This is a genomic window from Mesorhizobium sp. CCNWLY176, from assembly GCF_037153935.1.
GTDB lineage: Bacteria > Pseudomonadota > Alphaproteobacteria > Rhizobiales > Rhizobiaceae > Mesorhizobium_M > Mesorhizobium_M zhangyense.
In genome coordinates this window covers 1-57,496 of the sequence record NZ_JBBBDZ010000001.1, presented here as the reverse complement: position 1 = coordinate 57,496, position 57,496 = coordinate 1, and the positions used below count along the sequence as shown (strand labels likewise).

Below are 57,496 nucleotides of genomic sequence, written 5' to 3'. Positions count from 1 at the left end.
CACCCAACCTCATCCTGGCATTGTTCGTGGCGGCGGCTGTGGCAGCGCCCGTGCTGGCACCGCAGAACCCCTACGACCCGCTTCAGATATTCGGCTGGGAAGCATCCTCTCCTCCCGGCACGATAGGCAGCGGCGGATACCATTACCTGCTTGGAACGGACGGCCTTGGGAGAGATATCGCAAGCTGTATTCTTTATGGCCTTCGCATAAGCCTCATGGTTTCGATCGTCAGCGCCCTGGCTGCCGCGGCCATCGGCCTCACCGTTGGTGTCACCGCCGCCTATTTCGGCAAATGGGTCGACGCCATCATCATGCGGGTGGTCGACCTGCAGCTCAGCCTGCCGACCATGCTGGTCGCACTCATTGCAATCGTTACGCTCGGCCCCGGGGTCGACCGGATTATTCTGGCGCTCATCATCGTGCAGTGGGCGACATATGCGAGGGTCGTGCGAAGCGTCGCCTTGAGTGAGGCTGGCAAGCCATACATCGACGCGGCACGCACGATGCCACTCTCGAACGCCCGTATAGTCCTTCGGCATCTTCTGCCGAACAGCATCGCACCGGCCATCACCCTGCTTCCCATCGAAATCGGCCATGCCGTTGCCCTTGAGGCCACGCTGTCGTTCCTGGGGCTGGGCGTTCCGATGGATCAGCCATCTCTCGGTTCGACTGTCGCAAACGGATTTCAGTACCTGCTGACCGGCCAGTATTGGATCAGCCTGTTTCCCGGGTTTGCGCTGTTCGGACTCATCGCCGCCATCAATTTTGCCGGCGAAGACATCCGCCGGATATGGGATCCCAGGAACAGATCGATATGACGATAGAAAACAGCGAAATCCCGCCGCTCGACGTCAGAAATCTCACGCTCCAGCACCATGGTGCTTCCGGAACCACGACGATCGTTCGCGACGTCAGCTTCGTGCTCGGTCGCGGCGAGGTCCTCGGTATCATCGGGGAATCCGGTGCCGGCAAGTCGACGATCGGCAATGCCGTCATCGGTTTGCTAGGCGCGGGTTTTGAACAATCCTCCGGAACAGTCCGGGTGAATGGAACTGCAATCGAGACTCTGACTGCCAGCAAACGCCATGCCCTCAGAGGCAGGACCATTGCCAGCATCTTTCAGGATCACACCTCATCGCTCGATCCACTCATGACGGTCGGCGCCCAGTTGAGCGAGACGATCTCGACGATCTTTCCCAATCTACCAAGAACGGGCGTGCGGCAAAGGGCTCTGGAGCTTCTTCAGCGGGTTGGCATTCCCGATCCGAACGGGCGTTATCACAGCTATCCGCACCAGCTCTCCGGCGGACAGAGGCAGCGCGTCGTCATCGCGATCGCCCTGGCGGGCTCTCCCTCGATCATTGTAGCCGATGAGCCGACCTCCGCGCTCGATGCCACCGTGCAGAAGCAGATCCTCCGGGTACTAAGAGGTCTGGTCGAGGAAGCGGGGCTCTCCCTCCTCCTCATCACCCACGACATGAGTGTTATCGCAGAAATTGCCGACAGCGTCCTTGTCATGAAGGACGGCGAAGTGATTGAGCACAATGCAACGGCGGCGCTTCTCGACAACCCTAAGAGCGCCTACACGCAAAGCCTCCTGTCAGCGGTCCCGAGATTGCGCCTTTCACCCGCGGCTCCCGCAATCGGTCAAGGAGCGTCCGATGATAAAGCCGTTCAGCGCGACGAAGCATCGGAAGCCGGCGGCCCGATCCTTGTTGTCGAGAACCTGTCCAAGACATTCGGCAATCATGGCCTCCAGGCATTGTTCGGCAAAGGGTCCGCGACGTTCGCCTTGCAGAACGTCAGCCTCCAGCTGCGGCGCGGCGGCGTCCTTGGGATTGTCGGGGAGAGCGGCAGCGGCAAGTCGACGATTGGCCGCATCCTCGCCGGCCTGGAGACCGGCAGCGCCGACAAGGTCGTAATGAACGGGAGGGTCTGCGACGTCGGTAGCCGAGGCCGTAGCGGCGGCCTGCTCGGACGCATCCAGATGGTCTTTCAAGATCCCTCCTCCTCGCTCAATCCGAGGCTGACGGTGGTCGAGACGCTGATGGAGTGCGTCCGCTTCACGGCCAGAACCGAGCATGATCGTCAACCGTCGCGTGTGACAGAGACGGTGGAAAGGCTTGGACTGTCGAAGGTTTTATTGCCTCGCTATCCCCACCAGCTTTCCGGCGGCCAGAAGCAGCGTGTCTGCATCGCGCGCGCGCTCCTCGCCGGGCCGGAAATCTTGATTGCCGACGAGCCGACGTCAGCTCTCGATGTGTCCGTCCAGGCAGAGATACTGGCGCTGCTCAAGCAGGCCGTGTCCGAGCGCAATCTGTCCATGATCTTCATCTCGCACGATCTCGCGGTGGTTCAGGACATATGTGACGCCGTCTGCGTGATGAAGGATGGCCGGATCGAAGATTACGGAGCGTCGGACTTCATATTCGGCAGATCGGACAACCCCTACACCCGGCATCTGATCAACGCTCGGCCGAAAATATTCACTCTCTGACGGAATGGCGGATGAACGCTCGGCTCTCGCGAGCGCCTCGCGTTTTCCGCAAGCGTGCTTCGAACTGCAACAAAGCCTCTCGAGACAAGGTATTGGAAATGGAAGAAAACTTCACTTTGGCGGTAACCGGCCAATCGCTCATCAAACATGACACGAGAAAACTCGGCAGCCCAGAGTTCGACCACGTAAGCACGATCCTGCGGGGCGCAGACCTTGCATTCACGAACTTTGAGGGCACGATATATGGCGCCCATGGTGGGTGGCCTCTGAAGGGATTTTATTTCGGCAGCAGCAAGCCGTTTGTCCTGGACGCTCTTGGAGAGATCGGCTTCCGAGCCCTTTCTCTCTCTAACAACCATTCATTCGATCTTGGACCCTCCGGGATTCTTTCAACGCTGGAGGAAGTCGAGAAGCGAGGCTTTCTGCACGCGGGTATCGGCCGCAACAAAAGGGAAGCCTCCGGTCCGTCTACCGCAGCATTCGGACAGCGAGCTGTGTCCATGGTGGCGATGGATGGAGGCCCCGGTCCAGATTTCATGTATGCGGCCGATGGCACCGACAACCGTGCCGAACGGCCTGGTGTCAACCGACTTCGGTTGTCGCGCATCCTCGAAGTCGATGAGGCTGCGTTCGAAAAATTGCAGGAAATCCGCGACAAGGCCGAATATTCAGCTCTGGATTTCCTGATGGACAATCAGCCCGACGATGAACCCGCGCTCGGGGACACGGAGATCGGCATCGGTCGCGCCATATTCCAGCGATCAAACCGGTTCAAGCGCACCATAAGAATTGACGAAGACGATCTGGCGAGAAATCTTCAGGCAATAGAGACCGCCGCGAGATCGGGTAGCTTGGTCATCGCCTATCTGCACCACCATCACTGGGCAGCGGATTGGTTGAAATCTCCCGACTGGATCAGCACCTTCGCTCGACAGTGCATCGACGCTGGCGCTACCGTCTTCGTCAGTCATGGGGTGCCGGTGCTTCTGCCGATCGAGATCTATAAGGGCCGGCCGATCTTCCACAGCCTCGGCAACTTCATCTTCCACACCAGGTCTGAAATCTCACTGTGGTCGCGAAACGAAGTGTGGGAGAGTGTTGTCGGTCTATGTTCATTTGACCGGGACAACCGGCTGACTTCGTTGAAACTACATCCGGTGGTCATCGGCGGCGAAGAGGGCCTGAAGGACGACGCTCTGGAACGTCGGCTCGTGCCGCATCTCGCGACCGGTGCTGCCGCAGATCGAATTCTCCGCCGGGTTGCCACAGAGTCCAGGGAATACGGCTCCCGGATCGAGATCGTCGATGGCACCGGCGTATTCGAGCTGACCTGAGAGTTCCGGCTCAGCGCGGTTAGATCACCCGCAGGCATCATCGCTTCCTGCGAGAACCAGAGGAATGGTAAGCTCCCAGCGCCTTGCAATTCAGGATTGAGCATGGATATTCGCAACGAATTGATCGCGCGGGTTTTCCGCTATCTCGCAATAGACAGCCAGAGTGACGCGAATTCTCAGGTCTTGCCGTCAACGCCCGGCCAGCAGAGCTTGGCCGCGCTGTTGGCAGACGAGTTACGAGAACTCGGACTGGACGACGTGCTTCTCGACGAGCACGCGACCGTAACGGCGGTGAAACGTGGCAACAGGCCTGATGCCCCGAAGATCGGGTTCATCGCGCATCTCGATACGGTTGACGTTGGCCTTTCTCCCATAATCCGGCCGCAGATCATGCGCTTTGAGGGAGCGGATCTCTGCCTCAATGCGGAAAAAGATATCTGGCTGCGGATTGAAGAGCACCCCGAAATATGCATCTGGAACGGGCAGGATATTATCGTTGGCGATGGCACGAGCGTCCTTGGCGCCGACAACAAGGCGGCGATCGCGGTGATCATGACACTTCTTGCGCGGCTCGACTCCGACGTTGAGCATGGCGATATCTTCGTTGCCTTTGTTCCTGATGAGGAGATCGGGCTCCGAGGTGCAAAGGCGCTCGACCTCGCTCGTTTCCCCTGTGATTTCGCTTACACGATCGACTGCTGCGAGCTCGGCGAAGTCGTCATCGAAAATTTCAACGCTGCCGCAGCCGATATCGAATTCATCGGTGTTAGCGCCCATCCTATGTCTGCAAAGGACGTCCTGGTAAATCCGCTGCTTATGGCGTTCGATTTCGTCGCCACTTTTGACCGGGCAGAGACGCCTGAGCGCACTGAGGGACGTGAGGGATATTTCTGGTTCAAGGATCTCGTCGCCAACGACAGCAACGCACGGCTTAAAGTCTTGATTCGGGATTTCGACAAAACAGGATTCGAGCGTCGCAAAGAGCAGTTGGGCAAGGCCGTGGAAGTGATCAGGTCACGCTACCCAACGGCGCGCGTCAGCTACAACATTGCCGACACCTACGAAAACATTGGAGACCGCTTGGGCAGCAACAGCCGCCCCGTAGAATTGCTCTTTGCCGCCCTCAAGGCGCTGCGCATAGAACCCAAACTCATTCCGATGCGTGGCGGAACGGATGGCGCTGCCTTGTCTGCCAAAGGCATAGCCACGCCGAATTTTTTTACCGGCGCTTATAATTTTCATTCGCGCTTTGAATTTCTTCCCGTTCTCGCATTCGAGAAATCGTATGATGTGGCTCGAAAGATCTGCACTTTGTGAAATGCTTCGTCCGGATGGGCAGTGCGGCGATGTAGTCCGTTTCGATCTCACCGATCTCAGTGTCACCGGGAATACCCAAGCGCCACGTGGCGGCGAGACGGCCAGCAACGTGCGGCGCTATAACTAATCTTGCCGCTGAAGGGCTCACGAAAAGCCCGGACGGTACGCTTGTTGCGACCGGCAATATGCGCGGCACGGCCTTTCCACTGGAGTCGCCCCGCTTCCAGTCGAACGCTGCTCACCTTCAACTCCGAAACCGGCTCCATAACCAAGTTGGCTGACTATCTGTTCAGCGGCGTGCTCCCGGAGGGAGGAACACTCAATCTCAAGGGGATCATTTCCTGATGAAGGTATTCCATGGCCATGAGGGTGCGCATTGATTGGTGATTCATATTAGTTCGTCCAATTAAGAACTTTGACAGCAAAGTTTCTTCCGTGCAGCTTGACGACGCAAACCCGATCATTCGACCAGTCCCTGTCCGGATCGCCGCGCTATGGAACTACGCCACATCAACTACTTTGTCGCAGTTGCCGAAGAACTCCACTTCGGTCGTGCGGCCAACAGGTTGAGCATCGCTCAGCCGGCTCTGAGTTTACAAATTCAGTCGCTGGAAAAGGAGCTCGGCGTCAAATTGCTTGTCCGCAGTACACGCCGTGTACAGTTGACGCCTGCGGGGTCCGTTTTCTACGCCCGATGTATCGACATACTCAAAGGTATCGAAACCACAAAGGCGTTGACGCAAGCAGCAGCCGGTAAAGACATCAACAAGATTACGATAGGTACAATCTATCCGGCGACATTTGGCATTCTGCCTGGGTTTCTTTCCAGGATCAGCGGGCGCTATCGGGACATCCAGATTCATATCAAGAATGGGACAACCGACAGTATCATCCGAGATCTTGAACGGGGACATATCAATGTCGGGTTCATTCGCCCCTTCGAAAACATTGGCTCACTGAGATACCAGAGTATCGCCGTCGAGCGGTATCTCCTGGCGATATCCAACAAGAATTCTCTTGCCGCCGCCGAGAAGATCAGCCTTGACGATCTTCATGACCAGAAAATCATCTCTTTCTCACGGTCCAATTTGTCTTACACAGAGAAGTATTTCTTTGAGAAATTTCAGAAATATGGGCTTTCGGAGAATATCGCCTACACTTGCGACGACACGATGTCTCTGGTTTCCCTCGTCTCGGCAGGGATCGGCATCGGTTTCGTTCCGGAATGGACGCAGGACCTGCCGAACCGCAATTTCTTCCTGAGGAAAGTGGAAGGCATCGACTTCAACATCGGCTTGGGCATCGCGTGGAACAAGGAAGATCCGACAGCCAACCGCGATGACATCATCCAGATTGCCCGCTCGCTGGCATCGGCAGCGCGGGTCAAGTAACCCGGTGCGTCCGAGCCACCATTGATATGCATGTGTTATCAATAGAGGCCAGATTATATTAGACGACGCGGGCTGAACGCGCGATTTTGTCCCCCGGGAACAATAATGAAAACAGGGACAGACCATGACCACCCTCAAGACTCTCACCGTTGCTGCGGCTGCGCTTTTCACAACGATTGGAGCAGGTCGTGCCGAACAACTGATCGTCAATAGCTACGGCGGACCGTACGAAGCGATCATCATGGAACGGATCATCAAGCCGTTCGAGGACCGAACCGGTATCACCGTTGTATATGATCCAGTAGGCTCCGCGTCGCAGGACTATGCCAAAATCAAGGCGACGAAGGGCAGGCCGGGTTTTGACGTGGCAGTCATGACAGCATCCCAGTCCCTCGACGGCTGCAGGGACGGCCTACTCGAAAAATTCACGGCAGATACGGTGCCGAATCTTGCAAAGCTCAGCCCGGCAGTCAGCAGGATGGCCGGTGAGTGTGGTGCCGTGCACGAGGTTCAATATCTGTCCCTATTGTGGCGAACCGACAAGCTGAAGGCTGCGCCGACATCCTGGAATGCGCTCTTCGAGCAGGAGCTTAAAGGCAAGATCATTCTTCCGACCTTTCAGAACATCATGGCTGCCAATCTTATGCAGGTGTTGTCGGTCAAGAACGGCGGCGATCTTCTAGAAAATGTCGATCCCGGCTTCAAGGCCATGGCCGTTCTCGCAAAGCAGACGATCGGTTTTGAACAGTCCTCGGCGGTAATGGAGACATATGTGAAGGGTGGCCAGGTGTGGGCAATGCCCTACTGGAATGGGCGGGCGCAGCTCCTCATGGATAGCGGTGTACCTGTCGATTTCGTCAAGCCGACAGAAGGTACCATCCCCCTGATTGCAACCCTGAACGTACCCGTCGGAGCCGAGAACAAAGCGGCCGCGATGAAGTTCGTCGATTTCTTTCTCGAGAAGGCCAGCCAGGAAGCGTGGGTGACGGGTTACAAAGTCGGAAGCGCTCGCAGTGACATTGAAGTTCCAGAAGCTGTGCGGTCAAGGCAGATCACAACAGAAGGCGATCTGGAAAAACTCCTCCTGCCCGATCTCTCGATAACCGCCGCAAAGCTGCCGGAATGGGGCGATCGATGGGAACGCGAAGTCGTTTCCGCAGCGAATTGAGATCATCGCCATGACGATAGCCGAAACGGGTTCGGCCGCGACCCGGTTGCGCCGAAGATTCGCGTTACGCGGATATATTCCGCTAGTTCCTCCCATTACCTTTCTCATGATCTTCTTCGCCGTGCCGATCGGAATGATGATCGGCATCAGCTTTCAGGATTCAAAAACCCTCGCGTTCAGCCTAGGGAGCTACGAGCGGGTTTTTACCGATGATCTGATCCTGGCCGGCATATTTCGAACGATGGTGATGTCTGGCTTGGTCGCAATCTGCGTGACCGTGATGGCTTATCCGGTTGCCTACTTTCTGGCCCGTTCCACGTCCCGTTGGCGCACAGTCGTCTTTGCTCTGGCAATCGCGCCCGAACTGGCTGGCGTGGTTTTGCGGACATATGGCTGGCTGATCATTCTGGAAGACAGGGGATTCATCAACGACGCCTTGATCTGGCTCGGAGTGATCTCATCGCCGCTGCCGTTGGCAAAGAACCTCTTCGGCGTCGTCGTGGGCCTCACCCATGTCGTGCTGCCGTTTGGGATTCTGGCGCTTCTCACGAGCATTCAGGGGATCGACCCGAATATTGAAAAGGCCGCACAAATTCTTGGTGCTTCGCGGGCCTCGGTAATCCGCCATATCCTATTGCCACTTTCGATCCCCGGGATTGTCAGCTCCCTGCTGATTTCCTTCACGATGGCGGCCAGCGCCTATGCTACCCCCGCCCTGCTCGGCGGCGCCCGCTTCAAGGTGCTGGCGACAATGATCTACGAGCAGATCATGTTCTACATCAACTGGCCCTTGGCGGCCGTCATGGCGATCGTGATGCTGGTCATGATGCTTGCCATCTCCTTTGCCGGGGCACGGATTGAAACTCGCCTTCACAAGAAACTAAACGTCTAGGAGGCAAGGGACATGAACCGTTTTCTCGCCGGCTTGTTCTGGCTTTCGCTTTGCCTGATCCTGGCCTTCATCACGCTCCCCTTGCTCGTCGTTGTGGCAGCATCCGTGAGCCCGTCATCGACCGTAACCTTTGCTCCAGGGGATTGGACATTAACCTGGTATAGTACAGTTTGGACGGCAAAATGGCTCGACCCGTTTGTGCTGAGCCTGAAGATCGCGGTGATTGTTTCCTTGGCCAGCGGCGTATTGGGAGCTTTGGGCGCCTATGCCGTTGCATACGAGAAATGTCCAGGCAGTGACGCCATCATGTCGTTTCTGCTGTCACCACTGGCGGTGCCCCAGATCGTCAAGGGCGTCGCAATCGTGCTCTTTCTGTCTTCGGCCGGCTTTTACGTCTTTCTCGGAACTCCGGGCCTCATCGCCGCGCACATCGTCCTGACCCTTCCGTTTGCGGCCAGAATGATCGCGACATCAATCCATAACTTCGACAAGAATCTCGATCGCGCAGCGCAGATCTTGGGCGCCAGCAAATGGCAGAGGATGTGGCATATCCTGTTTCCTTTGATCAAGCCGGGGGTCTTTTCAGGCATGACCTTTGCCTTCATCATATCTTTCAACAACATCCCGCTTTCGGTTTTTCTCGTTCGGCCCGGCCAGACGACACTCCCGATCACGGTCATCAACTACATGGAATACAGCCTCGATCCCGTTCTGGCCGCAGTCAACGTCGCGTCACTGATCTTCATCCTGGCAACCATATTCCTCTTCGAAAAATTTGGCGGCTTTTCCGCCCAAATTCATGGTGGAAGCAAATGAGTGATATCGACATCGAGCTTGTTTCGGTTCGCAAGACCTTTGGCCACAACCTTGTCGTAAATGACGTGAGCCTGTCGATTCCGAAGGGCGAGTTTGTAAGCATTCTCGGGCCTTCCGGCTGCGGCAAGACCACAACGCTGAACATGATCGCCGGTTTTCAAGAGCCAACCGCAGGCCAGATCCGCATCCGCGGAAAAAATCAGAATGGCGTTGCGCCGGAAAGGCGCAACATCGGCCTGGTCTTTCAAAACTATGCTCTCTTTCCCCATATGACGGTCGCCGAAAACGTGGGATTCGGCCTGAAGATGAAGGGCATGCCGCGTTTCGAGATCGAAGAGACTGTAAAAAGCGCACTCAAAAGCGTGCACCTCGAAGGGTTCGATGCGCGCTATCCCAAGGAGCTTTCTGGCGGACAGCAGCAGCGCACAGCGCTTGCACGCGCAATCGCCCCGAGGCCATCTGTGCTCCTGCTCGACGAACCGCTTTCAAATCTCGACCTGAAACTACGAGAGGCCATGCGTATTGAGCTCAAGGAGATTCAGGAACAGCTCGGGATGACTTTTGTCTATGTCACCCACGATCAGGAGGAGGCTATGGCGATGTCTGACCGTATCGTGGTCATGTCCGGCGGGAGTGTCGCGCAGCAGGGCAAGCCAGCCTCGATCTACAACCGTCCGAGCACAAGCTTCGTTGCGGACTTTATCGGCAAGTCCAATATCCTGCCGATAGGTAGCGCAAAATCGGACAACGCCCGAATCGAGATCAGCGTGCGCGGCAGCAATCTTTCTCTCGCGGCCCAAACCGATCCACTTCTTGCGCCGGAAAAAGTAAAATTCTGCTGCATCCGACCGGAAGACGTTCGAATCGTCGAGCGCGAGAAGCCACCGCGCGACGATCTCAACATTCTTGACGGTACGATCTCCAAAATCGTCAATCTGGGTGCGCATCTGGACCTTTGGGTTACCGTGGCCAGCAATGTGGTCATCAAGGCTCTCGTTCGTTCTGCGCGCTCGGGCGCGCTGAAAACCGGTAATCCCGTGACCATCTCGATCGCTCCGGACGCCATTCAGTTGCTCGCCGATTGAGACGTTGGGACTAATAAGCTGCCAATATCAATGCACAGCAACTGATATTTGAGGGCGGCATCCAGACCGACCTAAAGTGCTCCTGACCTCTTGAGGGTCTAAAGCAAAGGAGATCGAGCGATGCTCACCAAGGAAAGAATTACAGCGGTCCAGCATTCAAGCAATGTGTGCGCCGACATCGAAGGTTTCGATTTCGACGACTACGACGCCAACGACATCGCGGAAATACGCAGGCTCTGGCTCCAGTATGGCGTTCTCCGCTTCAAGAAGACGAACATCAGCGACGCGCAGCAGGTCAAGTTCTCCCGCAATTTCGGCGAATTCGTCATCCACCCGAAGCAGTTGCAGGAGGGTGGTCACCCGACACAGCCGGAAATCCTCGTCATCAGCAATGCGATGAAGGATGGTAAACCGAGTGGTGCTATGGGCAACAGCGAAGCTACCTGGCACACCGACACGTGGTTCTATGAAAAGCCGCCGGCAGGCGCCATCCTGCGTGCTGTCCAAGTGCCGCCGTCCGGTGGAGACACCTATTTCCTATCCACCTACATTGCATATGAGACACTGCCCGAAGCCATGCGCAAACAGGTCGACGGCCGGCAGATCTTCTTCCAGAACGTATACGACAAGACCGGCAAGCTTCGTCTTGGCAAGACAGAACCGAAGAGCAAGGACTTCCGCGAGTGGAACGGTATTGCTCACCCGCTCGTGCGTGTGCACGGCGAGACCGGACGCAAGGCGCTTTATCTCGGCGGTACGTCCGAAGGCGCTTGGATCGTTGGCATGACACTTGAGGAGAGCAACGATCTTATCGCAAAGCTTTGGGACCACACCACCGGATCGGACCATGTCTTCGTTCAGAAATGGGATCAGGGCGATATCATGATGTGGGACAATCGCTGCACCATGCATCGGCGCGACTCCTTCGACCCGAATACCATCCGCATCATGCATCGCACGACCACGTCCGGCGAGCGCCCGATCTGATTGCGCAAACCCGCTCGAATCCACCATCGCAGGCAAAAGTCCAATGATCGAGAAATACCGGGTGATGAAGAATTACCCTCCCCTTCCCGCTGACCTTCGCGACCTTCTGGTTGACGTGGAAACCGCAACGATCGGTCACTTCGAGCATTTGGGTTTCGTAAGCGACAACATTCGCCCGGTGGTCCCCTCCAAAGCCGTCGGAAGCGCTGTGACGGTCGCAGCACCTGGCCGAGACGGCGCGATCATCTACAAAGCGATCGACCTTCTTTCGCCGGGCGATTTCCTCATCATATCGCGGGTTGACCGTGACGATGTCGCCTGTGTCGGCGGCGGCGTCGCGGCAGCCGCGAAAGCGCGTGGCGCCATCGGCATCGTGATCGACGGGCCGTGCACCGACGTCGCGGAAATTGCTGCTGGGGATTTTCCAGTCTGGTGCCGTGGTGTCTCCTCGAAAACGACCAGTCGCGAATTCCAGATCGGCGGCTCGGTTAACGTACCGGTGGCATGCGGCGGTGCAGCCGTCCTTCCGGGATACGCCGTCCTAGCCGACAATGAGGGGGTCTTCGTGGCGGATATCGCACATATGCGCGAGCTGGCCGTGCACGCACTCGAGCGCCAAAAGCGGTCATTGACACTGCGGCCTCATCTCGAGGCTGGCAAATCCATTTTCGATTTCAGGTGACGAAACCAATGAAAATCTCACTGATACAGATGAATTCGCAACCTGATCGTGCCCACAATCTTGCCGAGGCAAAGCGCCTCATGCAGGAAGCTGTCAGTCTCGACCGTCCCGATCTTATCGTTCTTCCCGAACATTTCGACTGGTCCGGCGGGACCCTGGACCAAAAATGCAACGCCGCCGACGCGATCCCCGGCGGCGCGGCCTATCGGATGCTCCAGACTTTTTCTGAGCAAAACCGGGTCGCAATCCATGCAGGCAGCATTCTCGAACGGACTGCAGCGAGCGATCGGATTTACAATAGCACCGTCGTGTTCAATGCCCTCGGCGAGGAAGTCGGCATCTATCGCAAGATTCACCTCTTCGACATCACCGCGCCGGATGGAAAAAAGTATCTTGAATCCGCAACCGTTGCGCCCGGCAAAGACATCCTGATCTATGAGCTCAATGGCCTTCGGATCGGCTGTGCCATTTGTTACGATCTGCGTTTTTCACGCCTCTTCGATCAGCTTGCCACCCATGGCGTGGACATCTTCGTCCTGCCGGCAGCTTTCACCATGCAGACAGGAAAGGACCATTGGGAGGTGCTGTGCCGCGCACGCGCCATCGAGTTTCAGGCCTATTTCGTAGCTTGTGGGCAATGGGGCTCCTACCCGGCGCCTGACGGGGAAACCCGTCAAACCTACGGCAACTCGCTGATTTGCGATCCGTGGGGACAGGTCACAGCACGCGCCTCCGACAAGGTCTGCGTGACGTCGGCGCGTATCGATCCTGAACGGCTTCACGCCGTGCGGGCGCTGATCCCGATGTCAAGTCATCGCGTCGATCTACACGACGTTTCGCTCACCGTCGCGCGGGATAAAACGGAACGGCTTGCGAATGTCCTCTAGCTCGGCGTTGCGGCTGGCGAGCTATCTCGCCGCCGAAAACTATGATTCCTTGCCGGCAGAGGTCATCGAGAAATCGAAGCTTTGCCTTTTGGACGCGCTGGGTTGTCTGATCGGTGCCTATCGATCCTCAGCGTCCACAGTTGTGGAATCCTTCGTGTCCGAACTGGGTAAAAGCGGCGATGTCGCCGGAAGCCATTTGAAGACCGATTGTGCGGCTGCATTTGCCAACGTAACTCTCATCGATAAGCCAACCATCCACTGCGAGTTTGCAAATGAGTCTGCCTGGAAGTTACCTGATTGCCAGTCCTGCCGCATCGAACAAGTGAATCGTCTCAAGATCGAGTCGGACTCGTATGATCGAACCGGCTTTTGCTGAAACGCGTTCGTGGAACACGCAAGTAACGTTTTGAGTACCGAGTCTGCCAAGGACCATAGTTTCGGAACCTGTAGGCTCAACAACGGCCACTTCTAGGGGAATTCCGTTATCGTCAAGGTGAAGGTGCTCTGGGCGCACGCCATAAACGGTTGCCGACGCGGGCGCCGGAGACGGTGCAGGAAGGGAGATGCCCTCCTCGGTCGTAAATCCTGACGACGACATAGAGCCCTTGATGAAGTTCATCGAGGGGGAGCCGATAAAGCCGGCAACGAACATGTTCTTCGGTCGATCGTAAAGCTCCAAGGGCGAGCCGATCTGTTCGATCGATCCGTCACGCATGACGACGATTTTGTCCGCCATGGTCATGGCCTCGACCTGGTCGTGGGTGACATAGATCGTCGTCGTTTTCAGGCGCTGGTGGAGTTCCTTGATTTCGGCTCGCATCTGAACCCTGAGCTTCGCATCGAGATTCGACAAAGGCTCGTCGAAAAGAAACACCTGGGGATCGCGAACGATGGCCCGGATCGTCGAATTGAAGTATAGCAGATATCGCCAAGTAGCGCTTGCGCATGTTTCACGCGGGCTATAGCTCCGGTTTTGATAGCTTTCTGACCCATTCTGCACCCCTTCAAGATCAAAAGAGATGGTTCTTTTTCATGAGTGCAGCCGTAGCGTTTTGTACGCATAAGCCTGTGAACGCTATACTCTAAGACGTCATGCCATGTTGCATGATTGGTGCAAGCAACGCGTCGCTTCATCAAGAGGGTGGTGCGGCTTGCTTCGATGGGACGGTGGGTCGAACCCAATGGTCCTCTTCGTGCTCGATCATCGCAGGATGCAAGCTCCGGAAAACTGAGCGGCGTCATCTCCCAAACCGATTACCGAAAAGTTTGCAACAGAGCCGACGAACGTCGTCCCTGGAGTATTGACGCTCCTGGTCGGCGCGTCTTTCCATTTTTCTATCGATCCGGCTTGCAGACTATTGGGTATGTTCATGACCATTTCCTCGAATATGCGCGACAGACGCGCGCACTCGGCCCCGCCCCGTAATTCCAGGCAAAGGCAGCGCCACCTTCATTTCAACTTGACGACGACCTTGCCTTTCGAGCGTCCCGTTTCGATGTAAGCCAAACCTTCGTTGGTCGCTTCGAACGGGAAGACCCGGTCCATCACAGGGCGAATGATTCCGGCTTCGATCAGCGATGTGATCTGGCTCAACTGCGCGCCGCTCGCGCGCATGAACAGGAACGAATAGCTGACCTGCCGTCCCTTGGCCTTTCTCCGGATGCCGAAGCTCAGAAAACGCAGGACTTGCCGCAGAAACCAGTTCAGTCCTTGTTCTTTGGCAAAATCAGGGTCCGGCGGACCGGAGATCGAGATCAGCTTGCCGCCGGGCTTCAGCACATTCAGGGATTTTTGAAGCGTATCTCCGGCCAGACTGTTGAGAACCACATCATAGTCTGACAGGATTTTTTCGAAGTCCTGGTTTTTGTAATCGATGACGACATCGGCTCCGAGGTTTTTGACCAGCTCGGCATTCGCCACACTCGTGGTCGTCGCGACGGTCGCGCCGAGATGCTTCGCCAACTGTATGGCGAATGTCCCCACGCCGCCGGAACCGGCATGGATGAGAATCTTCTGCCCTTTCGCCAGCTTGGCTCGATCGACCAGCACCTGCCATGCCGTCAGGCCGACCAGCGGGACGGAAGCCGCGTCCTCCATGGTGAGGTTCTTGGGCTTCAGCGCCACGTCCGCTTCGTTGATGGCAATGAATTCCGCGAACGTCCCGACCCGGCCGTCGCGCGGCCGGGCATAGATTTCGTCGCCCGGCTTGAAGCGTCTGACATTCGCGCCGACACGAACCACAACCCCGGCTACGTCGTGTCCGAGAACGAGAGGCAGTCGATACGGGAGGATGAGCTTGAATTCGCCATCGCGGATCTTGGAGTCCAGAAGATTGAGCCCGGCCGAATGGACCTCGACCAGAACATCGTCTTGTCCCAGCGCCGGCTTCGGCATGTCGCCGAAACGCAGTGCGCTCTTCTTCTTGTATCGATCCAGGATGAAGGCCTTCATGATGATCCGTTCTCCAATCTCCACCAACGCCTACGACTGGGAAACCATTGCGATGGCGGGATAGTCAGTATAGCCCGCAGAGCCGCCGCCATAGAGCGTCGCCTGATCGAAAGCGGCCAGCGGTGCGCTGGTCTTCAGCCGTTCCACAAGGTCGGGATTGGCGATGAACGGGCGTCCGAAGGCGAACAGGTCGGCCTTGTCCTCGGTGAGTCGCGCCGCGGCAAGTTCGAGGTTGTAGCCATTATTGGCGATATAGGTGTTGTTGAAGCGCCGGCGGAGCAATCCGAAGTCGAATGGCGCAACATCGCGCGGTCCGCCCGTGGCGCCCTCGACGACATGGATATAGACGATGCCCAGAGCGTCGAGCTGATCGACGATATAGTCGAACTGTGCCTGGGGGTCGCTGCTCGAGATGCCGTTGGCGGGCGAAACGGGCGAAATCCGGATGCCGGTGCGCTCGGCGCCGATCTCGTCGATGACGGCAGCCGTGACCTCAAGCATCAGCCGGGCGCGGTTCTCGACAGAACCGCCATAGGCATCGTCACGGACATTCGCGCCGTCCCTGGCGAACTGGTCGAGCAGATAGCCGTTGGCTCCATGAATTTCCACGCCATCGAAGCCGGCGGCAATGGCGTTGGCGGCCGCTTTGCGGAAATCGTTGACGATCCCGGGCAGCTCGTCGAGTTCCAGAGCGCGGGGCTCCGACACGTCAATGAAGGCGTTGTTGACGAATGTTTTGGTTTTGGCCCGGATCGCCGAAGGCGCCACAGGCGCGCCGCCGCCCACCTGCAGGTCGACGTGCGAGACGCGACCGACATGCCAGAGCTGCAGGAAGATATGACCGCCCTTGGCGTGCACGGCCTTGGTGACCCTGCGCCAGCCGTCGATCTGCTCCTGAGAGTAGATGCCGGGTGTGTCCTGATAGCCTTGGCCCTGCTGCGAGATCTGCGTGGCTTCGGCAATCAGCAGGCCGGCTGTTGCGCGCTGGCTGTAATACTCAACGGCGAGATCGCCGGGAACGAAGCCTGGGCCGGCGCGATTGCGCGTCAGCGGTGCCATGACGATGCGATTGGAGAGGGTCAGCGAGCCGAGGGTGTAGGGCTCAAACAGCGTCTTGCTGGTCATGGTTCACCTATGTTGTCGCCGCCGCAGCGGGATCAGTTATCGAAATTTGCCGATGTTCAGACGACCGTGCGGTACCGCTCGGCTGGATGCTGGTTGCCATAGTTCGGAAGCATGGCTTGGCGCGCGGCCTGAAGCGCGTCCCACTGCCCGGCATCGGGAAGCGGCGGGATGGTCACCGGTTCGCGGCGGTCGAAGCCAACCAGCGCAGCATCCACCAGATCGTCCACCTCCATCACGTTGGAGAGCGTGTTGACGTCGGCGCCGGCGCGTTCCCAGATCTCCGTTCGCGTCGTTGCGGGAAGCACGGCCTGGACGTAGACACCCTTCGGTCCGAGCTCGAGGCTGAGCCCCTGAGACAGGAACAGGACGAACGCCTTGGTCGCCCCGTAGACCGTCATGCCGAACTCCGGCGCCAGGCCGACCACGGAACCGATATTGACGATCGCCCCTTCGCCCGCCTTCGCAAGTCGCGGGGCGATGGCGCTGGCAAGCCGCAGAAGTGCGGTCGTGTTGAGCGCAACGAGCCGCGCCACATCATCGGTGCCCTGCTCGATGAAGCTTCCTCCGATGGCCGTACCGGCATTGTTGACGAGGATCCCGATGCGGGCGTCGTCGCGTAACCGCGTCTCTATCATTGCAAGCTCGGCAGGCTGCGTGAGATCTGCCTGGATGATATCGATCGCCACGCCGCTTTCGTTGCGGAGACGGGCCGCGAGCGTCTCCATACGCCCTTTGTCGCGAGCGACCAGCACCAGGTCGTGGCCGCGGCAGGCAAAGCGCTCGGCATAGGTGGCACCGATGCCGGTGGAGGCGCCGGTGATGAGGACTGATGGAATGGTGGTCATGGGATTGTTCTCTGTGCTGACGGGAACTATATTCATGATGGTTATCATGATTGATGTCAAATATGATAACCATCATGATTGTCAATGGTCCCGGCGGAGTATTTTGAAATGAAAGTCAGTCGAGAACAGATGGCGGAGAACCGTCGCCGGATTCTGGATGAGGCCAGCCGGCTGTTCCGCGACAAGGGGTTCGATGCGGTCAGCGTGGCGGAGGTGATGAAAGCCGCCGGCCTTACCCATGGCGGCTTCTATGGTCATTTCGACTCCAAGAACGACCTTGTGGCCCAGACTCTTGCCCATGTCCTCGCCTTGGACGCAGGAGGGGGCAATCTTCACGCCTATCTCGACGCCTACCTTTCACCGAAACATCGCGACAACGCTGCCGATGGTTGCCCAACGGCAGGTCTGGCCGCGGACATCCGCCACCAGACCACGGCTGCACGCGTGGCCATGACGGAAGGCCTTCGATCGCAGATCGACCGTATCAGCGCTGCGCTCCCTGGGGTGAAGCCGGCAGATAGGCGCCGCGCGGCAATCGGAACCTGGGCGGCGATGGTAGGGGCGGTGATCCTCGCCCGGGCGATCGACGACCCTACGCTTTCGGATGAAGTCCTGGAACAGACGCGTGCCTGGATCGATGCCGGGATCAGTTCAGCATCCGTGAGCTAAGGCCATGCCGAGTGGTGGGGCATACGTGAACTATATCCTTAATGGCGCTGTTGAACGCCATCTAATTGATTATCAAAGATGAACAGATCAATTCGTGCGGTAATCGGCGGTGTTTGGCACAGGATCGATGGCTTGGTGACCAGTTCGACCGTGAGAATGGCGAACTTCGCAAAACGACTGATGACAAGAATTCACGTCAAACGGAACGTCCAACCGAAGTTAGCTTGCGAGTTTAGCCTACCTGCGGGGAAGGCATTCACCTCCGCAACAAAGCAATACCGGCCTTCATATCTGCCAGCACCACCTCATCGCTCTCTTCGAACGGGTAGATGATTTCAAGAAAATAGGTTTGCGTCGTCAACCCGCGGCGCTGCCAGAAATCCTTCAGCAAGGTGCGGTCGACCACGCCGTCGCGCGTGAAATTCCAGTGCCGGTCATAAAGGCCATCAGTCTGCTGGATGTGGAAGGAGTCGATAAAAGGTCCCACCAAATCCATCCAATGATCCATGTTGGCGTCGTTGCCGAAGAGCGGGGTGAAGATCGCATGACCCCAATCCACAAGGAGCCGCACCGGAACGTCGGTCTGGCCGTCGAGATCTGTCATCAGGCGCAGCGCGTCTTCAGCCGAAGACGGGAACTCGGTCTTGAGCGGTACGGGTTCGATCAGAATGTTGGAAAGTCCAGCGCGCTTGGCATGGCGCGACACCTCGACCAATGCCTCGAGCGCCTGCTTGTAAATCTCTTCACGCCTCGCGGGATCGACGGCATCCTCGGCAGAATAGGAGCCGAACGGCATGCCGGCGGCCCGCACGTCCATCGCCGCTGTAAGATCTATGGCGCGCATCAGGTGCTGCTTGCCAAGGTCGCGCAGTTCAGGCGTCGGAGCCAGGAAGTGATTGTAGCTGTAGGAGGCCACCCCGCCGAAGGCACTATCGACTGTAATGCCGGCATCTTCGAAGGCTCGCGCATATTCACGGGCGATCTTGTCGCGTGGCCCTTCCGGCCACCACGGATCGATCAAGTCCCAGGTGAACTGTATCTTGTCAAAGCCGAGTTCGCGGACCACCGCAGCCATTTGCCGCCCGCCGAGCCATCGCTTGACCGCGAAACTGAGATTGAGCCCAAGCTTCATTCGCCGGCATCCTTTTTGTCGGGTTGGAGGTAGTCAGCGATCGGTCGGGAGGCTGCGGACCATGGCCCGCAGCCAGATCGCAACGGCAACAGCGCCACCGTCCGGCACGCCTAACGCGCGGTCGCCGAGATAGCTGGCGCGACCGAGCCGTGGCCGTAGCGTTGCGGTATGCTCCGCGCCCTTCTCGGCAGCTTCAGCCGCCGATCTGAGGGCATCCGCCGGTAAGCTTCCCGCCGATAGAGCGTTTCGGAAGGCCACTGCTGCCGGCTCGAGCGCATCGACCATGGTGCGATCGCCAAGCTTGGCACCACCGAGTTCGGTGATGGCATTCACGGCTGCGTCGAACGCATCGGCCAAGCGCGCCGGCGTCGCCTCACCGCCGGCCAATTCGCGCGACGCTCGCAGCAGTGCTGTGGCATAAAAAGGACCGGAGCTTCCGCCGATCGCCCGGCTCAGCGCATTGCCGATCTCGGCCACGGCGCCGGAAGGCGCGTTCCACGCCGTTTCCGGCAGAGCGCGGATCGCCAGTGCCGCACGCGCCATCGAGGCGCCGAGATCACCATCGCCGGCGCGGGCGTCAAGATCGGTCAGCTTGTCTTCAGCCGTGATCAAGGCCTCGGCGGCCGCCTGCGCCAGGTGCCTCGCGACGTCACCGCCAGGTGCCACTGCTACCGTTGCCGTGCTGTCGGCCCGCTCGGCCATGACCGCCACCGGCATTGCGTTGAGCTTGCCCTTGCCGGGCCAGGCAGGCGCGTCGGTTGCCGCGTCGAGCAAGTCGAGCCGCGCATCGTCCACGGTCATCAGAGATAGCGACACACCCGGCATATCGAGCGCTGACAGAAAGGTGCCGGTCCATGCCCGTTCGACAGTAATGCCGTGTGCTGCGAGAGCCTTCAAAGCCGAACGCGCAACGATTGCCAGCTCCATCGGCGGGGTCGACCCCAGGCCGTTGACGAGCAGGACGACGCGGCTGCCCTTGGACAGCCCCCGGTCAGCAATGATCGCCGCAAGCAGCGTCTCGACCAGTTCATCGGCCGAGCCCAGCGGAGCCTTCCTGACACCCGGCTCGCCATGGATGCCGAGACCAAGCTCGACCTCGCCGACCTCCAGCACGAAATTGGGTTTGCCGGCCGAAGGCAGCGTGCAGGGCCCGAGCGCCACGCCCATCGTGCCTATATCCTCGGACGCCGAGCGCGCAAGGTCGGCGACCTCGGCCAACGATTTGCCACGTTCCGCGGCGGCACCGGCGATCTTGTGCACCAGCACCGTGCCGGCGATACCCCGACGCCTGCTCTTTTCGACGGTGTCGCGCAACGCGACATCATCGGCGACAACCGCGACCTCGACAGGAATTCCCTCGCCCCGCGCCAACTCCGCAGCCAGGCCGAAGTTCAGCCGGTCGCCAGTGTAGTTCTTCACAATCAGCAAGGCGCCTGCCGGCCCTGCGACTTCGCGGATAGCAGCCAGCACCGCGTCGGTGGACGGCGAGGTGAAAACATCGCCGGCGATCGCCGCCGTCAGCATGCCCTCACCCACATAACCTGCATGGGCCGGCTCGTGCCCGCTGCCACCGCCGGACAGAAGAGCAACCTGGCGTGCGTTCCTGGCCGGCAGGGGCTGCCTGACGACGACGTTCTCGCGGTCGAGCAGCGCCTGGCCCGGGCTCGTTGCGACGGCGCCTTCGAGCATTTCGCGTACAACATGCAGCGGATCGTTGATCAGTTTCTTCATCCGGTTCTCCCTTCAGCTGCCAGGCAGCCTTGTTTCTTCAGCGCAGCACACTGTCCAGTTGCTGCCGCCATTCACCGTAAATATCGTTATAGATCCGGGTCCATTCTTCCACCGGCTCGACGACCCTTCCCTGCATCGTCATGTGCGGCGCAAAAGAACCTCCCGCACCTTCCGACGCAAGAAGGGCCGCACCAAAGGCCGTCAGCTCTTGCTCGTCCACGGTATGCACCGCTTCTCCGAACACCGAAGCGCGCAGTTGCACCAAAGCACGCGAGCGGGCCCATCCGCCTGTTGCAAACAAAGGGCCGTCAACGGCACCGGCCTTTGCCGCCGCTTCCAGCATGGCCCGTCCGTAGAAGCTGCAAGCTTCGAGCGCTGTACGTTCGCCGATATGCTGGCTTGGTCCCTTGGCGGGCACAGGGATCGATGTCGACGGTCCGCTCGGAAGCGAGGAAAGCGTCAGCGTCTTGGCGAGAGCATTTCGATCGATGCCGAAATTCTCCACCGCCATGGAGAATTCGAAGACGCCCAGACAGGCCAGACCTTTGCCACCACGCACCGGCGTGCCAAAGGCAAGCAGCGGCGAGCGATCCTGCAACCGTCCGGCAGGCGCCTCGGCATAGATGAGATTGGCCGTACCCAGCGAGTCGACACGACGCGACTGGTCCTTGGCCAGGATGACCGCCGAGGCGATCGGATGATCGTGCCCGCCGGCAATGACAAGCGTATCCGCATCCGCTGCTCCACTGCCACGCAGGGCACCGTGGCGAACGGTGCCGACCACCGCTCCGGCAGCAAGCACCGGCGGCAGGGCAGGCGCGCCGGCTGCCGCAAGCAGATCAGGAATGAAGGCGCGCGTCTCCAGGCTGTAGCAGGCCGTGCGAACCGCGAGCGTCTCGCTCATGAACGGCTCGCCGGTCCAGGCGACTGCCGGATAATCGGTAATAGCAACCCAGACGGTTGCGCCGTCCAATTCCGTCGGGCGATGGCGGCGCAGCCAAAGCCATTTCGCCGCCGTGCGCGTCGGATCGATGTCGATCCCGGCTTCTTCTCCATGCATGTTGCCGGCACGCAGTTCCGCAGCCTCCGCTTCAGCCCGAAAATCGAACCACGGAATGGCATGGCCGGTCGGCGCGAGCGACGCGTCGAGACCAATGCCATCCTCGCCGATCCCGGCGCAGGCAATGGCTGCAATTGGCTGTCCGCGGCCGACCGCACGCCAGCCGCGCATGATCATCTCTTCGATATGACGAAGCAACGCCGGCGCGTCGGTCACGGGACCGATCCTGTCCGACGCGCGCGGCGTTGCCACCGTGTCCAGCCACAGGGTGCGCCCTTCCGCGCCGTCGACCAACGCAACCTTGAGGTTGGTCGTGCCGATATCGATGCCGCAGAAGAGATCGCCCATGGCTCGGTCTTACCAGTGACGGGTGTAGTTTTCGCGGGTGATCTTCGCCACCTCAGCTATCAGTTCGGCCGCCTCGGCTTCCGGCCGCTGCCAGATCTTTCGGCCGACAACGACACCCTGTGCGCCGGCAGAGATTGCGTCCTTGATATCCCTGATGGTCGATGCCGCATCGCCCGAGAGCGGACCGCCGGCAACGACGATCGGAATGTCGAGTTCATCGACCAGCTTGGCGGTCGCGTCAGGGCCTGGGAAGGTGATCTTGATGATGTCGGCGCCGAGATCATACCCGACGCGGGCAACCTCCAGCTCCTTCTCGATGATCTCGGGCGAGCGCGGCGTGTTGAGGAACACCGGCTCCACCATGACCGGGATGTGCCACTTGGAAGCTTCGGAAACGACAGTGCCGATGCGCTGGCAGTATAGCACCTTCTCCGCGTCGGTGACGTTCCACGGCAGGAGCAGCTTTACGCAGTCTACGCCGAGCCGGGCTGCGTCCTCGACGCTCGCAACCAGCGTGCCGGTGCCGGTCTCGACAGCCGAGGTCGGCCAGAACGCATCGATCGCCAGAACACGGGCCATGGCCGGCGCCTTGGCCAGCATGACTTCGGACTGCTTGACGATGCCGGTCGAGACCATGAAGCCGGTGACGTCTTCCTTCAGGAAGCGCTTCATCACCTTCACCGGCGCTTCCAGCGCCTCGACGCGACCCCATACCAGGCCGTGGTCGATAGGGACGATGAGTGCTGCGCGGTCATCGCTGAAAATCCGGTTCATCCGGTAGTTGGTCGAGTAACGGTTAGCCACGGGTAACTCCTGTTGTGGGTCGTGTTGGAATGGTCTTGGGAGGTTCAGTCGAAGACGAGCTGGGTCTTGATTGCATGGCCAGCCGCCATGCTCTCGACGGCGGCGGCGAAATCCCAGATGTTGAAAGGCTCGCCAATCAGGGTTTCCGCCTCTTTTTGGAGGTCAGGCATCAGTTCGGTAGCGGCGGCGAACTTGTCGGCCAACGAGTTGGAACCGACGATCGTGATCTCCTGCTCGTAGACATTGAAGGGGTTGATCGGCACGGTGACGTCCACGTCGTGGACGCCGACCTGAACGAGCGTGCCAGTCTTGTCGACGCAGGTGAGTGCCTGTTTCAGCGCAGGGACAGCGCCCGCCGCCTCGAACACCACATCGAACAATTCATCGCCCAGTGCTGACGGGTCGACCGCCTTGTCGATCCCGATACGGGTTGCGATGGCGCGCTTGGTGGCGACCGGATCTGCCAGCGTGATTTCGCCTGCGCCCATCTTTCGCGATGCCAGCGCGATCAGCATTCCCATCGTGCCGCCGCCAAGCACGAGGACACGGCGATCGCGCAACCGTCCGGCGGTCTCGACCGCATGAATCGCGCAGGCCAGCGGCTCGATCAGCGCGGCGACGCCGGCACCGATTTTCTCATTGACGGCGAAGGCGTTCCTGGCCGGAACCGCCACATATTCCGCTGCCGCACCGGCGCGGCCAACCCCTATCGGGCTGAGGTGAAGGCACAAATTGGGCCGGCCGGCCCGGCACCAGCGGCACTCGCCGCAGACCACGTTCGGATCAACCGCGACAAAGTCGCCTTCACGGACGCCCTTCGTGCCCTGCCCGACAGCGACCACGTGGCCCGAAAACTCATGGCCCGGTGTGACCGGATAGCAAGTGCCGGGAAAGCCGTGATGCAGGATGTGCAGATCGGTGCCGCAGATGCCGCAGGCGCGCGGCCGAACCAGGATCTCGCCCTGCTTGAGCGCAGGTACCCGTGCCTCGATCACATCGATGGCGTGATCCTCGGTAATGCGGATCGCCCTCATGGTTTTTGCACCGTCGAAAAGCGTATCGAGTGCGGTCATCCGTTTCTCCTTCCATTCTGTCCGGCGTTAGGCATCGTGTCCGTATTGTACGTACATGATGTGACGTGACTAGTCTCTATGGCTGCCGAAAGATACATCCTGGGTTCCTTCGCGGCGCTAGCGCTTGCGCCGCAGCAGATCAATGAGAATGGCGACGAGCACGACCACGCCGACGATGACGCGCTGCCAGTAGCCGGAAATATTAAGAAGCACGATGCCGTTACCCAGCACTGCCATGAGCAGCGCGCCGGCAACGGTGCCGGAGATCGTGCCCTGGCCGCCGCGCAGCGACACGCCACCGATGATCGAGGCCGTGATGGCAGGCATCAGCCAACCCTCACCGACTGACGGCTGACCGGAATCCAGGCGACTGGCGTAGAGGATGCCGGCGAGCGCCGCCAGCATACCCGACAGGCCAAACACCAGCATCTCGATGCGCTTGACCGGAATGCCGACCAGGACGGCTGCAGGGCGATTGCCGCCGATTGCATAGATGTTGCGGCCGAAGCGGGTGCGATTGAGCACGAAAGCAAGCACGATCGCGAGCAGGATGAAGATCAGGACGGGCACCGGAACGCCGAAAATGTCTCCTTTGCCGAACCATCCGAACACTGGCCCCAGCGGACGGATCGGGTTGCCCTGGGTGATTACCAGCGTCGCGCCGGCGAAAATCTCCCAGGAGGCCAGCGTGACGATGAACGGGTTCAGCCGGGCATAGGCGACGAGCGCCCCGTTGATCGTGCCGAGCGCGAAGCCAAACAGGCAGGTCAGCGGAATGACGAGATAGGGATGCACGCCGAGCGAGGTTAGAAGCAGCGCGCCGAAGATCGCAGACAGGCCCGCTCCCGCGCCGACCGAAAGATCGATACCGCCTATCAGCAGCACCAGCGTTTGGCCGAGCGCAATGATGCCGACGAATGAGGCCTGCCGGATCACCACGGTCATGTTGTAGCTGGTTGCGAAAGTGTCGACCGATAGCGTCAGGAAGACGCATAACAGCAGAAGTGCTGCCACGATGCCGATGGCCTCGAAGCGGCCTATCATGCTCGACAGTCTTGCGAAATTACTTTGCGATTGGCTCATGTGATTTCGATTCCCGTATCAGCTCATCGCCACGGCAAGCAGGCTTTCCTGCGTCGCGCCTTCGGTCGGCACGATGCCGCGCACCTTCCCCTCGTGCATCAGCACGACGCGGTCGGATACGTCGATGATTTCTTGGAGTTCGGACGATATGTAGACGACCGACAGGCCGCCCTGCGCAAGTTCGCGCAGCAGTTTCTGGATCTCGCGCTTGGCGTTGACGTCGATACCACGCGTCGGCTCGTCGAGAATGAGGATGCGGCAGTGGCTCATCAGCCAGCGCGACAAGATCGCCTTTTGCTGATTGCCGCCGGACAGGTTCGAGATCAGCTGGTGCGGCGAGTTCACCTTGATCGGGATGCTGCGGATATATTCCTCCGCCGCGCCGACAACCTTCAGCCAGCTTATGCCGGTCCAGTTCGCGAAGGCACCGAGGTTCGGCATCGCGATGTTCTCAGCCACGCTCAGCTGCGGAAAGATGCCATCATGCTTGCGCTCTTCGGGCAGATAAACCAGCCCGGCACGGATCGCGTCAGCGGGTGCGGAGAAATTCTCGACCTTGCCGAACACCTCGACCCGTCCGGCGTCTCGCGGCTTGTCGCCAAACAGGCAGCGCGCCATTTCAGAGCGGCCCGAACCGATCAGCCCGCCAATGGCGAGGATCTCGCCACGCTTCAGGTCGAACGAGATGTTGTCGAACTCGTCGCGGCGGCTCAGGCCTTCGACCTTCAGGACGATCTCGTCAGAAATTTTTGCCGGAATCTGGTGACGCAGATCGAGGTCGGCGACTTCGCGGCCGGCCATGGCCTGGATCATTTCGTCCTTGCTGGTCTTTGCCGGGTCCAGCTCGGTCACGAACCGCCCGTCCCGCAGCACGGTGATACGGTCGGAGAGTTCCAGGATCTCGCCAAGCCGGTGCGAGATGTAGAGGATCAGGCCACCTTCGCTGCGGAAGCGTTTGATGAAGTCAAAGAGACGGGCCGATTCCTTCAGCGTCAGCGCGGCGGTCGGTTCGTCGAAGATCAGCAGCCGCGCGCCGGTTGCAGTGGCGCGCGCGATCTGCACGAGCTGCTGCTGCGCGACGGTCACGTCGCCAGCCCTGGCATCCGGATCGATGTCGGGGTCGAGCGCTTGCAGATGCCTGATGGCCTCAGCGCGCGTCGCCTTCCAGCTGACGACACCGCCGGTCGCACGCTGGCGCCCCAGCATCACGTTCTCGGCGACGGACAGGGCGGGAGCGAGCAGGATTTCCTGCGGCGCGATGGCGATGCCCATATGCTGGGCTTCCATGGGAGAGCCGAAACGCACGGCCTTGCCGTCCAAGCGTATCTCGCCGCTGCTGACAGAATGGTTGCCGCAAATGATGTTCATCAGCGTCGACTTGCCGGCACCGTTCTCGCCGATCACGGCATGAACTTCGCCAGCCTTGGCGGTCAACGATACGTCACGGAGCGCGACGACCGAGCCGAAGGTCTTCGAAACGTTGCGAACTTCGAGCTGAGAGACGAGCATTGAACTACCAGTGGTCATTCAGATCCGGCCGCCCGGGACAATCGGCCCCGGCCGGCCGCTCCTGGGAGAAACGAACAGCATTACTTGGAGAAGGTTTCCTTGGTCATCACAACCGAACCGGTCGGGTGATCCATCGGAATGGTGTGGTTCTGGTTCATGGCGACCAGATACTTCACCGCCCAGTATCCGATTTCCCACTGACGCTGCGACTTCACGCCGACGACGACACCGTCCTGGATCAGCTGAACGGTTTCCGGCAAGGCGTCCATGCCGACGACGAGTGTCTTGCCCGTCATGTTGGCTGCCTGAACGGCACGGCCTGCACCGATCGGCGCCGAAGCATTGGCGCCAAACATGCCGGCAAGATCCGGATTGGCCTGCAACGCGTTTTCGGTCAGCGTGACGGCGGTTTCCAGGCTGTCATTGTCAGGCTGCTCGAAGACGATCTGGATATCGGGATGCTTCTTGGCCATTTCGTCCTTGAAGCCAACGACGCGGGCAACATGGTTCGGCGCCGTCAGGCTGCCGGAAAGAATGCCGACCTTGCCCTTGCCGCCGAGCTTGTCTGCCAGGAAGTTCGCGAGATCGCGACCGTCCTGCTCGTCGAGCCTGTGGCCGACAAACGGGTACTTCGGATCGCAAGCGGTGTCGAAAGTGATCACATTGAGCTTGTTTGCGATCGCTTCGTCGATGAGGGAGATATTCGTCGCCGGATCAAGGCAGGATACGGCGAGGCCGTCCGGCGCGCGGCCGATATCGGTTTCGATGCGGCGGTTGTGCTCATCAACGTCAGCCTGAGGCGGAGCGTCCCAAACATACGCGATCTCGATGCCGGCCTTCTTGTATTCCTCCACGGCGAACTTCACGCCGTTCTCCAGCTCTTCGTACCAGGGATGAATGAGTTTCGGGATGAAGATGAAGGTGAGCTTCTTATCGATCGGCTTCACCAGATCGACCTGCTTGTATTCCTGCGCCTGCGCGCCAAAGGCGAGACCAGCAGCGAGCAACGCCGCAGTGACACCCGTTTTCCAGTTTAGCATAGTTCCTCCACTTGGGCGCCGAATGCGCCTTGAGACCACAGCATAAAATCGGGCGAAGCCTGCGGGCACGCGCGGGCCAAGGGGCCGCCCCGGACGAAGCCGGCCGCGCGTCTTGATGCTGCACTCCTCCACCACAAGCCGGACCTGAGCATCGAGCCGAACCTCCCGCCGGCTGTTGTCCATCTTGTAGGTACAAGACCTACCAGACGTACTTTAAACCCGCAAGTATGACTCAACAATTTTGTGACTCCGGGCAGTTCGGCTCCCCATCACCAGACGATGAAGCCGCCGTCGACGATCAGATCGATGCCGGTGACGAAGGAGGACGCCTGCGATGCGAGAAACACAGCCGGGCCGATCATCTCATCCGGGCTCGCGGAGCGCTGCATCGGCGTGTCGCCTTCGAATATCTTCATCTGGTCGGCAACCTCGGGGCGGATGTTCATCGGCGTTCGGGTGTAGCCCGGGCTGATGACGTTGACGCGAATGCCGCGGTCGGCCCATTCCATGGCAAGGCTCTTCGACATCTGGATCACAGCCGACTTGGACGAGTTGTAATGGACCTGGTTGATGCCGCGATTGACGATGGTGCCCGAGATCGACGCGATGTTGATGATCGTGCCCTTGCCCCGAGGCAGCATCACCCTGCCTTCGGCCTGGCAGCAAAGGAAGACGCCGACGACATTGACATCATAGAGGCGGTGCCATTGTTCGAGCGTCAGGTTCTCAGCCTTCTCAGCGAATGCAACACCGGCGTTGTTGACCGCAATCGTTATCGGGCCGAGTTCGGCCTCCACCTGGTCGATTGCACGGTTGATATCGTCCTTCTCGGTCACCGACCCGCTCACCACCAGGGCCCGGCGGCCCATGGCGGTGATCTTTCTGGCCGTTTCGGCGAGTCCACTCGCTTTGCTTTCGCGACCAAACAGCGCCACGTCGGCTCCTGCCTCGGCCATGCCGAGTGCAATGCTCTGGCCAATGCCGCTCCCCGCACCGGTTACGAAGGCAATGTCGCCGTTGAGTTCAAAGAGTTTCATGCTTTCCTCCAGATAAAAGACACGACCGCTTGTTCCGCCGAACCAGATTGGTCGGGCGGCCTTACCGGCCAGATATGAAATTTGGACGCCTCGCCTGCACGAAGCGCCGCAAGGTCAGCCGTCGGCGGCCTTCGCCACGACGCTTACTTTCACCACATCGCTGCGCAGCCATGAGGTGTAGTAATCGAAAACGCGCTCATCCAGCCCCCACGATTCCGAGGTGACCAGCAGCAGTGGCGCACCGCGCTTGACACCAAGCCGCTCCGCCTGCTCCTCGCTTGCAGCCACCGCCTCGACGTTACGCCGCGCGCCATAGACCCGGTAGCCCGCCTCGCGCAGCACCTTGTTGAGGGAGCCGCGGTTCTGCATGACCTCGCTGGCCTCCACGATGGGCTTCAGGTCCGGCAGCAGATAGTTGATCGAATACATAGCCATCTTGCCGTCGAGACGACGCTCGCGACGCAGCTCATAAACCTTCTCGCCGGCGGCCAGGCCAAGCGATTGGCAAACCTCGCGCGGCGCAGGGCGCAGGTCGGAGAACAGAACCCGCGTTTCCACGCTCTCGTGCTCATGATCGACCTTGCCTTCAAAGAAGCCTTCCGCCACCTGCAACAGCCACCCGGACGACTTGGGGCTCGCCACGAAGGCGCCACGACGCGGCACCATCCTGACGATGCCGCGATCCTGCAGGCTGCGAAGCGTCTCGCGGACGGTCGAACGAGCCAGATCGAAGCTGCGGCAAAGTTCGGTTTCGCTCGGCAGCCGGTCGCCGGGGCCGAACCGCCCCGACTCAATTTGCGCTTCCACAAGCCTCGACAGCTGAAGATAGTAAGGCTCAGGTGAGGATCGATCGATCCTCCCAGCGATTCCGACGGATTCGTGCATGGTTTTGTCCGCTATGTAGGTACAAAATCACTAACACCTCTTCTCGTTCTGATCAATCCGCCCCGATCGAGAACCCAAATCCTCCGGCCCGCCGTCTAAAAATGGCAAGCAACTCTCCGGCACCGAACGAGCGAAAGGCGGGCGTCCGTCCAAGCGCGCGGTTGAAGAGCTCAATCGGCGAATTCTTGATACGGCGGCTGGACTCTTCGCATCACAAGGGTTCGCGGCACCTCGATGGAGCAGGTGGCTGCCGCCTGTGGCGCCGGCAAAGATACCATTTACCGTCGCTATCCGTCCAAGACAGCCCTGTTCAAGGTGCTGATGGACGGCTTGCAGTCGCAGGTGCTCGGTGAACTGGATGAAATCATGAGCGCCGGCGGAACATCGTCGCAACGGCTTCGACGCTTCGCGAGAACGCTGCTTTCGATCAATCTGAGGCCACAGATGATTGCTCTCAATCGGGTCACGTTGGGAGAGGCTGTGGCATTTGGGGGCGTACAACCGACGCCGGCACCCCAAGATCCGATAATGATCCGCTTCACAGTCTTGGTGAAGCAGGCCCAAGCGGACCATGCTGGGGGAGCGCCGCTTTTCCGATCTCGCAGAAGAAGAGTGCTATTTTGATCAGGCGCTCGAGTTATTTCTGCAGGGCGCCGCGCAACCCGGAACCGTCTTGATTTCATGCGGCTCACCCGGAGATCGCAGTCTGCAGGGTGCCTATGTCGCAACATGTGGCCGCAGGGTCAGCCATCCTTTGTCACTGCACGGAGGTCTCAGGCGTGGCCATCATCTATCGTTTGGTACCGTGGTTACCTATACAAGACCGTATTCGGCAGGATTCCGCTCTAGTTTCCGAATGCCACTGGCAAGCGCAGACTGAATTTTTTCGCGAATATTATCGTCGATCTGCGACATGCTTTTACGAATCGCTTCCTGCCACGCAGTGCCGCGATCGCAGGCTTCCATGAACCCATCTGCCAGGTCTTCCGATTGCCGTTGCTCAATCAAGACTTCCATAATGGTTGCAGCCTGCGCCCGATCCTTGCGGCTCTTGGCCGTACCGTCGTTGTCCGTCCGTCGACGGCTGGCAATAATGAGTTTGTGGATTGCATACCTTTCGGGTGAAGGGATGTTCACGGGTACTTCTGCTCCGTGCAGCAGAACTGCCCGGATCGGCTGATAGGTAAGATAATCGAGGAAACGCAATGGTTGCGCCGAGGCACCTCCGAGCGCTGGCATTGGAGTAGGGCGGCCACCATAATTGTCTGATCCCGTATTCGGGGTCAGGAATTCGACCTTGTAGCCGGAACGTGTTGAAAACTGCGTCGTGAAACGACTGTCAGCCTGATGCGGGATCTCCCGGAAAGTCGGATCGACTGTCCTCAGCGTTTCCAGCACGGGCGGCATTTGATCTCCGACAGCCACGGAGATCGAATGAAACTGTGCGAAGTCGGCATCTCCGGTAACCATTGATGCACTAGGGAGGCGGACACCAAGGACAGCCGGGTAGCACTGATAGGCAACGGTGCCGACCAGGACCCCTCGAAGTCTGAAGAACCCGGCTGCAGCGAGCGCTTGAACGATGTCGCCAGTCTTTCCTTCTGGCCGCGGTAGATATGCCTCACGTACAAGTGTTGAGACCAGTTTCCGCCTTTCGCGGATATCAGCCTTTAAATCCTTGAAGTTTTCGACCCGCTTTGTGATCTCAGGGTCATCGACAGGGCCGACATATGTCCGTTTCTTGCTGCCCTCACCGTCCGGAAGATCAAAATACCAATAACGGCGACCCCGCACTTCTGCCGTGATAAACCGGCCGTTGACATTGAATTCCGAAGAGAACGCAGCATCCAGCATTGTTCGCAGTAACCATTCTGAGTCCCGCGCTGCATCTTATGCGGCCTTTCGGGCACAAAGCACGCATACGACAACGCAATAGCATGGTTTCCATTTCGAACCGAAGTCAGAGTCGTGCCTCTAAGCTGATATCGGAAACGCGTATCATTGAACGACTGAAATGGGCTGTATGCTGACCGGCCGCTGTCGGGCGGACTGCGCGGAGACGATACGCCTTCACCACACGCTTGGCGCGAAGGTGATTGAGACTACCCAGATTACGCGATAGCCCTCGAAGTCGAGGTCACCAGTGAAAGCAATCTTCGGACCCAGCAAGATGAATCTTGTTATTGCGTCGACGAAAACCAGTTTGGAGCCAACGTTCTTGATCGACTGTGTGGATTTTCCACCAACCCTCGGATAATCTCTTCCTAAGGGAGATCAAGCATGGAACGTCGGCTGGCCGCGGTCCTTGCCTTCGACATGGTTGGCTATTCTCGCCTTATGGGCGCGGACGAGCGGGGCACCTTAGCGGCTCAACGGCGGCACCGCAGAAGGCTCTTCAATCCTCGGGCGGGCCAATATCACGGTCGCATTTTCAAGTTTACGGGTGATGGTGCGCTCATAGAGTTCGCCAGTGTGGTCGATTCGGTCTGCTTCGCGGTCGAAATGCAATTGGCGCTTCGCGAAGAGAACGCCGAGGTCCCTGAAGACAGGCAATATCGCTACAGGATCGGCATCAACATCGGCGATATTATCCCCGATGACGGAGACGTATTCGGCGATGGTGTGAACGTCGCGGCGCGGCTTCAGGAACTGGCCGATCCCGGAGGGATATGCCTGTCCGGTTCGGCCTTTGAGCAAGTCCGGGGCAAGCTCGATCTTATCTTCGAACATCTCGGCGAAAAGCAGGTCAAAAACATCGCTGAGCCAGTAACGGTCTATCGGGTTCTGCTCGACGACAAGGCGGCGGCCCTGGCAACCCCGATCGCCCCCGAAACGTCTGCTGTTTTGACGAGCCGCAACAAAGCGGCCGTTACGGTTGCCTTCCTGCTGCTTGCTGTTGCGGGCGCCGCGCTCTGGTGGCAACCGTGGACGCTCACACAACCGTCGAAGCAGACCGAGCGGTTCGCTTATCCGCTGCCGGACAAGCCTTCAATCGCCGTACTGCCCTTTATCAATGTCAGCGGCGACACACAGCATGATCACCTTGCGGAGGGCCTGACAGACGACCTCATAACAGAATTGTCGAAGGTTTCCGGCCTGTTTGTGATTGCGCGTCATTCTGTTTTTGCGGTTCAGGCTACGGACGGCAAGATCCAGGATGTGGCCGCGGAGCTCGGCGTTCACTACGTCTTGGAAGGCACGCTGCAAAGGGCCACATCAAGGCTGCGGATCAACGTCAAGCTGATCGACGCGCTCACCGGGCTCTCACTTTGGGCCGAGCGCTATGATCGCCAGTACACGGATCTTTTTGCGGTTCAGGACGACGTCATCAGCAAGATCATTTCGGCACTGGCCGTCAAGCTGAGCGAAGGCGAGCGCGATCAACTGGCGCGAATTCCCACCGATAATCTGGAAGCCTACGACTACTTTTTGCGCGCTGAGCAGGAGGGCTTTCTTTACAGCGACGTCGAGACCTATCGTCGGACACTGTCCTACTACCAGAAGGCGATCGATCTGGATCCCGGATTTGCCGACGCACATGCCGGTATCGCCCGGATCGCCGTAGACGTCTGGCGCAACGACTACAATTATCTCTGGTCGGCTGCGGTGGCGCGAAAGATAGCCTATGACGCCGCCGGGCAAGCCTTGAAGCTGGATCCCAACAATGCCCGTGCCCGTACGGTCCTGGCGCTGCTTCAACTGGTCGACGGCCGGGGGGCGGAGGCGAGAGATTCCGCGAACCGGGCGGTGGCCGCCCAGCCGAGCGATGCGGAGGCATTCGGCAACCTGGCCCTGATTCTGGCTCACACCGGCAGCCGCGAACAGGCAGTCACGGAAATGGACAAGGCCTTGCGCCTCGATCCTTCACCGCCGCCGAGCTTCCAGTTGCTGGCGGGCGTTGTCTTCTATACAGCGCACGAAAACGGGCGGGCGATCCCCCTGATCGAATCTGCGCGCGATGCGCTGCCCAATGTAGAACCAGCGCGGGAATATCTGGCCGCAGCCTATGTCGACCAGGGCGACCAAAAGCGCGGAGAGCAGGAGGCGCTGGAATTGCTCAAACTGTTTCCGGACAGCAATCTGACCTATTACGGCTACCTGTATGATTACTGGCGCAAGGACGATCTTAGCCATCATCTGACTGGTCTGAGGGCGGCAGGCGTTCCCGAATGGCCGTTCGGGTTTAAGGGAGCAGAGAGCGACCAGGTCGGCGGTACGGAACTTCGCAGCTTTGTGACCGACAAGACGTGGACCGGACGGCACAAGAACGGCACCGAATTCATCCAGTATTTCGACAAAGCCGGAAACACCGCCTATCGTAGCGCCAACACGAACATCACCGGTATCATAGAGGTTCGGGACAACCGTCTCTGCGAGAAGTTCACCGGCTATTTCCTGGATCGCATGGTGTGCGGGTACGTCTACCGCAACACGAGCCAGGAGCAGCGTGACGCCGAATATGTTCACGTCACGCCCCGGGCTCTAATGTACTTTTCTCTTGGCCAGTGACAGGCGGTCGCGGTGTCCGGCGTCAATTGGGGGACTGCTGCCAGTTCTTCTCCAGCTTTTCAGAAACCAGTGTGTTCTCGACCTCTGACCAGTGTTTCTGTGAGTCGACAACCTTGGTTGGGTTCTTTTCAAAACCGTCGGCTGCCCCTGGATCATAGCTTATATAGAGCTTGCCTTCGATGATCCGCCAGGCTTTCGGGTCTATATTGGTCGTGACCGTTCCAAACGAGACGCCGTCGGCGCAATAGCCACCGTATTGCGGGGCATATTTGGCTGGCTCCTTTTCGAAAAGATCGCGATTTTCAGCACTCGCGAAATGCCAGGTCGCGCCCAGCCAGTGGTAGGAATATTTTGCAGACCCTTCCACGGCCTGGTTCTGGGTGAAATAGGCAACAGGGTCGTAACCCTTGATTGCAACGTCACCGAAGTAGCCAGTGTTGACAAAATCTTCGGCCACAGCGGTCTGGGCGAACGAGAGCAGGACTGAAGCGGCACTTGCGGCCGCGGCAATCCGAACCGCTCGTTTCCACCTATGATTAAACATGCCAATTCCTCCGTTTTCCGGGCAGAGCCTTGCCGCAACCGGACGTCATTTTCGCTTGGTGCATTCCTCATAAAGCCATTTGCCGACAAGATCGGCTTTCTGGCAGGAAGCACCCGCTTTCATCAGCAGGCTTGCGGCATCCCAATGCTCGCGCCATCCAGCTTGGGTTAGAGGCGTATAGCCGTTCCTTTCCTTCGCTTCGATCTCTGCCTTGTTGGCCAACAGGAATGCGACAACGTCCGCGTGGCCTTCTTCGGCTGCGGCATGCAGAGCGGACATATGGTAGAAATTCTTTGCGTCGTTGACTGGCGCACCCTTTGCCACCAGCAGTTCAACGACCTCGAGGCTTCCCCCATAAGCTGCTGCGTGCAGCGCAGTCAGTCCGCCTTTGTTGCGAATGTGAATATCGGATCCGTTTTCCAGCAGGAGGGCGACAATTTCGGCATGACCGGCCAGCGACGCAATCAGCAACGCCGGTTCGCCCGCTGTATCGAGTTCTGCGACGTCGGCGCCCTGATCCAGCAGTTGTTTCGTGCGTTCGACATCACCGTCTCTGACTGCATCGTGCATGGCACCGGCCGATGCGACTGCAGTACCCAGCATCAAACAGAAAACAGAAGCGCAAAGATAATTCACTGCAAACTCCCATTGAACAGCGGTTCATCGGCCTTCCGGCCGGTTGCCCTCACAACGTGGTCTTGCAAAATATTGCCAACAGCTTCTTCAAAAGACCCGCTGGCATTGGATGCCGAATGCGTTTTCGCCCCGGGACCAAACGGCGCGCATTGAGCGACCATAGGAAATACCGCAAATCGAATGTGGCGACCCTAATCTATGTAATCAGATTGCCGCGATCTGCCGGTTGGTGCTGCGCGACAAAGCCACCAACGAAGGAGAGTAACGAACATCGCAATTCGTTGCTCTGCCGACGATCCCTGTCTCACTGTTCCATGAAAGCGCGAGACATGCTGTCGGTGACCGGCTTGGCGAGATAGGAGAAAAACGTCCGCTCGGCAGTCTGAATCATTATTTCCACGGGCATACCCGGCGTAGGAGAGAATCCGGGGACCCTCGACAATTCGCTGACGGCAAGTTTGACGCGGGCCAGGTAGACTTCACGGTTTTGATCGCCGCTGGTATCCGGCAAGGAATCCGCCGAGACGTAGTAGACCTCGCCGTTCAGCACCGGCGTCGTGCGGCGATTGAGTGCGATCAGTTGAATGGTGGCTTTCTGTCCAACCCTGACAGTGTCGATCTCGGTGCGCGGAACCTGTGTTTCTATGACGAGAGGAACATCGGCCGGCAATATCTCCAGGATGCTCTTTCCGCTTTCGATGACACCGCCCGACGTATGGTAGAGCATGCGGACTACCGTACCAGCCACCGGCGCGTGGATCGTGGCCCGATCAAGAACGTTCTCAGCCTCGTGGGATTGCTGCCGAACGCTGTCACGCTCCGCCTCGACGCTTTGCAACTCGTCAAGCGCCGCCTGTTTGTATGCGGCGATGGTCTGCACCACCTGCTGATGGTGCTTGGTGATCTGTGCATTGGTTTCCGAAACTTCCGCCGCAAGCCGGCCCATCTGACCTTCCGCGTCCGCCATCGCGCGCTGAACGGCCTTCAGCTCCGTCTTGCGCAGAAGCCCTTGATCGGAAAGAATTTTCTTGCCGGTGTATTCCTCGTTGAGAAGGCTGAGCTGGCGCTCCATCGAATCCCATTGCTGCTGATAGCCAGTCGCGCGAAATTCAAGCGCCTTTATGTTCTGGTCGAGAAGTCCGATCTCACTGTCGAGCTTGCCCCGCGAAGCTTGAAAGTTGAGTTCCTGACTTGCCATGATCGCGGCAACGTCCTCCTCGGCCCGGTTCTCCTGCATGATTTTGGGAAAGCTCACCTTCGTCATGCCAGCGGCCTCGGCCGACAGCCGCGCGACAATCCCCTCAAGCCGCAACCGGCGCAGAAAAAACTGCCGTTCATTGACGCGAGCCGCCGTCTCATCCAGCCTCAGCAGCGGCTGGTTCACTTTCACCACATCGCCCTCGCTGACCAGCAGCTCCTTGATGATGCCGCCTTCCAGATGCTGGACGATCTTGTTCTGACCAGTTGCGACGAAGCTTCCCTGCGTTATCACCGCGGCCGCGAGCGGCGCCGTTGTCGCCCATGTTCCAAACCCTCCGAAACACAGGGCCAGCAGCGCAAGCCCGGCAAGCGTTTGTTTGCGGATCGAGCGCGGAACGTCCGCGTACCATTCCGGGCTGTTGTGGGCAGCGACATCGGTCATCGATAGATCCCGTTCATTCGAATTGCCTGGCCAGCGGGCCGCCGGCGTTCGGTCCCATGCCGCGCGCAGCCAAGGCCTGCAGAACCTCCTGGCGCAAGCCGAACATGGAGACGGTGCCATTGGTGAGCAGGAGGATCTTGTCGACGCTTCGAAGCAGGGCCGGCCGCTGAGTGATCGTTATGACCGTGATCTTTTCCCGCTTGGCATGGGCCAGCGCTCGCGCAAGCGCGGCGTCGCCGGCGCTATCGAGATTGGAGTTCGGCTCATCGAGGATGACCATGCGAGGGTTGCCGAAAAACGCGCGGGCCAGCGCAATACGCTGCTTCTGGCCGCCGGAAAGCGGCGCGCCGTCGGCAGCGACGAAGGTTTCATACCCTTGCGGGAATGTCGCGATCATCTCATGAACGTCGGCGAGCATCGCTGCCTGATAGATGTCGGCGTCGGTGGCATCGTCGCGCATGCGCGCGATATTCTGCTTGATCGTGGCCGGGAACAGCTGAACGTCCTGCGGCAGATAGCCGATATTCTCGCCGAATTGCCGCTGGTCCCAGTTGCGCAAATCCATCAGGTCAAGCCGCACATTGCCGGAAGTAGGCAGGATCGAGCCAACGAGCATCTTGCCCAGTGTCGTCTTGCCGGCGCCCGAATTGCCGATGATGGCCAGCGAGTCTCCCGGCGCAAGCGAGAAGGTGATGCCGTTCAGAACCACCCGCTTGGTTCCCTGCGGCACGAACAGCAGGCGCTCGACATCGAGACGCCCTTCGGGGCGCGGCAGGTTGAGACGCTCGAAATTGAGCGGAGACGTCTGGAGCAGTGCTGCGATACGCCCATAGGCGGAGCGCGACAGGATGAACTGGTTCCAGCCTTCGATCGCGCCTTCGATCGGAGCGAGCGCCCTGCCCGCGATGATCGACGCGGCAATGACCATGCCGCCGGTGATCTCTCCTTCGATGGCCAGAAACGCACCCCAGCCGAGCAATGCGACCTGCGTCAGAAGTCGTGAGGCCTTGGATGTCGCCGCCGAAACGATGTTGCGGTCCTGCGCGATCACCTGGGCCCTGAGCGAACCGGCGGTATCCCGGCCCCAGATGCGGACAGCCTCCGGTATCATCGCCAGCGCGTTGATGATCTGCGAGTTGCGCGACATCGAATCCAGATGCAGGTTCGCCTTGCTCTGATGAACGTTGGCTTCGGCAAAAGGTCCCGCGGTCGCCCGCTGGTTGATCATGGTGATCCCCAGCAGGACGATCGCCGATCCGCATACGATGAAGCCGAGATGCGGATGGACGAGAAACACCGCCAGGATGAAGAACGGAACCATCGGTGCGTCCAGGAAGGACAGCAACGTTCCCGACACGAGGAACGAACGAAGCTGCTGAAGATCGCCAAGCGTCTGGTATTCGCGGCCGTTGCTGTGAAGTGCTGCACGCGCCGCGGCACTCAGGATCGGTGCGCCGAGCTGTACTGCGATCTCAACTGCTGTTCGCATCAGTATGAAGCGGCGGATCGCATCGAACATCGCCTGCAGCAAAACGGCGCCTACGATGACAGCCGTCAGCATGACCAGCGTGTTGAGGGACCTGCTGGTCAACACGCGGTCCGAAATCTGAAAGAGATAGATCGGAATAGCCAGCACGAGGATGTTGCTGGCAACCGTGAAAATCATCACGACGAGAAGATTGCCCCGCACCGCCTGCAAGCCGGCCTTCAGGTTTTTCCCGAAATCGATAGGCCCCAGGCGCTTGTGGAAGTGTCCGCCGCCTCGACCGCCATTGTCCGCAGTGCCGGGACCGGACGGCTTGGCATCCACCTTGAGCGGCCCGCGATCAGCCTCGATGGTCAGTGCGGCGGGCGGAATATGTTTCGCCTCCAGAATCTCCGCGCTGTCGGGCTGTACTCGTAGCGCTTGCGGTTCCGCGGCTTCAGCTTGGTCCAGAACCTCGACGACGGCGATCGGCTCGATTGGGGCGGTTTCCGGTTGCTGTTCCTCGGCCTCAATCGGCGGCAACGCAGCAACTTCCAAAGACGCAGTAGCTTCGGACAACGAAAGCGACGCCGAAGCATCGTCAGAGGACGGCGCATCATCGGAAAGCGTGAGCTCGCTGGAAGACTTTATTTCATCCGACGGCGACGGGTCATGGGAAGTTGGTTCAGGATCTGCGCGCTTGATGCCGGAGGCTGCATTCAACTGCGCTATGATTTCATCGAGCCTGGCCAGAGACCGCTCAACGACCTCCTCCTGCTTGTGAAGCCGTTGTGAAAGGACAACTGGCGTGCCGGCCTCGCTTTGTCTCGTGAACCCGGGTTCTCCCTCGTCATTGGTGAACGGTCGCCATGGGAGATCATTGTCATCTTTCATCACGATCCTCAGAGTTCGCGCTCAGGCCAGCATCGTCTGCATCACGTCACCATGCGGTGCGTCGAGGGTAGGTTGGAGGGTGGAGGATGCAGCGTCGCCATGATCCGCGACATCGTCATCAAGGAAGGCGATGGCTTCATTGACCAATACGTCCGGGTCCCTGCCACCAAGTTCGGGATGGGCTGAAACCAGTTCCGCCTGGATCAGGATCTCGTCTGAGTACTGGTTGCCGCCGACATAGGTCTTGCCGGTCGAATCGAGGTCCACGATTTCGGCGACATTGATCAATGCGTTCGAACCGGTCGATATGCTCCAGTGCGCTTCGGGGAAGCTGTCTTCGATGCCGTTCATCGCCAGTGCGACTTCGTCGGAATCGCCCAAAATGTTGGTTTGCTTTATATATTGCAGGTCGAAAATACTGCCCGAGACATAGAGGACACGGAGCGTGCCGATGCCCGCGAATGCAGGATCGTTCAGAATATCGGCGTCCAGTTGTTTGTTGCCGACCTTTAGATTGTCCGCCGTCTGCTTGTAGTGCGAAGGCAGTGCGGCGAAGCGATCCCCTCCACCGACGTTGACTATTCCGGCCTGATTCCAAAGCAGGTTGCCGCTGGAAGAAAGCGAGCCATCCCCGGTGGTGTGAAAACCGTTGACGCCGGCCACAAGGTCGTCGTCGAGCATGACATTCATCTGCTGGATGAAATTGGCGTCATAGATGTTTCCGCCGACGATGATGAGATCGTAGTAGAGCCCCAGCTCCGTAAGGGAGACATCGTTGAGCGCGGTGTTATCACCGGTCGTCACCGTCGTCTTGACACCCGAGGACGACAGAACATGCACATCATCGTCCGTTACGAAGCTGAATTGCTCGATCCAGTTCATGAAGATCAGATCGCCTTCGATGCTGGTAACGGCCCAATGCTGCGGGAAGCCTCCGGCATCCACCGCTGTATTCGTATCCTCAGTGGGATCGACACGCGCGAATACCGCGATGTTGAAAGCCTCGGTCGCAGCCTCGGGATCAAAGGTCCAGCCGCTGACAAACGAACCGATCGCATCACTGTCGCTCCAAACATTGGTCTGGATGATCGCGTTCACCTCGACATAATCTCCAACCGTCGCCATGACCGGTCCGGTCAGCCAGTTGTTGGTGAGTGCTGCCGAATTGACCAGCGTGTTGCTTCCGGCTTCCAGCGTAACAGAGGCCTCGATCTCGACCGAACCCAGACTGCTGTCGGAGTGAATGGTGCCGGTGTCCTCGGCCTCATCGTCGTCATCATCAGGATCGGGAAGATGGTCTTTCAGCTTGGGCGCATCAGCGGCGATCTCACCATTGACATAGGTGCCTTCGATCACCTGCTGCTTGAGGACAAACATATCGCCGTCGTCTGCATGGTCCTCTACGAAGGTCTTGAGAGCAGTCGTGGTTCCCAGGATGAAGCCTTCAATTGCCTCTTCCGAGCCCGGCGCGTCCAAATCTCCCAATGGCGCGAGCCGTGCGGCTCCGTGCAACAACGCCGCCAGTTCAGCGCCGTGGTCAGAAACCGGACTGAATTTAAGCCCGTGCCCGCCAGCTCCGACATAGTCGTCGTCCGAAAGCCTGATTTCCTGATTGATCAGAACCACAAGCGAGCCGGGCGGATCGATCTGCAATTCGACCCGTGACGCAGCCGCAAGCTTGCCCACTGCCGACACCAGGGGAGCGTCGCGAGGCAGCGCATCCACGCCGGGAACGATACCGTCCAACGCCGGATACTGCGGGTTCAGCCACGGCTCCACAGTGGCAAGGGCGGGCGCAAGCGGCTGATAGCGCAGGCCGGGGTCCATCCCGACGAAATCGTATGGAGCCTTGCCTTCAGCATCTACGTCGCGGAGTTGATTTTGCTCGCGTGCATGAGCGCTCTGCGCCTGAAACTCGTCAAAGTCCTTGCGCGCACGCGCCTCTTCCACCGCGATCTGAAACAGACCGATGAAATGCGCGATGGCCTCGGTAATCTTGTCCATAAGCACGAGGGATCGCTCGCCTCCTTGTTGGCAACATTCCACCCAGACCGGTCAGTTTTTCTTGTTGGAAGTCTGCGCGGGGAAGCTCCCCGCGCAGACTTCACTCCAAGTCCGCTGGAAGCGGACGTCAGTAATTAGACGTCTTCGCCAGTGAAGGTGCTGGTGAGATCCCCACCAACCACGGTCATATCGATCGTGTTTCCCTGCAGATTGGCGCCCATCACGATGCTCTGGTTGAAGGCAGTCAGATCGATGGATGCTTCGGCATGAGCTTCCGAGATGCCGTTGACGATACCGTCATCGCCATTTCCGGAACCCCATTGTCCGCCTGCACCGCCTGCGCCACCAAATCCGGTCGTCGCAGTGCCACCATTGCCGCCGGCACCGCCATCGCCGGCCCAGGTCATGCCGCCCGTGGCGTCACCGCCATTGCCGTCGCCACCCAGAGCCGAACTCAGACCATAACCGCCGGTGCCTGCGCCGCCTGTAGCGGCGCCGACCGTGGCCGCACCACCCGTCGCCGCGCCGCCAGCGCCGCCATTGCCGCCGAGGCCATAGCCGAGACCGTAGCCGGTGCCTTCGCCAGTACCCGTACCGGTGCCAGCGCCACCTTCGCCATAGCCGCCGGCGCCGCCAGCACCACCGGCACCACCTGTGCCCCAGCCACCGGCACCGCCGGAACCTGAAGCGCCAGAGCCGCCAGTACCCGTGCCGCCTGCGCCGCCGTCACCAGCAGCACCACCTGCACCGCCTGCAGCCGCCGCAGCAGCTGCCGCGGCATCAGCCGCCGCGCCGCCCAGGGTTGCAGCAGCAGCTTCAGCATCCGCTGCCGAAGAAGCCGCGCCATTGCCACCATTACCTGCCGAGCCGGCATTGCCGCCTGCACCACCCGTTCCGGTACCGCCGTTGCCGCCGGTGCCGTCACCGCCAGCGCCGCCTGTTCCGTCACCACCGTTGCCGCCGGCTGCTCCGTCGCCGCCTGCGCCGTCACCGCCGGTGCCTACGCCGACACCGAGGCCGCCAAGGCCAATGCCAAGACCGGTGCCGCTGGCGCCAGCAGCGCCTGTTCCGCCACCTGCTCCGCCGCCGGTAGCAGTACCGCCGACAGCGCCGCCGCCAGTTCCGGCACCGCCGGTCGCGCCGCTCGACGCCGCACCGCCAATACCCTGTCCGGCGTTGGTCTGACCGCCATTGGCGTAGCCGCCATATGCGCCATCGCCGCCATTGGCTTTGGCATGACCGCCGCCACCGCCGCCGCCACCGCCGGCATCGATGCCTTCGGCACCATAGGCTTCACCGCCATTGGCGTCGCCGTTCTGGTTGAACGGTGCGTTGTTCTGAACATAGGCGTTCTCGAGCGTATCATTGTCTTCGAGATCGGCGACCTGGTTCTGGAGGAAAGCCATGTCGTTGCCGGCGCCGCTCAGGGCACCGTTGAGGATGTCGTCGAAGCTGATGTCGTCGCCCGGATTGTAATGGATTTCCCCATCGCGATTCACGAACAGATTGCCCACCGACGAGCCGTCATAGATATCGATATCGGCGAAGTCGTCGTCCGTGGGCTGCCAACCTTCAAGGTTTACATTGACGCCCACATCGACCGTCGTGGTCGAGGTGTTGGTATTCGAATTGGTGTTGGTGCTGGAATTTTCGTTGAGATTGCCATTGAGGTTCAGGTTGCCGTTGCCATTGAGGTTTCCATTACCATTCAGGTTGCCGTTGTCGTTGTAAGACACGCTTTCCTGATACTGGTCCTGGCCTTGACCTTGGCCCTGATCCTGGCCTTGTCCCTGACCTTGATCCTGGCCCTGTCCTTGGCCCTGCCCCTGGCCTTGTCCCTGACCTTGACCTTGGCCTTGGCCCTGATCCTGGTTCTGGCTTTGATCGCCCGGGTCATAGATGATGTCGTCGAACGCGACGTTGTACTGGTCGTCTCCCAGCAGCTGAACGCCGAGCTGTTGAGTACCGTTGTTCTTGTTGGCCATTTCGATGTCCTCGAGTGAGGCCGCGGGCCGCATGACCACCATTCTTCTGTTACGGGGTCTTGAGCTTGCCGCGGACGGTTGAGTTTCAACTGGAATACACAGGCACGTCGTTCCGGATGCCGGGGGCTGACGCCCTCGGATCTCCGGTACTCCTGATCGCGGACAGAGACGTGCGGACCCACTCCACACGACAACATACGGCGCCGCACGCCTCCGCCTGAGCTAATACGCCTGGTTCAACCGAACCGCTCCGGCACTTAGCTCTCGCCCGCGCCCAGGAACTGAAACTTTGTGCCTCGGCCACCAAAAGTAACAGATACCAATTCGAGCTAGTCCTCTCGCGCTCTATTCTGCTTACAACGATGTAGTTTTAGGAAACGCATTACAAAATCATAAGTAAAGCTGTCAGTTGTATTTCCTTCCAGTTAAAAGAGTTCATGAAGCCGCTGTATCGAGCAGCTCAGCTTCACATCTCCTCCAACACGTTGTCTTTGCAGGCTTATGCATGGCCGCCCTGAGAATTCCGTCTCCTGGTCTCTCGATGCCGACATGACAACAAGACTACGATCCACAATTCCAGGGGAAAGCAAAATACAGCACTTCAACTTATGATTTTCGGCCCAAAAGAAGTAAGCATCCATTTGGCTTAACTCCTATGGCCTATTTAATCTCCCATACTGAGAGGTATTCAATATTAATTTTACAATATAAAATAAATGATGGCGAAGATTAAATCCATTCATGCGCCTTCATCTCGAAGAGAGAGGAAATTTTTGTTGCGGCTCGAAATATATGTCCTTTGGTCATAAGTAGAAAAATGAAGAACACCGAAGCAGAGAAAGCCAACTCCAGAGACGCCGCAGCCGCCATGACAATCATTCCGGAGCGCTTTCGATGAACAAACCCATCCCTCGTTTCCAGGAGATACTGCTGCTCACCGGCCAGCTGAACTATACTTGGACGAACACCGAGAGCCTGCTCATCTATCTCATCGCCGGTCTTGCCCAGGTCGACAAAGAGACCGCAATCGTGATTTTCCTGACGCTGAACACCACACGAGCCCGCATCGAGCTTGTCGAGCGCCTGACCAAGCTGCCCAAAACACCCGCCGAACGCCGGCGCGAGATACTGGCGGTAACCGAGAAAATGACGCAGGAAGCCAAGCTGCGCAACAAATACAGCCACTGCATATATTCCTTTGACGGGGATGGAGAAGCCGGAAGCACACAATTGATGAGAATATTTGATACAAAAAACGAAATTCGATATGGAAAGATTGAAGAAATCAACGGTACTGAAATAAAGAAAATAGAAAATTGCATCGAAAACCTAATCGCCATTAATAAGCAGATATGGAAACTCGTCAAAGATTATTCATATCCGTGCTGATACATTAAATAAATTTCATATTTTTTATGACATTGCTGGCGATAAACCTGGGCATCGGCGCGGTGCTGATGGAACAATGGCGACGCTTGTACCCAACTCGGTCGGTCTGACCGTTCGCCCTACGCCGCGGCCGCACTTAGGTTCTGGTGTCGGCCAGCTTCGGCGATTGAGCCCCGTTCGAGTACGGCAATCAGGGTCTCCAAAAATCGCGTGTCCATGTGCTTTTATCAACGCTTCTTACTTCGCGGTCCAGCATGCGGCACCGTTGGCCCCCGCTTGGATACCGTTATTTTAGGAACTGTGAAAATGCGAGTGCATGATTCTGCACACAATTGAATCTCGATGCGGCGATTTTGGGAGAGCAAACGTAATACGTTTGCGGCTGCGGCCTGACTTTAGCCTACCTTCGGCCAACCGGTAAGCAGCCGTGACGCCAATATTCTTGGCACAAACACAGCAGCATATCTGTTTTCCTCGTGATGAACCAAGCCGTCTGCGGGTCAAATCCTCATGCCAGAGTTCACCTGCGCTCCGAGATTATCAGTGTACAGCCGCATACATTACTGTTTCCTCATTGGCCCGGTCGGCGTCGAATTCTTCAACGATGCGCCCTTGCCGGCAAACCAAGATACGGTCTGAAATTTGCAGAATTTCGGACAGATTAAGACGAGATCACCATTACTACAATGAGTCGATGGAGGCGTCCTGCCCTTCGGGACCTGGCCTGTCTTCAACAAGACCCACCCCTTGCGCGGCTCCCAGTGCCAATTGCCTTCCGCGAACTCAGTCAATGGAAGGAAGAACCGGGCAAGGTCAGCGATAACCACGGCCAGTTCGAGAGGGGCGGCCGCCATATGTTCGCGACCGAGAAACGCCAGCCACTGCCGATCCCAAACTTCGGCATAGGCTTCGCTGAGACCCGTTGCTCTCTTTTGGAATATCCGTCCGTCGCCTCGTGAAAGTCTGCTGCACCGCCTCTGTGAGCGCGGACCGCTCAAGCTCGAAGGTCTCCGCGATCAGCCAGAGATCGTAGAAATCCTTCAACCGACTATTCGCCATGCCGAGCGTCACCATAGCCTCGAATTTCTCCGCAACCACGGCCGCAACCGGATAGGCTCGCAGGTGCGGCGCAGGCGCGTCGAGTAACGACGGGTATTCTATGTCGACTGGCACAGGCGTGACCGCATCACCGAAGCCTATGTCCACCTGGATGGGAATGCGGGCGCCTGCAATGGTGGCAGTCGTGCGCACGCGGACACCGCCATACTCGACTTCCTCACGGATCGGCGCGGCTTCGAGGGCGTCCACGTCGAAAACGACGCCGTCATCGGCGACCGGCTGCGTGCAAATGGAGCCTCAGCGATGGCCTTCGGGCTGTTCTCGCCATAGCCCAGCAGATCGAGGTCACGCGTCGGTCGAAACGGGTCGGTGACCCAGGTCACGAACAGCATCGCGGCCTTCAGGATGAAACGGTCGCGATGCTCAGAAAGGCTCAGCCGGTAAAGGAGTCTTTCGAGCGCATAGCGCGTCAACAGGATCTGAAAGTCCTGACGCTCCGCGCGAGATCTATCCAGCAGCCGGGCGCGCACCGATGCCCGACGTTTTTCCTTGGTTCACGCGTCATCAGCCACCGACGCCTCGACATAAGGCCTCATGGTCGACCAGATTCTGGCCTTTTTCGCATACGCCCAGAGTTCGTAGCTTGTGGTCTTGCGCTGCCGAAGTCCCTCGCGCAGACCCTCCAGCGCAGCATCGAGGCCGACTTTGGCCCGACGGTGTCAGTCTCGTCCGTCTCTGCGCGGAAACGATCTATCGCTTCATTTATGGCAAGGACGATTATGGTCTCGGCCTCTACCGCTATCTTCCAATGTTTAGATCGGGACGGCGATTGATTTATGATGAAAGTGGTTGCGGGGGGCTCGCAACCACCGAGAGCGACATTTACTTCTGATAGCTGCTTGAACGAGTTCTCATGATTTGATCCGGGAGCCCATCGGCCACTGCCTGTGTCAGGCGCGATTCCTCAATGTCCACTGCTGCCCATATGCCCTGCCAGATGGTGGATATGATCGGTGCCTATGCCGCAACAGCCACCGATGATCGAGGCGCCCTTCGCGGCCCAGCCATCGGCCCAGCCGCAGTAGGAGTTCGGGTCGAGATCGGCCCGTATGTCCGAGATCACCTCGTTGGCCGCGCCATCCTCGTCCTGCGAGCCGAAGGCGTTAGCGTAGACGCCGAGCGATAGGCCGGGAACCGCAGCACGCGCGGCCTCAAGTGCCGCGCCCATCACCTCGGGCATGGAGCAGTTGAAGAGCAGCGCCTCCGCGCGCGCCTCCAGCGCGAAGCGAGCGGCATCGGCCACACTCTCCCCGGATCGCAATTGCGGCTCGGGCATGTCCTGCGGCGCGACATCGTCCCTGAGCGTGAAGGACAGCCAGACCGGCTTGCCGCTGCCGCGCACCGCCGCCACGGCGGCCCGCGCTTCCTCGAGGCTGCTCTGCGTCTCAGCGAGCCAGAGATCGACATGCGGTGCGAGACCTGCGACCAGCACCGAGAGGTAATCCTGCGCGAGATCGGCGAGGAACAGCTCTGGCTGATAGGAGCCGAACACCGGCGGAAGCGAACCCGCGACCTTCACGCCTGCTCCCGTATCGGCGGCCTCGCGGGCGAGACGCCCGGCCAGCGACGCCAGCTCGGCGCCACGTGCGCGAAACCGCTCCTCTCCGATATGGAAAGGCACCAGCGCGTAGGAATTGGTGGTGATGACTTTCGCGCCCGCACGCACATAGTCTTCATGTACGTGCCGAACGAGATCGGGCGCTTCCATCAGCGCCAGCGCGGACCATTCCGGCTGGCGGAAGGGCGCGCCGATGCGCTCGAGTTCGCGGCCCATGCCGCCGTCCAGGATGGTGATGTCGTTCATGCCTGCTCCTGTTGCGGTGGCGTCGCGCCGCGTGCGTGAAGTTCGTGAAAGCCGGTCACATCCAGCTCGATCGATTCCGCGATATGATCGCGGACCGCCTGTTCCGCCGCGTCGGGGCTTCCCGTCATCAGCGTGTCGAACAGGCACTGATGGTCGCTGACCAGCGGCTGGCGGCAAGGCCAGTGCGCCTCGGACCAGCGGTAGAGCCATTCCATCTTGTCGGCCAGCAGCCCGTGGCGGCGAATGAGATGCTGGTGCCCGGTCTGCTCGACGAAGCTCGCATGGAAGCCGAGATCGGCCGCCACCCGCGCATCCGTGCCGGCATCGTTGGCAGCAGGCAGCGCTGCAAAGGCGGCCTCGACCAGCTTGGTGCCGAATTCGGTGCGACGCTCCGCCAGGATGCGCGCGCCAAGCCCCTCGAAGGCCGCGCGCAGCGTATAGATTTCCCAGATCGCCTGCGCGTCGAGCACTGCTACGCGCCAGCTCGAATAAGGCGTGCGGGTCACCAGCTCCTGCGCTTCCATGGCAAAAAGCGCCGAGCGCACCGTGCCACGGCCGAGGCCAATGCGGTCGGTCAGGTCCAGCTCGGTTAGCACCGCGCCCGGCGCGAAATCGCCCCTGACGATGGCTTCGCGCAGCCATTCGGTGGCCTGATCCTGAAGGCTCTTGCGCTGGATGGGTTGACGCATCACGGTCCTCTAGCGGTTGCGGTCGAAATGGCCGCTGAGAAAGGCGCGGCAACGTTCCGACGAAGGATTGCCGAATAGCTGCTCCGGCGTTCCAGCCTCCTCTATCAGCCCTTGATGCAGGAACACCACCTGCGACGAGACCTCGCGCGCAAAACCCATCTCATGGGTGACGATGAGCATGGTACGGCCTTCGTCGGCCAGAGCGCGGATCACCTTCAGCACCTCTCCCACGAGCTCCGGGTCGAGCGCCGAAGTCGGCTCGTCGAACAGGATGGCGCGGGGCCGCTGGGCGAGCGCGCGCGCGATCGCCACGCGTTGCTGCTGACCGCCGGAAAGATGTGCGGGCCAGGCGTCACGCTTTTCTGCGAGACCGACCTTTTCCAGAAGCGCCGTTGCTTCCTCTTCCGCTTCCGCGCGGGGGCGCTTCTGGACGAAGAGCGGTGCCTCGACCACGTTTTGCAGCACAGTGCGGTGCGGCCAGAGATTGAAATTCTGGAAGACGAAACCGAGATGGCCGCGCATCCGCCGCGCCACGGATTCCTGGCCGCGCGTGAGCCTGCCTCCCTCAGGCGAAAGATTGTCCTCACCCACCGTCACTGTTCCAGCATCGGGTATTTCCAGCATGGGTATGCAGCGCAGGAGGGTGCTCTTGCCCGAGCCGCTCGCCCCGATCAGCGAGATGACGTCGCCGTCCCTGGCGGAAAGGTCGATGCCGCGCAGCACCTCATTGCTGCCGAAGCTCTTGTGCAGACCGGCGATGGAAAGAGCGGTGGAGGGGAGGCTCATGGCGTCACTCCGAACTGCCAGGGCGAAAGACGGCGCTCGACCCAGGCCGAAAGCCGCGTCACGAGAAGGGACAGCGCGAGATAGATCACTGCCGCACATAAGAAAATTTCGACCGCACGCCATGTTTCCGAGACGGCGGCGCGGGCGATGCCCGTCACCTCCATCAGCGTGATTGTGGAAACCAGCGCCGTTGATTTCAGGATCGAGATCACCTCGTTGGAATAGGCCGGCAGTGCCTGCCGGATGGCGATGGGCAGGGTGATGCGGCGCAGAACCGTAAACCGCGTCATACCCGAGACGCGCCCCGCCTCGACCGCCCCTTTTGGAACGGAGCGCAGGCCACCGCGCAGGATTTCGGACGTATAGGCCGCGTCGTTCAGGATCAGCGCCAGCAGCCCGCACCAGTAAGGCTCGCGCAGGAAGGGCCAGAAGAAACTCTGCCGGACGAAGCCGAAGCCCGCCAACCCATAATAGATCATGAATATCTGGATCAGCAGCGGAGTGCCGCGAAACACGAAGACATAGGCCGACGCGACCGCATTGCCTATCCGCGTGGCGCGCATGAGGTTCAGAGCCAGCGCGAGGCTGAACCCGCCCAGCAGCGCCAGGATGCCGAGGTTCAACGTCAGCGGCAGGCCCATGAGAAGCTGGGCGAACATGCCCGCGAAGAAGTCGAAATCCATCTCAGACCCCGCCCTGCTCATGCCCGCGCAGGCTGCGCTTTTCCGCGAGGCGGAAGAACTGATCGGAAAGCGTGGTGATGATCAGGTAGATCACACCTCCCGCCGCATAGAAGAGGAAATGCTCCTGCGTGGTGCCCGCCGCGACCGAAACCTGACGCATGGTCTCGACCAGCCCGGTCACGGAAACGAGGGCGGATTCCTTGATCACCGACTGCCACTGGTTGCCCATGCCGGGAACGGCCGTCACCATGGCCTGCGGCGCGATGATGCGGCGGAACAAGGTGAACCGCGTCATGCCCGAGACGCGCCCCGCCTCGATCGTGCCCTTCGGTACCGCCTGATAGGCCCCGCGCAGCACCTCGGACTGGCTGGCGGCCGAGATCAGCCCGATCGCCAGCATTCCGGACACGAAGCCGCTGATGTCGAACGGCCCCGGCAGGCCGAGCGCGGTACCGACGGCAGTGACCACCTGACGGCCGCCGAAATAGAAGAGGTAGATGACCAGGATGTCCGGCACGCCGCGGAAAATCGTGACGTAGATTTCGGCCAGCTTGCGCAGCGGCCAGTTGCCCGCCACCCTCGCCCAGGCGATCAGCGTGCCGAGCATCAGCCCGCAGAAGAAAGCCGAGACCGAGACATAAAGCGTCATGAGGCCGGCGCGCGCAAGCGCCAGCCCCCATCCGTCCGGCCCGAAGCCGATAAGTGTCAGGTCGCCGGGCAATCCCGCCTCAGAGCGTCGGCGTCACGACCATGCCGAACCACTTGTTCGACAGGTCGGCCAGCGTGCCATCGTCCGACATTTCCTTCAGCCCCTTGCTGAGCAGCCCGGCCAGTTCCTTGTCGCCCTTCTGCACGACGATGGCCGCGCCGCGCCCCATGACGCCGCCCATGAAGGATGGGCCGGTGGCCGTGGCGGTCTCGACGTTCTTTTCGAGGAAGGCCGAGATGTTGGTGACGGAGGCCATGCCGGCGTCGAGCCGCCCGTTGGTCAGGTCCTGATAGACCTCGGGGCCAGTCTGGTAGGAGCGGATGGTCACGCCCTTGTCGGCCAGATACTTGTTGAGGAAGTCGAACTGGATAGTCGAGACATGGACGCCCACGGTCTTGCCGTTCAGCACCTTGGCGATTGCCGCAATGGCTGCATCGGTGGCGGCCGCGTCGTCGAGATCGACGAAAGTACCGGCGCCCGGCAGCTCGATGCCGCTTTCCTTCATCACCGCGAAGGTTGAGCCTCCGGTCGTGTAGGGCAGCGAGAAGTCGACCACTTCGAGGCGCTTGTCGGTGACCGAAACGGAGTCGATCACGCCATTGTACTTGCCGTCGATCAGCCCCTGGATCATGCCGTCCCAGGCTTGGGCGATCACTTCGTAGTCGAAGTCGGCGCGCTTCGCGATCTCTGCAAGCATGTCCAGCTCGAAGCCGTACAGTTCGCCGTTCGGGCGCGTCATGTTGAAAGGCGGGAACGCGCCTTCGGTAGCGAAGACATATTTCTTGCGGCCCTGCGCCAGAAGGGCGGAAGGAGCGACGGCAAGCCCGGCGACGGCTGCGAGGCCCATGCGCAGGAAGGTTTTGCGGGTAATGTTCATGCGGAAATCATCCTTGGCAAAAAAGGTTGAGACGGAAGGTTTGATGGATCAGGAAAGCAGGTCCACCGCCATGCGCGTGAGCGCGATGGCGCTTTGCCCGATGCAGGCTTCGTCGGGCTGGTAGTCGGAATTGTGCACGCGGTCGTCGCGGCCGGGCTGGCCCGAGCCGATGAATATCTGCACTGAAGGCATCAGCTCGGAGAAATAGGAGAAGTCCTCCGCTCCGAAGCTCGATCCCTGCTCGACATGCGGGGCCGAACCGAACTGGTGGCCCAGTACGGAGAGAGCGCGGTCGACTAGAGCGTCGTCGTTCATCAGGGGTGGCGCGCCGCGCGCATAGTCGATCTCAACCCTGGCGTTAAGCGCCTGGGCGGTGCCTTCGCAAATGCGACGGAACGCGGCCTCGGCCAGATCGCGCGCCTGCGGCGAACGGCAGCGCACCGTGCCCTCGAACATGCAACTGTCGGGGATGATGTTCTGTGTCGCGCCGCCCTCGATATGGCCGATGGTGAGCACGGCGGACTGCGCCGGGTCCATCTCGCGCGAAATCACGGTCTGGAGCTGGGCGATCATGTGGGCGCTGGCGACGATCGGATCGACGGCGGCATGCGGCCGCGCCGCATGGCCCGACTTGCCGCGCACCACCACCTTGAACTCGTCGCTCGACGCGGTACTCGCGCCGCGATTCAGCAGCACCTGCCCCGCCGCCAACTCCGGGCGATTGTGGAAGGCGACGGCAATATCGGCGCCTTCAGCCGCGCCGTCCGCCACCATCGCGGCCGCGCCACTCTCCTGCGTTTCCTCAGCGGGCTGGAAGACCAGCCGGATCGAGCCGCGCAGGCTTGGCGCGAGCGAGACCAGCGCATGTGCTGCGCCCAGAAGCGAGGCGGTGTGAAGATCATGCCCACAGGCATGCATCCGGCCGAGAACAGTTGAAGCGTACGGCAAACCGGTCTGCTCCTCGATCGGTAAGGCATCCATGTCTGCCCGCAGGATCACGCAAGGTCCGGGAAGGCCGCCCACGATCTCGGCCACCACGCCGGTTCGGCCTATGCCTGTGCGAACGTCGAGCCCCAGCGCGCCCAGTTCCCCCGCGACCAGAGCGGCTGTGCGGATTGTGTCGAAACCGGTTTCGGGATGGGCGTGAATGTCGCGGCGCAGCTCGATCAGCCGGGGCTCGATCTTGCGTATAAGCCCTTCGATTTCGGGCCCGGGGTCGTTGCGACGGTCGGACATCAGCTTTTGCACCTTTGAAAATGGTGCGCCCTGCTTGATGCTACGGCCGTTTATTGTCAAGGATCGACAATCGATGATTGCGCATCGAAATAGAATGGATTTCCAACGGCCGAAGAGGCGCCTCCAAGCACAGAGCCGTAAGCATGACAGGAAGCGGATGTATGCCGCTTGGTATTGGGAACGAGATCGCGACTAGAACAACCGCTTTTAGCGGGGACATGAATTCGCGTTTAACGCCGCAAGACGATCGCAGCTGTTAAACCATTGGGCGAGGCCGGAATGTCATGGCTGTATCGCGAGTTGTCGCAGCCCTTGACGATTGACACCTGCCCGATCTCCATCGTGGCCGCCGCGAGACATACCCATTCAAGAATCTTACATTTCGTCCCAGACCCCTCACAGGCTGTAAGAGCAAGGTCTTTCGGCTTCCCGGCGTGTTGGCGCCGATTTTGCGCTCCATGGCGTAAGACGGCTGCCCTTTTCCTTGCCGATCGCGAGTGCGCCGCAATGGAAATAGGGAAAGCCGGTATTGTCGTCGTCGTCGCAATGTCGATGGTAGCGAAACACCTCAACGACAACGCATCCCTTGCCGTCAGCGTTCTCACAATGCTTGAGCGCAATATCCATTGCCGCTTGTCGGCACCCCAAAAGAAACCATGCTTCTCATCATTCTCGGAATAGGCGATCGCTGCCCAGATGTCGCGCTCCTCTTGAGGTGGCGGAGCCGGTACATCCGGAACCGATGTAAGGAGATCAGCCGCGTGACATCGCAGCTCTCCAATTGACGATAGAACGGGTCAGGCGGAATCTCGGCGATATTTCGTTCTGATCAACAACGATGCCAACGACACTCGACACAAGATTGAAGACGTTACAGTCGAATATTGGGACGACCGAATGGCGATCAATCAACGCCCAATGTTCTTCGCCGCACAAGCCGTCATTCCGCAGCTGAAACGTCTCGGCGGCGGGTCAATTATCAACTTCGGATCAGTAAGCACGCGCATTGGTTCGAACTTTCCAGCCTACATGACCGCCAAAGCTGGTGCGCATGGTTTGACAAAAGGATTAGGTCCTGTTGACAAAGTATGGGAGCCATATCCGTGCAGCGGCGATGGCCAAGAATGCAGCAAATGATGTTTTAGTCTTGTCATAGCGCGTGGCAATTCGTCGGAACTGTTTGATACGATTGAACATGCGCTCGATGCGGTTGCGATTCTTGTATGCCCGGTAATCGCAGTTTGGTGGGTTTTTCCGGGTTGAGCGGTATCCCTTATCGGCGAGCATTTGACGCGGTCGGTTTACCGGCATGGCAAGAAGAGCGAGAACGGCGATGTAGTCGGATGTTTCGCCGCCTGTCAGGACAAAGCCAAGAGGGCGTCCCTGACCATCGGCGCGGGCATGGATTTTTGTGGTAAACTCGCCGCGTGATCGACCAAAAGCTTCCTTATGAGTCCCCCTTTAGCGCCCGCTGCCTGCGAATGGCCGCGAACCGTGGTGCTGTCGAGCATATGCTGCCAGTCGTCAGTGAGCCCCCAGTTCAACGAGGTCGGCCCATCGGCGGAAGCGGACATAGACCGAATTCCACTTTCCATATCGTTCGTGCATGTCCCGCCACGGACACCCGACGCGCAAGACATGAAGCATCCCGTTCATAAAGCGACGGTTATCGTAGAATGGACGGGACTTGCGCCCGCGCTCCGCAGGCAGCAGTTTCTCGATTATCTGCCATTCTTCGTCCGCCAAGTCGCCTCGTGCCAAAGCCGCCTCCAAAATGCAGCTTTGAATCACAATCCGCTGGGATTGGGAATCCACAGGGTAGCGCACGAGGCAAAAACAGCTACTGATCAAACCCATATCGGGCAATAGCGAGAGGCAGATGTCATCAACAGAAACTGATCAGGCTCGGCGTAGTCAGAGACACTCGAAGAAGCGGGCAGGTGGGTAGCTACGCGCGTCGGCATTGACTGGCTACGTATGTGTCGATATATTCTAATTTTATCGACATGTAATCGCGATGTGTCGATGACGACGACATGTGCTGGCAATGTGTCGATTGAGGCGGGGTTAATCGACATGACGTTTCGGCCAGACATTCCCTACAACGACCTACCGCCGTTGCCTCCTGCTACGGATATCGAGACGAAGGCTGTTCTGAAAGCCTGCATTGCCGCGCGCGCAGCCTTGGCTGAACTCAAGGTCTCTGGACAGCTCATTCCAAACCAGGCTGTTCTGATCAACTCCATTCCACTGCTGGAGGCCCAAGCCAGTTCCGAGATCGAGAACATCGTCACGACGACTGACAAACTGTTCCAGTTCGCTAACGAGGCTGGCGTACAGGCCGATCCTGCGACCAAGGAAGCGCTGCGCTATCGCACAGCGTTGAGCGAAGGTTTTGACATGCTGCGCCGCCGCCCTGTATCGACGTCGACGGCAATCGCCGTCTGCAGCACGATCAAAGGTGTCGACCTGGATATTCGGGCGACACCGGGAACGGCTCTGATGAATGAGGCCACCGGCACCGTTATTTATACGCCGCCGGAAGGGCAGAAGCTGCTACGGGATAAACTGGCCAACTGGGAACGCTTCATTCACGAAGCCGAAGACGTTGATCCGCTCATCCGGTTGGCCGTCATGCACTACCAGTTCGAGGCCATCCATCCGTTCGTCGACGGCAACGGTCGAACCGGTCGCGTCCTCAACCTTCTTTACCTCGTCGACAAGGGATTGCTGGACATCCCGGTGCTCTATCTGAGCCGCTACATCATTGCCAACAAGCGTGCCTACTATGACGGACTTCTCGCCGTCACGACCGATGGGGCTTGGGAGAGTTGGATACTGTACATGCTCGAAGCGGTTCGGGAGACAGCTGTCTGGTCTACCGCGCGCATTGGCGCGATCCGTAACCTCCTCGACCAAACTGCCGAGAAAATGAGGGGCGAGTTGTCGAAGATCTATTCGCGCGAGCTGGCCGAGGTGATATTTGTGAATCCCTATTGCCGCATCAGCGATCTGGTCGCGGCCGGCATCGCCAAGCGACAGGCGGCGTCCACCTATCTCCAGGCCATGGCAGAGCACGGGCTGCTTGAGCAGATGAAAGTCGGCCGGGAAAGCCTTTATATCAATCCGGCGTTGCTGGCTCTGCTGAGGGACCGAACCGCAACTTGACCAAGCCACAGAGCAAGGCGTGGTGAGCGCAGACGCTTAAAGCGAGAGATCTTCCTCGAGCCTATCCGCCGAATCAGCGGGGGTCGCGGGAAACATCCCGTGTTCCGTCCCGCCACCTCCCTCCCCTAGCAGGCCGGCATCCTGAAGCATTTCGAGCTTCGGCAGATCGCGCAGCGTCTCCAGGCCAAAGGCCGAGAGGAAGTGTTTTGTGGTGACATAGGTATAGGGCGCGCCGGGCGTCGGGCTGCGCGGTCCGGAGGCGATGAAGCCGACATCGCGCAGGCTGGCTATGGTATCGCGCGAGACCTCCTTGCCAAAAATTTTGCTCAGGTCGCCCCATGTCACCGGCTGATAATACGCAATTGCCATCAGCGCCGTCGCTTCGCCATCGGAGAGACTTGCCGTGGCCGACCGCGTCGGTACCGCCGCAGCGCGAATTGCGGGCGCGTAAGCCAACGGCTTCGGTGCTGCCAGCCGTCGGCGACAGCGACAAGCTCGTAGGGCCGGGAACTGAGTTCCTCGCGCAAATCATCAATGAGCAGGTCGATGCTGCAATCTTTCCCGACCACCCGCGCCAGCGTCTCACGGTCGACGGGCTCGGCAGCAGCAAACAAGACCGCCTCGACGCGTAGCATCCATTCGCGCCAACGCAAGGCCGGCGGCAGATTTTCCAGCTCGCGATCGAAGGAGACGTCGTGTCCGGGTGTTTTGCCTCCGGCCGTCGTTTTGTCAGCGCGCGCTGTCTTCCTGGCTTTGGCTCCGCTCATGGTCACAGTCCAAAAATTCGGAACGAAGAACGGCCGGAGAGTTCGCGCACAGACATACAAGAGTAGCTGCTTCGGGCTATGGCGGGGGACAATTGCAGACATCAAGTTCGGCTCATGGCGTAGGGTAATCCATCCGAGAGACTTGGGTACCGGAAAATGCGGCTGCATAATCAGGGCTGTATCGAGGTCTCCTGCAAGGACGGCGTGATACAGATCGACCGATGAGCCTGGCATCAGAAAATACTCGATCTGCGGAAACCGCATGCTCAGCTTTGCTATGATTTCGGGAATTTGGCCCGTGAGCGCCGTCGCGGTCGCACCAATCCGCACCTGTCCAGCCGGCAAGTCACCCGCCGCGATCGCCCGAAGATCGCAGGCTGCCTTGACCAGATTTGGTCCGTGTCGCTGGACGCCATCCCGGCTGCCGTCGACCTCACGGTCCGCCCCACACGCGAGACGAGGGTTTGCCCCAATTCAGCTTCGAGAGCGCGTATACGCTGCGCCACGGCGGCTGGAGTCACATTCAACCGTCGGGCAGCCTGAGCGAACGAGCCGCATTCCGCGACCAAGAAAACTTTCCAGAAACCAGGTATCCATAAATTACTTTTGGGGCTGTCCTAGGAGATTTGTTGTTTGATCCAAGTTTTAAGTGTCTTCAAGAGGCTTGCTGGTGGTCCGTAATTAAAGCGCCATTCGCATTCCTTGAGGAAGAGATGGAAGTTGTGTCGTGGAATTCCATTG

General features: G+C 59.4%; 49 protein-coding genes and 7 pseudogenes (1 of these 56 cut by a window edge). 20 read left to right on the top strand and 36 right to left on the bottom strand.

The window, feature by feature from the left end; all coding sequences use genetic code 11:
• From WBQ96_RS00270 to WBQ96_RS28275, 13 genes are all read left to right on the top strand, one after another.
• Positions 1-818, top strand: the 3' portion of a protein-coding gene (locus tag WBQ96_RS00270; RefSeq protein ID WP_165117730.1) for an ABC transporter permease. Its footprint begins 58 nt before the window's first position; 818 of the gene's 876 nt are visible here — the last part of the coding sequence; its start codon lies off the left edge, out of view; the stop codon is at positions 816-818.
• Positions 815-2,497, top strand: a complete 1,683-nt coding sequence (locus WBQ96_RS00265; protein ID WP_336547190.1) for an ABC transporter ATP-binding protein — start codon at positions 815-817, stop codon at positions 2,495-2,497. The genes WBQ96_RS00270 and WBQ96_RS00265 overlap by 4 nt, the downstream gene beginning before the upstream one ends.
• A 98-nt stretch (positions 2,498-2,595) precedes the next feature.
• Positions 2,596-3,831, top strand: a complete 1,236-nt coding sequence (locus tag WBQ96_RS00260) for a CapA family protein (protein ID WP_336547191.1) — start codon at positions 2,596-2,598, stop codon at positions 3,829-3,831.
• Between the two features lie 102 nt (positions 3,832-3,933).
• A complete protein-coding gene (gene pepT / locus WBQ96_RS00255) occupies positions 3,934-5,148 on the top strand; it encodes a peptidase T (protein ID WP_336547193.1) in 1,215 nt (404 codons plus the stop codon).
• A 494-nt stretch (positions 5,149-5,642) separates the two neighbouring features.
• Positions 5,643-6,539, top strand: coding sequence for a LysR family transcriptional regulator (locus WBQ96_RS00250; protein ID WP_165117738.1), 897 nt, complete (start codon positions 5,643-5,645; stop codon positions 6,537-6,539).
• Positions 6,540-6,663: 124 nt separating this feature from the next.
• Complete coding sequence (locus WBQ96_RS00245) at positions 6,664-7,707, top strand: ABC transporter substrate-binding protein (protein ID WP_336547194.1); 1,044 nt, start codon at positions 6,664-6,666, stop codon at positions 7,705-7,707.
• Positions 7,708-7,717: 10 nt separating this feature from the next.
• The gene (locus WBQ96_RS00240; protein WP_442920789.1) at positions 7,718-8,599 is read left to right on the top strand and encodes an ABC transporter permease; all 882 of its coding nucleotides are present in this window, start codon (positions 7,718-7,720) and stop codon (positions 8,597-8,599) included.
• Positions 8,600-8,611: 12 nt separating this feature from the next.
• Complete coding sequence (locus WBQ96_RS00235; protein ID WP_336547195.1) at positions 8,612-9,415, top strand: ABC transporter permease; 804 nt, start codon at positions 8,612-8,614, stop codon at positions 9,413-9,415.
• Positions 9,412-10,500: an ABC transporter ATP-binding protein gene (locus WBQ96_RS00230; protein ID WP_336547196.1), complete on the top strand. Its 1,089-nt coding sequence runs from the start codon at positions 9,412-9,414 to the stop codon at positions 10,498-10,500. The genes WBQ96_RS00235 and WBQ96_RS00230 overlap by 4 nt, the downstream gene beginning before the upstream one ends.
• Positions 10,501-10,620: 120 nt before the next feature.
• On the top strand, positions 10,621-11,487 hold the full coding sequence (locus tag WBQ96_RS00225; protein WP_165117748.1) for a TauD/TfdA dioxygenase family protein: 867 nt from the start codon (positions 10,621-10,623) through the stop codon (positions 11,485-11,487).
• 43 nt (positions 11,488-11,530) lie between these two features.
• Positions 11,531-12,169 carry an RraA family protein gene (locus WBQ96_RS00220; RefSeq protein ID WP_336547197.1) on the top strand — a complete coding sequence of 213 codons (639 nt, stop codon included), beginning with the start codon at positions 11,531-11,533 and terminating at the stop codon, positions 12,167-12,169.
• An 8-nt stretch (positions 12,170-12,177) separates the two neighbouring features.
• On the top strand, positions 12,178-13,056 hold the full coding sequence (locus tag WBQ96_RS00215) for a carbon-nitrogen hydrolase family protein (protein ID WP_165117857.1): 879 nt from the start codon (positions 12,178-12,180) through the stop codon (positions 13,054-13,056).
• On the top strand, positions 13,046-13,432 hold the full coding sequence (locus WBQ96_RS28275) for an MmgE/PrpD family protein (RefSeq protein WP_165117752.1): 387 nt from the start codon (positions 13,046-13,048) through the stop codon (positions 13,430-13,432). The genes WBQ96_RS00215 and WBQ96_RS28275 overlap by 11 nt, the downstream gene beginning before the upstream one ends.
• Here WBQ96_RS28275 and WBQ96_RS00210 read toward each other — a convergent pair.
• The 4 genes and pseudogenes from WBQ96_RS00210 to WBQ96_RS00195 all read right to left on the bottom strand — a co-directional run.
• Positions 13,346-13,954, bottom strand: a pseudogene (locus WBQ96_RS00210) (ABC transporter ATP-binding protein); the annotation flags it as partial. The gene WBQ96_RS28275 and the pseudogene WBQ96_RS00210 sit on opposite strands and share 87 nt — an antisense overlap.
• A gap of 552 nt (positions 13,955-14,506) precedes the next feature.
• A complete protein-coding gene (locus tag WBQ96_RS00205; RefSeq protein ID WP_336547198.1) occupies positions 14,507-15,508 on the bottom strand; it encodes an NADP-dependent oxidoreductase in 1,002 nt (333 codons plus the stop codon).
• Positions 15,509-15,538: 30 nt separating this feature from the next.
• A complete protein-coding gene (locus WBQ96_RS00200) occupies positions 15,539-16,633 on the bottom strand; it encodes an alkene reductase (RefSeq protein WP_165117756.1) in 1,095 nt (364 codons plus the stop codon).
• 56 nt (positions 16,634-16,689) lie between these two features.
• Positions 16,690-17,478: an SDR family NAD(P)-dependent oxidoreductase gene (locus WBQ96_RS00195; protein WP_165117861.1), complete on the bottom strand. Its 789-nt coding sequence runs from the start codon at positions 17,476-17,478 to the stop codon at positions 16,690-16,692.
• Between the two features lie 108 nt (positions 17,479-17,586).
• Here WBQ96_RS00195 and WBQ96_RS00190 point away from each other — a divergent pair, with 108 nt between their 5' ends.
• Complete coding sequence (locus WBQ96_RS00190) at positions 17,587-18,147, top strand: TetR/AcrR family transcriptional regulator (protein WP_336547268.1); 561 nt, start codon at positions 17,587-17,589, stop codon at positions 18,145-18,147.
• A 256-nt stretch (positions 18,148-18,403) separates the two neighbouring features.
• Here WBQ96_RS00190 and WBQ96_RS00185 read toward each other — a convergent pair whose 3' ends face one another.
• The 10 genes from WBQ96_RS00185 to WBQ96_RS00140 form a co-directional block, all read right to left on the bottom strand.
• Positions 18,404-19,279 (bottom strand): TIM barrel protein, encoded by an 876-nt coding sequence (locus WBQ96_RS00185; protein ID WP_336547201.1) that lies wholly within the window; start codon positions 19,277-19,279, stop codon positions 18,404-18,406.
• 33 nt (positions 19,280-19,312) lie between these two features.
• Positions 19,313-21,010, bottom strand: coding sequence for a dihydroxyacetone kinase family protein (locus WBQ96_RS00180; protein WP_336547203.1), 1,698 nt, complete (start codon positions 21,008-21,010; stop codon positions 19,313-19,315).
• A gap of 37 nt (positions 21,011-21,047) precedes the next feature.
• Positions 21,048-22,418 (bottom strand): FGGY family carbohydrate kinase, encoded by a 1,371-nt coding sequence (locus WBQ96_RS00175; RefSeq protein ID WP_336547205.1) that lies wholly within the window; start codon positions 22,416-22,418, stop codon positions 21,048-21,050.
• Positions 22,419-22,427: 9 nt separating this feature from the next.
• Entirely contained in the window at positions 22,428-23,222 is a 795-nt protein-coding gene (locus WBQ96_RS00170) for a class I fructose-bisphosphate aldolase (protein ID WP_336547206.1), read from the bottom strand.
• A 44-nt stretch (positions 23,223-23,266) separates the two neighbouring features.
• Positions 23,267-24,295 (bottom strand): alcohol dehydrogenase catalytic domain-containing protein, encoded by a 1,029-nt coding sequence (locus tag WBQ96_RS00165; protein WP_205826644.1) that lies wholly within the window; start codon positions 24,293-24,295, stop codon positions 23,267-23,269.
• A 117-nt stretch (positions 24,296-24,412) separates the two neighbouring features.
• Positions 24,413-25,378 carry an ABC transporter permease gene (locus WBQ96_RS00160; RefSeq protein WP_165117766.1) on the bottom strand — a complete coding sequence of 322 codons (966 nt, stop codon included), beginning with the start codon at positions 25,376-25,378 and terminating at the stop codon, positions 24,413-24,415.
• 18 nt (positions 25,379-25,396) lie between these two features.
• Positions 25,397-26,887 carry a sugar ABC transporter ATP-binding protein gene (locus tag WBQ96_RS00155; protein ID WP_336547209.1) on the bottom strand — a complete coding sequence of 497 codons (1,491 nt, stop codon included), beginning with the start codon at positions 26,885-26,887 and terminating at the stop codon, positions 25,397-25,399.
• Positions 26,888-26,967: 80 nt separating this feature from the next.
• On the bottom strand, positions 26,968-27,927 hold the full coding sequence (locus tag WBQ96_RS00150; RefSeq protein ID WP_336547210.1) for a substrate-binding domain-containing protein: 960 nt from the start codon (positions 27,925-27,927) through the stop codon (positions 26,968-26,970).
• Positions 27,928-28,196: 269 nt separating this feature from the next.
• A complete protein-coding gene (locus tag WBQ96_RS00145) occupies positions 28,197-28,964 on the bottom strand; it encodes an SDR family oxidoreductase (RefSeq protein ID WP_165117772.1) in 768 nt (255 codons plus the stop codon).
• Between the two features lie 114 nt (positions 28,965-29,078).
• Positions 29,079-29,849, bottom strand: coding sequence for a GntR family transcriptional regulator (locus tag WBQ96_RS00140; protein ID WP_165117774.1), 771 nt, complete (start codon positions 29,847-29,849; stop codon positions 29,079-29,081).
• Positions 29,850-30,083: 234 nt separating this feature from the next.
• Here WBQ96_RS00140 and WBQ96_RS00135 point away from each other — a divergent pair, with 234 nt between their 5' ends.
• Positions 30,084-30,473 carry a TetR/AcrR family transcriptional regulator gene (locus WBQ96_RS00135; protein WP_205826645.1) on the top strand — a complete coding sequence of 130 codons (390 nt, stop codon included), beginning with the start codon at positions 30,084-30,086 and terminating at the stop codon, positions 30,471-30,473.
• Between the two features lie 189 nt (positions 30,474-30,662).
• Here the strand turns inward: WBQ96_RS00135 and WBQ96_RS00130 are convergent, their stop codons facing one another.
• Complete coding sequence (locus WBQ96_RS00130) at positions 30,663-31,703, bottom strand: nucleotidyltransferase family protein (RefSeq protein WP_336547212.1); 1,041 nt, start codon at positions 31,701-31,703, stop codon at positions 30,663-30,665.
• Between the two features lie 426 nt (positions 31,704-32,129).
• On the opposite strand from WBQ96_RS00130, the gene WBQ96_RS00125 reads away from it, so the two are divergent.
• Complete coding sequence (locus tag WBQ96_RS00125; RefSeq protein ID WP_336547213.1) at positions 32,130-34,358, top strand: adenylate/guanylate cyclase domain-containing protein; 2,229 nt, start codon at positions 32,130-32,132, stop codon at positions 34,356-34,358.
• Between the two features lie 22 nt (positions 34,359-34,380).
• Here the strand turns inward: WBQ96_RS00125 and WBQ96_RS00120 are convergent, their stop codons facing one another.
• From WBQ96_RS00120 to WBQ96_RS00095, 6 genes are all read right to left on the bottom strand, one after another.
• A complete protein-coding gene (locus tag WBQ96_RS00120; protein ID WP_165117780.1) occupies positions 34,381-34,902 on the bottom strand; it encodes a YHS domain-containing (seleno)protein in 522 nt (173 codons plus the stop codon).
• Positions 34,903-34,947: 45 nt separating this feature from the next.
• Complete coding sequence (locus WBQ96_RS00115) at positions 34,948-35,505, bottom strand: ankyrin repeat domain-containing protein (RefSeq protein WP_165117867.1); 558 nt, start codon at positions 35,503-35,505, stop codon at positions 34,948-34,950.
• 337 nt (positions 35,506-35,842) lie between these two features.
• Entirely contained in the window at positions 35,843-37,180 is a 1,338-nt protein-coding gene (locus tag WBQ96_RS00110; protein WP_165117782.1) for an HlyD family type I secretion periplasmic adaptor subunit, read from the bottom strand.
• 13 nt (positions 37,181-37,193) lie between these two features.
• A complete protein-coding gene (locus WBQ96_RS00105; RefSeq protein WP_205826646.1) occupies positions 37,194-39,539 on the bottom strand; it encodes a type I secretion system permease/ATPase in 2,346 nt (781 codons plus the stop codon).
• 21 nt (positions 39,540-39,560) lie between these two features.
• A complete protein-coding gene (locus WBQ96_RS00100; RefSeq protein WP_336547218.1) occupies positions 39,561-41,549 on the bottom strand; it encodes a type I secretion protein in 1,989 nt (662 codons plus the stop codon).
• Between the two features lie 128 nt (positions 41,550-41,677).
• Positions 41,678-43,528: a hypothetical protein gene (locus WBQ96_RS00095; RefSeq protein ID WP_246245734.1), complete on the bottom strand. Its 1,851-nt coding sequence runs from the start codon at positions 43,526-43,528 to the stop codon at positions 41,678-41,680.
• Between the two features lie 894 nt (positions 43,529-44,422).
• On the opposite strand from WBQ96_RS00095, the gene WBQ96_RS00090 reads away from it, so the two are divergent.
• Positions 44,423-44,917 carry a hypothetical protein gene (locus tag WBQ96_RS00090; protein ID WP_165117786.1) on the top strand — a complete coding sequence of 165 codons (495 nt, stop codon included), beginning with the start codon at positions 44,423-44,425 and terminating at the stop codon, positions 44,915-44,917.
• A gap of 813 nt (positions 44,918-45,730) precedes the next feature.
• Here WBQ96_RS00090 and WBQ96_RS00085 read toward each other — a convergent pair.
• Both WBQ96_RS00085 and WBQ96_RS00080 read right to left on the bottom strand, forming a co-directional pair.
• The gene (locus tag WBQ96_RS00085) at positions 45,731-46,225 is read right to left on the bottom strand and encodes a nucleotidyl transferase AbiEii/AbiGii toxin family protein (RefSeq protein ID WP_312857867.1); all 495 of its coding nucleotides are present in this window, start codon (positions 46,223-46,225) and stop codon (positions 45,731-45,733) included.
• The gene (locus WBQ96_RS00080) at positions 46,114-46,368 is read right to left on the bottom strand and encodes a hypothetical protein (RefSeq protein WP_336547271.1); all 255 of its coding nucleotides are present in this window, start codon (positions 46,366-46,368) and stop codon (positions 46,114-46,116) included. The genes WBQ96_RS00085 and WBQ96_RS00080 overlap by 112 nt, the downstream gene beginning before the upstream one ends.
• 296 nt (positions 46,369-46,664) lie before the next feature.
• Here WBQ96_RS00080 and WBQ96_RS00075 point away from each other — a divergent pair.
• Positions 46,665-46,805: pseudogene (locus WBQ96_RS00075) on the top strand (IS30 family transposase); the annotation flags it as partial.
• Between the two features lie 135 nt (positions 46,806-46,940).
• Here WBQ96_RS00075 and WBQ96_RS00070 read toward each other — a convergent pair.
• The 8 genes and pseudogenes from WBQ96_RS00070 to WBQ96_RS00035 form a co-directional block, all read right to left on the bottom strand.
• Complete coding sequence (locus WBQ96_RS00070) at positions 46,941-47,840, bottom strand: homocysteine S-methyltransferase family protein (protein ID WP_336547224.1); 900 nt, start codon at positions 47,838-47,840, stop codon at positions 46,941-46,943.
• Complete coding sequence (locus tag WBQ96_RS00065; RefSeq protein ID WP_165117790.1) at positions 47,837-48,529, bottom strand: GntR family transcriptional regulator; 693 nt, start codon at positions 48,527-48,529, stop codon at positions 47,837-47,839. Before WBQ96_RS00065 ends, WBQ96_RS00070 begins: the two co-directional genes overlap by 4 nt.
• A 9-nt stretch (positions 48,530-48,538) precedes the next feature.
• Positions 48,539-49,315 (bottom strand): ABC transporter ATP-binding protein, encoded by a 777-nt coding sequence (locus WBQ96_RS00060; protein WP_165117792.1) that lies wholly within the window; start codon positions 49,313-49,315, stop codon positions 48,539-48,541.
• The gene (locus WBQ96_RS00055; RefSeq protein WP_165117794.1) at positions 49,312-49,998 is read right to left on the bottom strand and encodes an ABC transporter permease; all 687 of its coding nucleotides are present in this window, start codon (positions 49,996-49,998) and stop codon (positions 49,312-49,314) included. The genes WBQ96_RS00060 and WBQ96_RS00055 overlap by 4 nt, the downstream gene beginning before the upstream one ends.
• A gap of 1 nt (position 49,999) precedes the next feature.
• Positions 50,000-50,719 carry an ABC transporter permease gene (locus tag WBQ96_RS00050; RefSeq protein WP_281353972.1) on the bottom strand — a complete coding sequence of 240 codons (720 nt, stop codon included), beginning with the start codon at positions 50,717-50,719 and terminating at the stop codon, positions 50,000-50,002.
• 7 nt (positions 50,720-50,726) lie between these two features.
• The gene (locus WBQ96_RS00045; protein WP_165117796.1) at positions 50,727-51,584 is read right to left on the bottom strand and encodes a transporter substrate-binding domain-containing protein; all 858 of its coding nucleotides are present in this window, start codon (positions 51,582-51,584) and stop codon (positions 50,727-50,729) included.
• 48 nt (positions 51,585-51,632) lie between these two features.
• Complete coding sequence (locus WBQ96_RS00040) at positions 51,633-52,820, bottom strand: M20 metallopeptidase family protein (protein ID WP_336547228.1); 1,188 nt, start codon at positions 52,818-52,820, stop codon at positions 51,633-51,635.
• Positions 52,821-53,176: 356 nt separating this feature from the next.
• Positions 53,177-53,602, bottom strand: a pseudogene (locus tag WBQ96_RS00035) (DUF4189 domain-containing protein); the annotation flags it as partial.
• Here WBQ96_RS00035 and WBQ96_RS00030 point away from each other — a divergent pair.
• Complete coding sequence (locus WBQ96_RS00030) at positions 53,601-53,957, top strand: SDR family NAD(P)-dependent oxidoreductase (protein ID WP_337035861.1); 357 nt, start codon at positions 53,601-53,603, stop codon at positions 53,955-53,957. The pseudogene WBQ96_RS00035 and the gene WBQ96_RS00030 overlap by 2 nt on opposite strands.
• Here the strand turns inward: WBQ96_RS00030 and WBQ96_RS00025 are convergent.
• Positions 53,889-54,581 (bottom strand): annotated as a pseudogene (locus tag WBQ96_RS00025) (IS5 family transposase). The gene WBQ96_RS00030 and the pseudogene WBQ96_RS00025 overlap by 69 nt on opposite strands.
• Before the next feature lie 315 nt (positions 54,582-54,896).
• Here WBQ96_RS00025 and fic point away from each other — a divergent pair.
• Positions 54,897-55,988: a protein adenylyltransferase Fic gene (fic, locus tag WBQ96_RS00020; RefSeq protein ID WP_165117875.1), complete on the top strand. Its 1,092-nt coding sequence runs from the start codon at positions 54,897-54,899 to the stop codon at positions 55,986-55,988.
• A gap of 36 nt (positions 55,989-56,024) precedes the next feature.
• On the opposite strand, the pseudogene scpB reads toward fic, so the two are convergent.
• The 4 genes and pseudogenes from scpB to WBQ96_RS00005 form a co-directional block, all read right to left on the bottom strand.
• A pseudogene (gene scpB, locus WBQ96_RS00015) lies at positions 56,025-56,623 on the bottom strand (SMC-Scp complex subunit ScpB).
• Between the two features lie 252 nt (positions 56,624-56,875).
• Positions 56,876-57,100 (bottom strand): annotated as a pseudogene (locus WBQ96_RS00010) (LysR substrate-binding domain-containing protein); the annotation flags it as partial.
• On the bottom strand, positions 57,031-57,261 hold the full coding sequence (locus WBQ96_RS28270; protein ID WP_442920917.1) for a hypothetical protein: 231 nt from the start codon (positions 57,259-57,261) through the stop codon (positions 57,031-57,033). The pseudogene WBQ96_RS00010 and the gene WBQ96_RS28270, both read right to left, overlap by 70 nt.
• Positions 57,262-57,372: 111 nt before the next feature.
• A pseudogene (locus WBQ96_RS00005) lies at positions 57,373-57,496 on the bottom strand (IS1595 family transposase); the annotation flags it as partial.

Bases quoted from the DNA above. Each gene is read 5' to 3' on its own strand.
- WBQ96_RS00265 (WP_336547190.1), top strand. From the start codon at position 815: ATGACGATAGAAAACAGCGAAATCCCGCCGCTCGACGTCAGAAATCTC.
- WBQ96_RS00260 (WP_336547191.1), top strand. From the start codon at position 2,596: ATGGAAGAAAACTTCACTTTGGCGGTAACCGGCCAATCGCTCATCAAA.
- pepT (WP_336547193.1), top strand. From the start codon at position 3,934: ATGGATATTCGCAACGAATTGATCGCGCGGGTTTTCCGCTATCTCGCA.
- WBQ96_RS00250 (WP_165117738.1), top strand. From the start codon at position 5,643: ATGGAACTACGCCACATCAACTACTTTGTCGCAGTTGCCGAAGAACTC.
- WBQ96_RS00245 (WP_336547194.1), top strand. From the start codon at position 6,664: ATGACCACCCTCAAGACTCTCACCGTTGCTGCGGCTGCGCTTTTCACA.
- WBQ96_RS00240 (WP_442920789.1), top strand. From the start codon at position 7,718: ATGACGATAGCCGAAACGGGTTCGGCCGCGACCCGGTTGCGCCGAAGA.
- WBQ96_RS00235 (WP_336547195.1), top strand. From the start codon at position 8,612: ATGAACCGTTTTCTCGCCGGCTTGTTCTGGCTTTCGCTTTGCCTGATC.
- WBQ96_RS00230 (WP_336547196.1), top strand. From the start codon at position 9,412: ATGAGTGATATCGACATCGAGCTTGTTTCGGTTCGCAAGACCTTTGGC.
- WBQ96_RS00225 (WP_165117748.1), top strand. From the start codon at position 10,621: ATGCTCACCAAGGAAAGAATTACAGCGGTCCAGCATTCAAGCAATGTG.
- WBQ96_RS00220 (WP_336547197.1), top strand. From the start codon at position 11,531: ATGATCGAGAAATACCGGGTGATGAAGAATTACCCTCCCCTTCCCGCT.
- WBQ96_RS00215 (WP_165117857.1), top strand. From the start codon at position 12,178: ATGAAAATCTCACTGATACAGATGAATTCGCAACCTGATCGTGCCCAC.
- WBQ96_RS28275 (WP_165117752.1), top strand. From the start codon at position 13,046: ATGTCCTCTAGCTCGGCGTTGCGGCTGGCGAGCTATCTCGCCGCCGAA.
- WBQ96_RS00205 (WP_336547198.1), bottom strand. From the start codon at position 15,508: ATGAAGGCCTTCATCCTGGATCGATACAAGAAGAAGAGCGCACTGCGT.
- WBQ96_RS00200 (WP_165117756.1), bottom strand. From the start codon at position 16,633: ATGACCAGCAAGACGCTGTTTGAGCCCTACACCCTCGGCTCGCTGACC.
- WBQ96_RS00195 (WP_165117861.1), bottom strand. From the start codon at position 17,478: ATGACCACCATTCCATCAGTCCTCATCACCGGCGCCTCCACCGGCATC.
- WBQ96_RS00190 (WP_336547268.1), top strand. From the start codon at position 17,587: ATGAAAGTCAGTCGAGAACAGATGGCGGAGAACCGTCGCCGGATTCTG.
- WBQ96_RS00185 (WP_336547201.1), bottom strand. From the start codon at position 19,279: ATGAAGCTTGGGCTCAATCTCAGTTTCGCGGTCAAGCGATGGCTCGGC.
- WBQ96_RS00180 (WP_336547203.1), bottom strand. From the start codon at position 21,010: ATGAAGAAACTGATCAACGATCCGCTGCATGTTGTACGCGAAATGCTC.
- WBQ96_RS00175 (WP_336547205.1), bottom strand. From the start codon at position 22,418: ATGGGCGATCTCTTCTGCGGCATCGATATCGGCACGACCAACCTCAAG.
- WBQ96_RS00165 (WP_205826644.1), bottom strand. From the start codon at position 24,295: ATGACCGCACTCGATACGCTTTTCGACGGTGCAAAAACCATGAGGGCG.
- WBQ96_RS00160 (WP_165117766.1), bottom strand. From the start codon at position 25,378: ATGAGCCAATCGCAAAGTAATTTCGCAAGACTGTCGAGCATGATAGGC.
- WBQ96_RS00155 (WP_336547209.1), bottom strand. From the start codon at position 26,887: ATGCTCGTCTCTCAGCTCGAAGTTCGCAACGTTTCGAAGACCTTCGGC.
- WBQ96_RS00150 (WP_336547210.1), bottom strand. From the start codon at position 27,927: ATGCTAAACTGGAAAACGGGTGTCACTGCGGCGTTGCTCGCTGCTGGT.
- WBQ96_RS00145 (WP_165117772.1), bottom strand. From the start codon at position 28,964: ATGAAACTCTTTGAACTCAACGGCGACATTGCCTTCGTAACCGGTGCG.
- WBQ96_RS00140 (WP_165117774.1), bottom strand. From the start codon at position 29,849: ATGCACGAATCCGTCGGAATCGCTGGGAGGATCGATCGATCCTCACCT.
- WBQ96_RS00135 (WP_205826645.1), top strand. From the start codon at position 30,084: ATGGAGCAGGTGGCTGCCGCCTGTGGCGCCGGCAAAGATACCATTTAC.
- WBQ96_RS00130 (WP_336547212.1), bottom strand. From the start codon at position 31,703: ATGCTGGATGCTGCGTTCTCTTCGGAATTCAATGTCAACGGCCGGTTT.
- WBQ96_RS00125 (WP_336547213.1), top strand. From the start codon at position 32,130: ATGGAACGTCGGCTGGCCGCGGTCCTTGCCTTCGACATGGTTGGCTAT.
- WBQ96_RS00120 (WP_165117780.1), bottom strand. From the start codon at position 34,902: ATGTTTAATCATAGGTGGAAACGAGCGGTTCGGATTGCCGCGGCCGCA.
- WBQ96_RS00115 (WP_165117867.1), bottom strand. From the start codon at position 35,505: ATGCTGGGTACTGCAGTCGCATCGGCCGGTGCCATGCACGATGCAGTC.
- WBQ96_RS00110 (WP_165117782.1), bottom strand. From the start codon at position 37,180: ATGACCGATGTCGCTGCCCACAACAGCCCGGAATGGTACGCGGACGTT.
- WBQ96_RS00105 (WP_205826646.1), bottom strand. From the start codon at position 39,539: ATGAAAGATGACAATGATCTCCCATGGCGACCGTTCACCAATGACGAG.
- WBQ96_RS00095 (WP_246245734.1), bottom strand. From the start codon at position 43,528: ATGGCCAACAAGAACAACGGTACTCAACAGCTCGGCGTTCAGCTGCTG.
- WBQ96_RS00090 (WP_165117786.1), top strand. From the start codon at position 44,423: ATGAACAAACCCATCCCTCGTTTCCAGGAGATACTGCTGCTCACCGGC.
- WBQ96_RS00080 (WP_336547271.1), bottom strand. From the start codon at position 46,368: ATGCTGTTCGTGACCTGGGTCACCGACCCGTTTCGACCGACGCGTGAC.
- WBQ96_RS00070 (WP_336547224.1), bottom strand. From the start codon at position 47,840: ATGAACGACATCACCATCCTGGACGGCGGCATGGGCCGCGAACTCGAG.
- WBQ96_RS00065 (WP_165117790.1), bottom strand. From the start codon at position 48,529: ATGCGTCAACCCATCCAGCGCAAGAGCCTTCAGGATCAGGCCACCGAA.
- WBQ96_RS00060 (WP_165117792.1), bottom strand. From the start codon at position 49,315: ATGAGCCTCCCCTCCACCGCTCTTTCCATCGCCGGTCTGCACAAGAGC.
- WBQ96_RS00055 (WP_165117794.1), bottom strand. From the start codon at position 49,998: ATGGATTTCGACTTCTTCGCGGGCATGTTCGCCCAGCTTCTCATGGGC.
- WBQ96_RS00045 (WP_165117796.1), bottom strand. From the start codon at position 51,584: ATGAACATTACCCGCAAAACCTTCCTGCGCATGGGCCTCGCAGCCGTC.
- WBQ96_RS00040 (WP_336547228.1), bottom strand. From the start codon at position 52,820: ATGTCCGACCGTCGCAACGACCCCGGGCCCGAAATCGAAGGGCTTATA.
- fic (WP_165117875.1), top strand. From the start codon at position 54,897: ATGACGTTTCGGCCAGACATTCCCTACAACGACCTACCGCCGTTGCCT.